The sequence below is a fragment of the Hymenobacter seoulensis genome, assembly GCF_054780535.1.
In genome coordinates, this window is sequence record NZ_BAAGWD010000002.1 from 399256 (window position 1) to 455491 (window position 56236).

Annotated in this window: 51 protein-coding genes and 1 tRNA gene; 27 read left to right on the forward strand and 25 right to left on the reverse strand. The window is 56.6% G+C overall.

What is annotated here, in order from left to right:
- Positions 1-38 precede the first annotated feature (38 nt).
- Positions 39-215, reverse strand: a complete 177-nt coding sequence (locus ACYVHC_RS09510; protein WP_460613459.1) for a hypothetical protein — start codon at positions 213-215, stop codon at positions 39-41.
- A gap of 344 nt (positions 216-559) precedes the next feature.
- A complete protein-coding gene (locus ACYVHC_RS09515) occupies positions 560-1129 on the reverse strand; it encodes a GNAT family N-acetyltransferase (protein WP_460613460.1) in 570 nt (189 codons plus the stop codon).
- Positions 1130-1152: 23 nt separating this feature from the next.
- On the opposite strand from ACYVHC_RS09515, the gene ACYVHC_RS09520 reads away from it, so the two are divergent.
- Complete coding sequence (locus tag ACYVHC_RS09520; protein ID WP_460613461.1) at positions 1153-1731, forward strand: Crp/Fnr family transcriptional regulator; 579 nt, start codon at positions 1153-1155, stop codon at positions 1729-1731.
- On the opposite strand, the gene ACYVHC_RS09525 is transcribed toward ACYVHC_RS09520, so the two are convergent.
- The 4 genes from ACYVHC_RS09525 to pheS all read right to left on the reverse strand — a co-directional run bounded on the left by ACYVHC_RS09525 (position 1728) and on the right by pheS (position 4175).
- Positions 1728-2054 carry a DMT family transporter gene (locus ACYVHC_RS09525; RefSeq protein ID WP_460613463.1) on the reverse strand — a complete coding sequence of 109 codons (327 nt, stop codon included), beginning with the start codon at positions 2052-2054 and terminating at the stop codon, positions 1728-1730. The two genes, ACYVHC_RS09520 and ACYVHC_RS09525, sit on opposite strands and share 4 nt — an antisense overlap.
- A gap of 277 nt (positions 2055-2331) precedes the next feature.
- A tRNA-Asn gene (locus tag ACYVHC_RS09530) sits at positions 2332-2408 on the reverse strand.
- A gap of 95 nt (positions 2409-2503) precedes the next feature.
- On the reverse strand, positions 2504-2947 hold the full coding sequence (locus ACYVHC_RS09535; protein WP_460613464.1) for a Rieske (2Fe-2S) protein: 444 nt from the start codon (positions 2945-2947) through the stop codon (positions 2504-2506).
- Between the two features lie 190 nt (positions 2948-3137).
- Positions 3138-4175 carry a phenylalanine--tRNA ligase subunit alpha gene (gene pheS, locus ACYVHC_RS09540; RefSeq protein ID WP_460614305.1) on the reverse strand — a complete coding sequence of 346 codons (1038 nt, stop codon included), beginning with the start codon at positions 4173-4175 and terminating at the stop codon, positions 3138-3140.
- A 279-nt stretch (positions 4176-4454) separates the two neighbouring features.
- Here pheS and ACYVHC_RS09545 point away from each other — a divergent pair, with 279 nt between their 5' ends.
- The 3 genes from ACYVHC_RS09545 (at position 4455) to ACYVHC_RS09555 (ending at position 6360) form a co-directional block, all read left to right on the forward strand.
- Positions 4455-5015, forward strand: coding sequence for a hypothetical protein (locus ACYVHC_RS09545; RefSeq protein WP_460613465.1), 561 nt, complete (start codon positions 4455-4457; stop codon positions 5013-5015).
- Positions 5016-5144: 129 nt separating this feature from the next.
- Positions 5145-5486, forward strand: a complete 342-nt coding sequence (locus ACYVHC_RS09550; protein ID WP_460613466.1) for a hypothetical protein — start codon at positions 5145-5147, stop codon at positions 5484-5486.
- A 193-nt stretch (positions 5487-5679) separates the two neighbouring features.
- A complete protein-coding gene (locus ACYVHC_RS09555) occupies positions 5680-6360 on the forward strand; it encodes a hypothetical protein (protein WP_460613467.1) in 681 nt (226 codons plus the stop codon).
- A gap of 81 nt (positions 6361-6441) precedes the next feature.
- Here ACYVHC_RS09555 and ACYVHC_RS09560 read toward each other — a convergent pair whose 3' ends face one another.
- Both ACYVHC_RS09560 and ACYVHC_RS09565 read right to left on the reverse strand, forming a co-directional pair.
- Positions 6442-7728, reverse strand: a complete 1287-nt coding sequence (locus tag ACYVHC_RS09560) for a M16 family metallopeptidase (protein WP_460613468.1) — start codon at positions 7726-7728, stop codon at positions 6442-6444.
- 138 nt (positions 7729-7866) lie between these two features.
- Positions 7867-10536 (reverse strand): SusC/RagA family TonB-linked outer membrane protein, encoded by a 2670-nt coding sequence (locus ACYVHC_RS09565; RefSeq protein WP_460613469.1) that lies wholly within the window; start codon positions 10534-10536, stop codon positions 7867-7869.
- Positions 10537-10673: 137 nt separating this feature from the next.
- Here ACYVHC_RS09565 and ACYVHC_RS09570 point away from each other — a divergent pair, with 137 nt between their 5' ends.
- The 4 genes from ACYVHC_RS09570 to ytxJ all read left to right on the forward strand — a co-directional run bounded on the left by ACYVHC_RS09570 (position 10674) and on the right by ytxJ (position 13849).
- Positions 10674-12653: an alpha-ketoacid dehydrogenase subunit alpha/beta gene (locus ACYVHC_RS09570; RefSeq protein ID WP_460613470.1), complete on the forward strand. Its 1980-nt coding sequence runs from the start codon at positions 10674-10676 to the stop codon at positions 12651-12653.
- A gap of 85 nt (positions 12654-12738) precedes the next feature.
- Positions 12739-13056, forward strand: a complete 318-nt coding sequence (locus ACYVHC_RS09575; RefSeq protein ID WP_460613471.1) for a hypothetical protein — start codon at positions 12739-12741, stop codon at positions 13054-13056.
- Between the two features lie 97 nt (positions 13057-13153).
- A complete protein-coding gene (locus ACYVHC_RS09580) occupies positions 13154-13489 on the forward strand; it encodes a hypothetical protein (protein ID WP_460613472.1) in 336 nt (111 codons plus the stop codon).
- 18 nt (positions 13490-13507) lie between these two features.
- Positions 13508-13849 carry a thioredoxin family protein gene (ytxJ, locus tag ACYVHC_RS09585; protein ID WP_460613473.1) on the forward strand — a complete coding sequence of 114 codons (342 nt, stop codon included), beginning with the start codon at positions 13508-13510 and terminating at the stop codon, positions 13847-13849.
- Between the two features lie 77 nt (positions 13850-13926).
- Here the strand turns inward: ytxJ and ACYVHC_RS09590 are convergent, their stop codons facing one another.
- Positions 13927-14331, reverse strand: a complete 405-nt coding sequence (locus ACYVHC_RS09590; RefSeq protein ID WP_460613474.1) for an OsmC family protein — start codon at positions 14329-14331, stop codon at positions 13927-13929.
- Between the two features lie 114 nt (positions 14332-14445).
- On the opposite strand from ACYVHC_RS09590, the gene ACYVHC_RS09595 reads away from it, so the two are divergent.
- Both ACYVHC_RS09595 and lipA read left to right on the forward strand, forming a co-directional pair.
- Positions 14446-15243: a hypothetical protein gene (locus ACYVHC_RS09595; RefSeq protein ID WP_460613476.1), complete on the forward strand. Its 798-nt coding sequence runs from the start codon at positions 14446-14448 to the stop codon at positions 15241-15243.
- Positions 15244-15391: 148 nt separating this feature from the next.
- Entirely contained in the window at positions 15392-16294 is a 903-nt protein-coding gene (lipA, locus tag ACYVHC_RS09600) for a lipoyl synthase (protein WP_460614306.1), read from the forward strand.
- Between the two features lie 134 nt (positions 16295-16428).
- On the opposite strand, the gene ACYVHC_RS09605 is transcribed toward lipA, so the two are convergent.
- Positions 16429-17040 carry a DUF4136 domain-containing protein gene (locus tag ACYVHC_RS09605; RefSeq protein ID WP_460613477.1) on the reverse strand — a complete coding sequence of 204 codons (612 nt, stop codon included), beginning with the start codon at positions 17038-17040 and terminating at the stop codon, positions 16429-16431.
- Between the two features lie 217 nt (positions 17041-17257).
- On the opposite strand from ACYVHC_RS09605, the gene ACYVHC_RS09610 reads away from it, so the two are divergent.
- Entirely contained in the window at positions 17258-17551 is a 294-nt protein-coding gene (locus ACYVHC_RS09610) for an SH3 domain-containing protein (RefSeq protein ID WP_460613479.1), read from the forward strand.
- Positions 17552-17664: 113 nt separating this feature from the next.
- Here ACYVHC_RS09610 and gcvP read toward each other — a convergent pair whose 3' ends face one another.
- Positions 17665-20580, reverse strand: coding sequence for an aminomethyl-transferring glycine dehydrogenase (gene gcvP, locus ACYVHC_RS09615; RefSeq protein ID WP_460613481.1), 2916 nt, complete (start codon positions 20578-20580; stop codon positions 17665-17667).
- Positions 20581-20783: 203 nt separating this feature from the next.
- On the opposite strand from gcvP, the gene ACYVHC_RS09620 reads away from it, so the two are divergent.
- Entirely contained in the window at positions 20784-22001 is a 1218-nt protein-coding gene (locus tag ACYVHC_RS09620) for an NAD(P)-dependent oxidoreductase (protein WP_460613482.1), read from the forward strand.
- Positions 22002-22142: 141 nt separating this feature from the next.
- Here the strand turns inward: ACYVHC_RS09620 and ACYVHC_RS09625 are convergent, their stop codons facing one another.
- The 3 genes from ACYVHC_RS09625 to ACYVHC_RS09635 form a co-directional block, all read right to left on the reverse strand.
- Positions 22143-22970, reverse strand: a complete 828-nt coding sequence (locus ACYVHC_RS09625) for a DUF1206 domain-containing protein (RefSeq protein WP_460613484.1) — start codon at positions 22968-22970, stop codon at positions 22143-22145.
- Positions 22971-23016: 46 nt separating this feature from the next.
- A complete protein-coding gene (locus ACYVHC_RS09630; protein ID WP_460613485.1) occupies positions 23017-23601 on the reverse strand; it encodes a hypothetical protein in 585 nt (194 codons plus the stop codon).
- A gap of 129 nt (positions 23602-23730) precedes the next feature.
- Positions 23731-23949, reverse strand: a complete 219-nt coding sequence (locus ACYVHC_RS09635) for a CsbD family protein (RefSeq protein WP_460613486.1) — start codon at positions 23947-23949, stop codon at positions 23731-23733.
- A 237-nt stretch (positions 23950-24186) separates the two neighbouring features.
- Between ACYVHC_RS09635 and ACYVHC_RS09640 the strand changes: the two genes are divergently transcribed.
- Complete coding sequence (locus ACYVHC_RS09640) at positions 24187-25722, forward strand: hypothetical protein (RefSeq protein ID WP_460613488.1); 1536 nt, start codon at positions 24187-24189, stop codon at positions 25720-25722.
- 97 nt (positions 25723-25819) lie between these two features.
- Here the strand turns inward: ACYVHC_RS09640 and ACYVHC_RS09645 are convergent, their stop codons facing one another.
- The gene (locus ACYVHC_RS09645) at positions 25820-26146 is read right to left on the reverse strand and encodes a hypothetical protein (protein WP_460613489.1); all 327 of its coding nucleotides are present in this window, start codon (positions 26144-26146) and stop codon (positions 25820-25822) included.
- A gap of 231 nt (positions 26147-26377) precedes the next feature.
- Between ACYVHC_RS09645 and ACYVHC_RS09650 the strand changes: the two genes are divergently transcribed.
- Complete coding sequence (locus tag ACYVHC_RS09650) at positions 26378-26764, forward strand: DUF6799 domain-containing protein (RefSeq protein ID WP_460613491.1); 387 nt, start codon at positions 26378-26380, stop codon at positions 26762-26764.
- A 59-nt stretch (positions 26765-26823) separates the two neighbouring features.
- On the opposite strand, the gene ACYVHC_RS09655 is transcribed toward ACYVHC_RS09650, so the two are convergent.
- Positions 26824-28836 (reverse strand): WG repeat-containing protein, encoded by a 2013-nt coding sequence (locus ACYVHC_RS09655; protein WP_460613492.1) that lies wholly within the window; start codon positions 28834-28836, stop codon positions 26824-26826.
- Between the two features lie 144 nt (positions 28837-28980).
- Here ACYVHC_RS09655 and ACYVHC_RS09660 point away from each other — a divergent pair, with 144 nt between their 5' ends.
- Both ACYVHC_RS09660 and ACYVHC_RS09665 read left to right on the forward strand, forming a co-directional pair.
- Positions 28981-29388 (forward strand): hypothetical protein, encoded by a 408-nt coding sequence (locus tag ACYVHC_RS09660; RefSeq protein ID WP_460613494.1) that lies wholly within the window; start codon positions 28981-28983, stop codon positions 29386-29388.
- Positions 29389-29600: 212 nt separating this feature from the next.
- Positions 29601-30617, forward strand: coding sequence for a hypothetical protein (locus ACYVHC_RS09665; protein ID WP_460613496.1), 1017 nt, complete (start codon positions 29601-29603; stop codon positions 30615-30617).
- Between the two features lie 30 nt (positions 30618-30647).
- On the opposite strand, the gene ACYVHC_RS09670 is transcribed toward ACYVHC_RS09665, so the two are convergent.
- Positions 30648-31169, reverse strand: a complete 522-nt coding sequence (locus ACYVHC_RS09670; RefSeq protein WP_460613498.1) for an RlpA-like double-psi beta-barrel domain-containing protein — start codon at positions 31167-31169, stop codon at positions 30648-30650.
- A gap of 450 nt (positions 31170-31619) precedes the next feature.
- On the opposite strand from ACYVHC_RS09670, the gene ACYVHC_RS09675 reads away from it, so the two are divergent.
- The 3 genes from ACYVHC_RS09675 (at position 31620) to odhB (ending at position 37692) form a co-directional block, all read left to right on the forward strand.
- The gene (locus ACYVHC_RS09675) at positions 31620-32810 is read left to right on the forward strand and encodes an SMP-30/gluconolactonase/LRE family protein (RefSeq protein WP_460613499.1); all 1191 of its coding nucleotides are present in this window, start codon (positions 31620-31622) and stop codon (positions 32808-32810) included.
- A 201-nt stretch (positions 32811-33011) separates the two neighbouring features.
- Positions 33012-35858 carry a 2-oxoglutarate dehydrogenase family protein gene (locus ACYVHC_RS09680; RefSeq protein ID WP_460613501.1) on the forward strand — a complete coding sequence of 949 codons (2847 nt, stop codon included), beginning with the start codon at positions 33012-33014 and terminating at the stop codon, positions 35856-35858.
- Between the two features lie 139 nt (positions 35859-35997).
- Positions 35998-37692 (forward strand): 2-oxoglutarate dehydrogenase complex dihydrolipoyllysine-residue succinyltransferase, encoded by a 1695-nt coding sequence (odhB, locus tag ACYVHC_RS09685; protein ID WP_460613502.1) that lies wholly within the window; start codon positions 35998-36000, stop codon positions 37690-37692.
- A gap of 195 nt (positions 37693-37887) precedes the next feature.
- Here odhB and ACYVHC_RS09690 read toward each other — a convergent pair whose 3' ends face one another.
- The 4 genes from ACYVHC_RS09690 to yedA form a co-directional block, all read right to left on the reverse strand.
- Complete coding sequence (locus ACYVHC_RS09690; protein ID WP_460613504.1) at positions 37888-38256, reverse strand: group III truncated hemoglobin; 369 nt, start codon at positions 38254-38256, stop codon at positions 37888-37890.
- 159 nt (positions 38257-38415) lie between these two features.
- Entirely contained in the window at positions 38416-38817 is a 402-nt protein-coding gene (locus tag ACYVHC_RS09695) for a group III truncated hemoglobin (RefSeq protein WP_460613506.1), read from the reverse strand.
- A gap of 211 nt (positions 38818-39028) precedes the next feature.
- Complete coding sequence (locus ACYVHC_RS09700; RefSeq protein WP_460613508.1) at positions 39029-41773, reverse strand: alpha-L-rhamnosidase-related protein; 2745 nt, start codon at positions 41771-41773, stop codon at positions 39029-39031.
- Positions 41774-41903: 130 nt separating this feature from the next.
- A complete protein-coding gene (gene yedA / locus ACYVHC_RS09705; RefSeq protein WP_460613510.1) occupies positions 41904-42848 on the reverse strand; it encodes a DMT family transporter in 945 nt (314 codons plus the stop codon).
- 264 nt (positions 42849-43112) lie between these two features.
- Between yedA and ACYVHC_RS09710 the strand changes: the two genes are divergently transcribed.
- The 4 genes from ACYVHC_RS09710 to ACYVHC_RS09725 all read left to right on the forward strand — a co-directional run bounded on the left by ACYVHC_RS09710 (position 43113) and on the right by ACYVHC_RS09725 (position 48873).
- Positions 43113-44786 carry a M1 family metallopeptidase gene (locus ACYVHC_RS09710; RefSeq protein WP_460614307.1) on the forward strand — a complete coding sequence of 558 codons (1674 nt, stop codon included), beginning with the start codon at positions 43113-43115 and terminating at the stop codon, positions 44784-44786.
- Positions 44787-44832: 46 nt separating this feature from the next.
- Positions 44833-46362 carry a dienelactone hydrolase family protein gene (locus ACYVHC_RS09715; protein WP_460613512.1) on the forward strand — a complete coding sequence of 510 codons (1530 nt, stop codon included), beginning with the start codon at positions 44833-44835 and terminating at the stop codon, positions 46360-46362.
- A gap of 357 nt (positions 46363-46719) precedes the next feature.
- Positions 46720-48126 (forward strand): dihydrolipoyl dehydrogenase family protein, encoded by a 1407-nt coding sequence (gene lpdA, locus ACYVHC_RS09720; RefSeq protein ID WP_460613513.1) that lies wholly within the window; start codon positions 46720-46722, stop codon positions 48124-48126.
- A 93-nt stretch (positions 48127-48219) separates the two neighbouring features.
- Positions 48220-48873, forward strand: coding sequence for a hypothetical protein (locus ACYVHC_RS09725; protein ID WP_460613515.1), 654 nt, complete (start codon positions 48220-48222; stop codon positions 48871-48873).
- Between the two features lie 496 nt (positions 48874-49369).
- Here ACYVHC_RS09725 and ACYVHC_RS09730 read toward each other — a convergent pair whose 3' ends face one another.
- Together ACYVHC_RS09730 and ACYVHC_RS09735 are read right to left on the reverse strand one after the other, a co-directional pair.
- Positions 49370-51046 carry a vWA domain-containing protein gene (locus ACYVHC_RS09730; RefSeq protein ID WP_460613517.1) on the reverse strand — a complete coding sequence of 559 codons (1677 nt, stop codon included), beginning with the start codon at positions 51044-51046 and terminating at the stop codon, positions 49370-49372.
- A gap of 485 nt (positions 51047-51531) precedes the next feature.
- Positions 51532-52638, reverse strand: coding sequence for a DUF4932 domain-containing protein (locus ACYVHC_RS09735; RefSeq protein ID WP_460613518.1), 1107 nt, complete (start codon positions 52636-52638; stop codon positions 51532-51534).
- A gap of 318 nt (positions 52639-52956) precedes the next feature.
- Here ACYVHC_RS09735 and ACYVHC_RS09740 point away from each other — a divergent pair, with 318 nt between their 5' ends.
- Entirely contained in the window at positions 52957-53544 is a 588-nt protein-coding gene (locus ACYVHC_RS09740; RefSeq protein ID WP_460613519.1) for a YdeI/OmpD-associated family protein, read from the forward strand.
- 80 nt (positions 53545-53624) lie between these two features.
- Here the strand turns inward: ACYVHC_RS09740 and ACYVHC_RS09745 are convergent, their stop codons facing one another.
- Both ACYVHC_RS09745 and ACYVHC_RS09750 read right to left on the reverse strand, forming a co-directional pair.
- Entirely contained in the window at positions 53625-54212 is a 588-nt protein-coding gene (locus ACYVHC_RS09745) for a DUF5694 domain-containing protein (protein ID WP_460614308.1), read from the reverse strand.
- 6 nt (positions 54213-54218) lie between these two features.
- A complete protein-coding gene (locus tag ACYVHC_RS09750; RefSeq protein ID WP_460613521.1) occupies positions 54219-54473 on the reverse strand; it encodes a hypothetical protein in 255 nt (84 codons plus the stop codon).
- Between the two features lie 271 nt (positions 54474-54744).
- Here ACYVHC_RS09750 and ACYVHC_RS09755 point away from each other — a divergent pair, with 271 nt between their 5' ends.
- From ACYVHC_RS09755 to ACYVHC_RS09765, 3 genes are all read left to right on the forward strand, one after another.
- Positions 54745-55149, forward strand: a complete 405-nt coding sequence (locus tag ACYVHC_RS09755; RefSeq protein WP_460613523.1) for a hypothetical protein — start codon at positions 54745-54747, stop codon at positions 55147-55149.
- 108 nt (positions 55150-55257) lie between these two features.
- The gene (locus tag ACYVHC_RS09760; protein WP_460613525.1) at positions 55258-55521 is read left to right on the forward strand and encodes a hypothetical protein; all 264 of its coding nucleotides are present in this window, start codon (positions 55258-55260) and stop codon (positions 55519-55521) included.
- A gap of 196 nt (positions 55522-55717) precedes the next feature.
- Entirely contained in the window at positions 55718-56134 is a 417-nt protein-coding gene (locus ACYVHC_RS09765; RefSeq protein ID WP_460613526.1) for a hypothetical protein, read from the forward strand.
- The last annotated feature ends 102 nt before the right edge of the window (positions 56135-56236 follow it).

Sequence of the window (56236 nt, forward strand, 5' to 3'; positions counted from 1 at the left end):
TTTCAAGAAAGGCTTTTAGGAGTATGCGTTCGGGGAGGCTAGCGCCGGCGGAAGCGGTTAACAATAAACCACAGGAGCAGCACTACCAGAAACACGCCGATAAGTGCCGTCCAGGCGCCGGCTTTAAAAATGGTGCCGATGGCGTCGCAGCTGCTAAGCGAGAAGGTTAGTAAAACAAGTAAAGCAGCAAGGAAGGAAAAGCGAGAAGTATTCATGGCGCAAGGGGAGAGGTGAACAGAGGGCCGCAACGTTGAGGCCCTCTGTTGGCATGTACTCCTTCGCTTCCCAAAAGGTTAATATTCAGCTACCGTAATAAAGCAGAAATGCTAAGTGTTAACTGCTGCGTGGCGTTCTGGAATAGCCTACCCGGTTAAGCTGCTACAGCATGCTAGTGCGGGCAACGTGCATGGCAAGCTAGGCCCGGAAACCATCGGCTGTCACAGCCTGCTCAGCGCTTACCCAGGTAGGGCAGTGATTGTGCTAAAGGCCACTGCCTCAGCAGCGGACAGCAAACTTAAATAAGGTCAGAACGAATCCAGCCGGGGCAGTTGCTTACGCGTTATCTTTCAACGGACCGCTTCATCAGGATATCGGTTTGTGCCTCCTCCCCGAGCTGGAATATATGCTTGTCAAACGTAACGAAGCCGTTCTTCTCATAAAACCGGATAGCTCGCGGATTTTCTTCCCATACCCCCAGCCACACGTATTCTACCTGCGCTTGCGCTGCCAGTTGCATGGCGTGCTCATACAGCACCTGTCCAACCTTTTTCCCGTGATAGGCCTGAAGCACATAAATGCGTTCAATTTCCAGCGCGTTGGCACCCTGCTGCTCTGTTTGCGCCGGCCCCGTATTGACTTTCAGGTAGCCGATGACCGTGCTGTCTGATTCGGCGAAGTAAAAGGCTGAGTGAGAATTCTGTAATTCGGCCATCAGATTTTCGTCGGAAAACCCATCTGCCAGATAGGCGCGCATACTTTCCTCGGAGTTGCTGGCGGCAAACGTTTCAGAAAACGTTTGCCGGCCGATGTGTTGCAGTACGGCTACGTCGGTCAGGTCAGCTTTTCGAAGCGTGATGTTGTCCATGTTCAAGTGAAATAGTAGGGTGGAGAAGTAATGTTGAAGAATCACCTACCGATGTTGCCCCATTGCCCATGACCTTAGCCGCCATTTTGCGTACCACGTATCCGCTGCCAGATGCCTCGTTAGACAGTGTTCTGGCCTTGGCTGAGTATGTAGAGTTACCAAAAGGGACTCATTTATTCCGGGATGACCAGCTTGCGCAGCACATTTATATCGTACAGCAGGGGCTAGCGCGCGCCTATGCCCAACGGGCAGACCGAGAGGTGACTTTTTGGTTTTCCAGCGAAGGAGCAGTCTTGGCATCGATACGCGGGTATACTGAGCAGGCGGTGAGCTACGAGACCATCGAGTTGTTGGAGGACAGCAGTTTGTTTCGCTTGAACATGCATAAGCTCCAGCAACTGTATCGGACGGACGTGCACCTGGCCAATTGGGGACGGGTGATGGTGGAGCGCGTTTGGCTACAGACCGAGCAGCAGCTTATCGACCGGCAATTTCGCACGGCTACCGAACGCTACGAGGACTTGTTAAACCAGCATCCGCAATTGCTGCAGCGCGTGGCGCTGGGCCATATCGCATCGTACCTGGGTATTACTCAGGTCACACTAAGCCGTGTGCGCGCCAAGCTCAAGCACATAAAGCAGGCCTAGTGCGAAACCACTTTCAAGCCGAGCACAGACCCAATCAGCGTGGTGAGGAAGAACAGGCGCGGCCCCGTCATAGGGTCGCCAAACGCAAGCACACCCAGCACGGCCGTACCCACGGCTCCAATGCCCGTCCAGACTGCGTATGCGGTACCTAAGGGTATCTGCGCTAAACTGAGAGTGAGTAGATAAAAACTTAAGGCCGCACAGCCTGCAAATGCAGCGTACCATCCAGCAGCCTCGGAACCAACAGCCAGTTTGGCCTTGCCCAAGCAGAACGCAAACGCTACCTCAGCCAATCCGGCCAATCCTATATAAACCCAATGCATGGCAAAAGTGAAACGTGTGGGGGCAAAGGTCCGCGACAGGCCACTCGTTTCTTTTTACCAATGTTAAAATCGCTACAAGCAGGTTTACTAGTGAGGCTTGCTTATACTTTCACTAGGTATTGCTGCTCCCGGTCATTACCCTAAGGTTTATTGCACAAACTCCAGCAAAGAAATCGGGTTTGCAAGGAGCCAAGTTCAATGGTGGTTCCGTGAGCTGTAGTAGCTATAAAGAGAAAACCCGGTAACAGACTGATTTAAAGTCTACTACCGGGCTTCGTGGCGCTCCCTCCTGGGCTCGAACCAGGGACCCTCTGATTAACAGTCAGATGCTCTAACCGGCTGAGCTAAGGAAGCGGTTATGGCGGCGTTTTTTGCCGTTGCTGGTGCAATATTAGAGCAAAGTTTTCGAACGTCCAAACATGCTTTTCGAAAAAATTTAAGAAAATCACTTAGTTCGTGATTGTCAGAATATTGCCAGAGAGGGCCGTCGCATATTGGCGGAGCGGGCGCGTGGCTGGCCCCGACTGTGGCTGCCCATGGAAGCTAAACTGCGACTGGCAGCACGGGTCATACAAGCGCAAAAACGGATCAATTTTTACCCGGGCACAAGTATCAAGCGGTTGGTAGGGGCAGTTGCGTTCAAACGCGAGGTAGGTGCTGGCCGTTTGACGCACCACAATTATGCCGCGTACGCCGCCGGAGATATAAATGGCACCGTTATCAAACCGTAGGTTACTGCTCTGCTGGTTCGTAAGGTTCACTACCTCGTTCACGGCAGCCAACGGAATTTGCGGCTGCACATCCCCCGAGGAGGAGTTGCAGCCTACAAGCACGCTAGCGGCCAGAAAGGCACTTGGTGCCAGCCAAGCGCTCCAAAGAGAGGAAAAACGCATCGTGTAAGTCAAGACAGAGTAAGCTAAACAACTAGAACGTAGTACCGCGCCCCTAGGGTATAAGTTGCCAGCATATGGGTTGGCATCGATGCACTCATACCCTAGCTGCCTAGGTCGTGAAAAGTTAAAAGCTCCCAAGTGCCATCGGCAAATGGGAGCTTTAAGCTGTAAGCAGGACTAGTAGCCGTGCTTATTGGGCACTTTCAAACTGGCGCAGGAAGCGTGCATCGTTTTCCGTAAACAGCCGCAGGTCTTTGATCTGGTACTTGAGCATGGTGATGCGCTCAATACCCATGCCCCACGCGTAGCCACTGTAGCGCTCTGGGTCGATGCCGGACTGCTCTAGCACAGCGGGGTCAACCATGCCGCAGCCACCAATTTCAACCCAGCCAGTGTGCTTACAAATGTTGCAGCCTTTGCCCTTGCAAATCAGGCAGGTGATATCAATTTCGGCGCTGGGCTCCGTGAATGGGAAGAAGGAGGGCCGGAACCGAACCTGCATATCCTGGCCAAATAGCTCTTGCACGAAGTAGTACACGGTTTGCTTCAGGTCAGCGAAGCTCACGTTTTCATCCACGAACAGCGCTTCTACCTGATGGAACATCATGTGGGCGCGGGCGGAAATGGCTTCGTTGCGGTACACGCGGCCGGGCATAATGCTCCGGATGGGTGGCTTCTGCGTTTGCATCACACGCACCTGCACGGGGCTGGTATGTGTGCGCAATACCCATTCCTGCTCGCCAGGGGTACGGCGCACGAAGAACGTGTCCTGCATGTCGCGGGCCGGATGGTTTTCCGGGAAGTTGAGGGCAGTGAAGTTGTGCCAGTCGTCTTCTATTTCGGGGCCTTCCTCCACATTAAAGCCGATACGAGCCAGAATGCGTACAATTTCCTCGCGCACCAGGCTTAAAGGGTGACGCGTACCTAGCGCATTCGGAACGGTAGGGAGGGTATAATCGAAGGTAGGGTCAGCGGGAGTGGTAGCGGTAGCGGCTTCCAGCTCTTGCTGGCGCTGCTCAAAGCGGGCCAAGGCTAGCTGCTTAAGCTGGTTCAACTCCTGCCCTACGGCCCGGCGGTCCTCCTGCGGCACGGTTTTCAGCTGATCGAATAAGTCGGCTAGCTGGCCTTTGCGGCCGGTATAGGCTACTCGGAATTGGTCGAGCTGTTCCGCCGTCGTCAGCTCGTGCGCTTCAATTTCGGCTCGCAGCCGCGCGATGTTGTCCTGCATCATAGCGCAAAGGTAAGTTGAATGCGGGTAGCTGAATACGTATTGCCTGGCTAGGATTTTTTATTACTGATTATCAATAGGTTGCGATTGAGATTATTGCTTCTGTAGCCTGTAAAATGCCGCATATGCAGGTGGGTGCAAAAACTGGTACGGTTGCTGCAAATAGTTGGGAGTAAGCGCGGCAACTGGAGCTGAACGTGGGGCGCCACCCGTTAGTCCGCCGGCTGCAAGCTCGGCCAATGCGCCGGCCTAGTATTCACTTTCTGATCTGCCTTTCCGATGAAAAGTTTTCTGCTCTCCGCTGCTGTGGCAGTGGCCTTCCTAAGTGCGTCTGGTGCCCAGGCACAAAGCAAAGCGGCGCCCCGCAAAAATGTAAATACCAGTGTAGCGCCTGCTACCCGCCCTGCCGAGCCCGAGTGGCCCGCGCTGGAAACCTGGAATGAGCCCGCAGCGGCTACCCCGGCTGCCACCAGCAACGGCTGGGAAACCGCCGCTACCGATGCTACTGCCACCGACCCCATGATGCAGTCTTCCGGGGTAATGATTGCGCCTGGCATGAGCTCTTCGCCCTATCGGGGGACCAGCACCGATTATAATGGCCGTCCGGTAGCCAAAGCCAAGTCTAAGCGCCCCCGCTCCGTGGTAGTTGCTCAGGAAGACCCCATGATGAAGTCCTCGGGTGTGATGATAGCTCCGGGCATGAACACGGCTCCGTACCGCGGTGTAAGTACTGATTATAACGGCCGCCCCTTGGCAAAGTCAAAGCCAGCTGACGCTAACGATGTTGCTGCAACTACAGCACAAACTTCGGCCGAAGAGCCTATGACCTCGGGTTGGTAATCAGGAAATATTTTGGCCTTTGGCTCCCCAGTGAGCCTAGCAGCCCGGACGCGGTATAGCCGTATCCGGGCTGTTGTCGTATGCAAGGAAATATGTGGTAAATGGTTGAACCTCAAACTGCTTGTTTTCATGAAAATCCGACTGCTACCCTTCGCCCTCGTGGGGATTACCTGTTTGATCATCGAAGCGCCATTGCAAGCCCAGACCAAGCCGGCGGCTCGTACCAAAGCAGCGTATAACCGCACGTCCACTTCCCGTAACAAGGCACGGGCCGGGGCCTACTCGCGCTACGACCGCTCCGGCCGTCGCGACGAAGAAAATCTGAAGCTGGCGCCGGGTTTGCGGCTAAACATGCCAAGCCCGCCCACTACTGATTACATGGGTCGGCCCCTGAAGAAAAAGCCCGCCAAGCCCGCCACCGGTTCCTCCACCATTTCCTCTGACGGCGGCAAAGCAACTAGTCGGCCCTAGCCCCTCTGAAGCTTCAAAGTGGCCGGCTACCGTTGAGTTTGTATGATAATTTGATGGAGTTGAATTTCTCAAATTCAACGGAATAATGGAACTTACTGCCTAGGGTCGCGTTAGGGCAAAAAGTGAGGCGGGGGTTTGGTGCCCGCACCGGGTGCCGTACCTTCGCGGTAAGAATTGCTTTATCTTTACACTTATGACTCGTCAACTCTTCCCATACCTGCTGATTGGTAGTGTGCTGCTGGCCGCGCCTGCCTTCGCCCAAAAGAAATCTTCTGGCGGTTGGGATACCTCTTCTGATGGTTGGGGCACGCCCGCTAAAAAGTCGGCCGCTCCGGCTAGCAAGCCGGCTGCAACTAAAGCTAAAACGGCTGCTCCAGCAACAACGACTCCCGCAACTGCTCCGGCTGCTACTGCTACCGCGGTTCCGGCTACTGCTGCTCCCGCTTCGGCAGGAGGTGAATGGGGCGGTGCCGGCGCCAGTGCGGCTGCTGCTACTGCGGCTGCTCCTGAAGCACAGCCCATTGGCTTTACCTTGGCTCCGGGCTTCACGGCTGCTCCTTCGCGCCGCGTAACGACTGACTATCGGGGCCGCCCCCTGAAGCCGTATGTACGGCGCTCAGTGCGCTCGGCTGATCCGGTTGCGCCAGCTCCAGCTCCAGCACCGCTTGTAACGGAGCCAGTAGTAGAGCCAGCACCAGTTGCGGCTGAGCCCGCTCCGGCCACAAAGCCAGCCAGTGCTTCGGCCGCAACTAAAAGCGGTGGCGCTACTACCACTACTACCAAGAAAACAACTACTACCACTCCTGTTAAGAAAGCAGCTGCTCCCAAGAAGAAAGCCGATGATGGCTGGGGCAGCGGCGGCAGCGGCTGGTAAGTGATTCTAAATAGCACACATAAAAAAGACCCGCGCGATATTTCGTGCGGGTCTTTTTTATGTGTGCGGTAGTTAGGTGCCCTAGCTCTCTGAAGCAGCCAAAGCAGGTTCCGTGAGGCTAGGCTCTGAGGTGGGTTGCGCCCGGTAATATAAGGTGCTGCAGTTGTCTGGGCGCAGTACTTCCTGGGCTGCTGCCAGTACCTTAGCCGGTGTTACGGCCTGCACCTTGGCACTTTCCTGGTTTACTAGGTCGGCATCGCCAAGAAGCTTGCTGAATGCCAAGTTCATAGCCCGGTTCAGGAGCTCAATTTCGCTGAATACAATGCTAGCTTCAGCCTGGTTCTTTACTTTCTCCAGCTCTTCCACGGGCACTTCGGTCGCTCTGATTTCGGCCAGCACAGCTTCAACGGCAGCGTCAGCTTCTTCTAGCGTTACGCCACCGTTCAGCTTTCCACTGATAACTAACAGGCCAGGCTCAAATGAGCCCATGACGGAAGCGGAAATAGAGTTAAACAACGGCCGCTCTTTCACCAATTGCTGATACAGGCGGCTTGATTTTCCACGCCCCACTACGTCGCTGAGCAGATCGGCATCGTAATAGCCCGCTTCGGAACGGCCAGGCATGTGGTACACCTTATACAGCGCCGACAGCGGCACATCGGCCACAATTTCCAGGAAGCGCGCTTCCGTCTGGCGCGGCTCGGCGGTTAAGTTACGCTCGTAGCGGGTACCGCCCGGAATAGGGCCAAACCACTTCTCAGCCAGGCGACGAGCCTCAGCTACGGTTACGTCGCCGGCCACAACCAAAATGGCGTTGCTGGGCGAGTAGTGCTTGGCAAAGAAGTCGCGCACCTGCTGCATGGTAGCGTCCTCGATATGGCTTACTTCTTTGCCAATGGTTGCCCACTGGTAGGGGTGGTGCTGGTAAGCAAGCGGACGCAGCCGCAGCCATACGTCGCCGTAAGGCTGGTTGAGGTAGTTCTGCTTGAATTCCTCTACCACTACCTTGCGCTGCACCTCCAACCCATTCTCCGAGAAAGCCAGGTTCAGCATCCTATCCGACTCCAGCCAAAAGCCGGTTTCGAGGTTGGCGGCAGGTAGCGTGAGGTAATAGTTGGTGATATCGGGGGAGGTGAAGGCATTGTTTTCGCCACCCACCATTTGCAGGGGCTCGTCGTAGCTCGGAATGTTCACGGAGCCCGAAAACATCAGGTGCTCAAACAAGTGTGCAAAACCCGTGTGCTCGGGGTCTTCATCGCGGGAGCCTACGTTGTAGAGCACGTTCAGCACCGCCATGGGGGTAGTGTGGTCTTCGTGCACAATGCAGCGCAAGCCGTTATCTAGGGTAAACTCTTCAAAATGAATCATGCAGAGAGAAAGGTCGGGTAGGAAAAAGCAGCCGAACAAGTCGGCAAAGTACTGAACCAGCCGGCCGAAACAGAAGTTTCGGGCGGCGGGGTAAGGTAAATATGGCGGAAGCTGTATGGCAATACGCAGAAGCTAGGTTTAAAGTGTAGCCTGCACGCCCAGCAGTATAGTGCGGGCGGTAGGGTAGGCCCCGGCGTCGAGGCCGGCCCGGAAGGGGTCGGCGCCCCCGGAACTGACGTTAGGATCGTAGCCCTGGTAGCCGGAAATCACCAGCAAGTTGTGCCCCGCTGCCCACAAGCTAACAGTACGCGCCTCCTTTTCCCATACGGTGTAGCGCACGGTAAAGGCGGTGAGGCGCACGTGGTTGCCAGATTGAATGGAAAAATCACTGTTTTCGATGGCTACCTCTCCGGCCCTAGGCAGGTCGGAAGTCAGGTTGTCAGGGGTCCAGTGGTTGAGCGTTTCGCGGGTGCTGTTAGTAAAGGCGTTCGGCATACCTAAAAAGCGTAAATACGGGGTATCTACTTTATAGCCAAACATACCATCAGCCTGAGCCTGCAAGCTGAAGCGTCCTAGGTCGAGGGTTTGGGTAAACGAAAGCAGCTGCCGGGGCAGGCCACTACCCGCCACTTGAAAATCGATGGAGCCGTTGCCGTCTACGTCCTGGTACCTGGGGCGGCCGTTGGTGCTAGCTCCCGCATAATGAAGCGTGTAAAAAGTAGATAGCGGCTCCCCGTCACGGGCCCACTGCTTGCCCCCGGCCAGAATGGCGCTTACCTCGCCGGCCACGTACCGGTTGCGGTTGAAGGCAATGCCTAGGGTAGAGGTGGCCTGCACGCGGCCTGTATGCCACTGAGTAGCGGCCGTCAGTTCCCAGCCTTGGTTGCGGAGCTGGGCGTAGGAGCGCTGCTGGGATGGCTGCTGCGGATTGAATATATTAGCTACTAGGCCGCTAACCTCAGTAGACCGATCATAGGTGGCAGAAGTAAGCAGCACCTGATCCTGCCACAGGCCCACCGTAAGGCCGGCTTCCCGCTGCCGGGTGTACTCGTCCAACGGAACAACCCGACTACCATACCCGTTAGCGGTGCTTAAGGCAAAGGCTAGGGTATTATCGGCCGCAAAGTTACCGGCATTGGTGGTAGCGCCCCACCCAATCCACGCATCAAGGGTGCTGACCAACGATAAGGTCGGCAGCCACGACTCCTTCCGGGCGTGCCACTTCAGCTGAGCACCCGGGATGTACTGCACCAGCGTGTGTAGCATAGCATAGCTTTTGGCGTAGTCGCGGCGCAGGCTGGCCTGCACCTCATACCGCTCCCGGAAGCTATACGAACCAGTGAGCTGGGAGGAGGTGAGGCTATTGGGCAAATGGGTAGTGTAGGAAGCTGACTCCTGAGGGCCACCGTAGGTGGTGCGCTGCTGATCTTGCTCTTGGTTCTGGTACTGGCCCAATAACGCTAGCTGCAGCTGGTGCTGGCCGGCCCACGTGCGCTTAAACCTCAGGGCAGGAAGTACGCTCCATTGCCGATATGCGGCTTGCTGCTTCAGCGTCAGTTCGCTCGCCGTGCCCGCCTGGGGTGCCTGATAAGCGCTTGTTCGTTGCTGGATGTACTCTTGGGCACCTTGCAGCTCTAGGGTAAGGTAAGGAAGCACGGCATAGCGCAGCTGCAGTTGCCCGAGCAAGTAGCGCTGGCGCGGCGTCTGGTAGCTGAGCAAGGCGTGGCGCAGTGGGTTCTCAGTTCGGTAGTCGGTTGTGGCCAGCTCCCCGTTTGGGGTGCGGGCGAGCTGCGTGGGCAGGGCTAGTAGTGCGTCGGCAATTAGGCCATCAGGGGGCAGGCGAGCCAATTGCTCACTTGCCGTTACGGTGCCCCGCAAAGTCAGCTTGGGCGTAAAAGTGTGCGTTGCGGCAGCGCGTAGGTTGAGCGTGCGCAGCCGGGAGTTCAGCACAATGCCCTGCTGCTGCCCATACGCGACACTGGTATAATACGTAGTGCGGGCGCTACCCCCGCGCAGGGCAACCTGCTGCTGCTGCTGAATAGAGGCCGTGCGCAACACTTCCCGCTGCCAATCGGTGCCGCGTCCGAAGGCGGCAATCTGGGCGGGCGTATAGCGCGGTGGCTGCCCGTAAGAAGCCATTTCCTCGTTGGCCAGGCCCGCGTATTCCTCAGCATTAAGTAAGCCGTACCGAAACCGGGCCTGCTGCACGCCGGCATATCCGGTGTACGACACACGGGGCTTACCGGCCTGCCCGGTGCGGGTTGTAATCCGAATCACCCCGTTCTGGCCCTGAGCGCCGTACTCGGCCGTTTCGTAGGCGCCTTTTACTACCTCTACCGTGGCAATATCCTGCCCCAGCAGGCTGAGACCAGGGTTCAGCTCATAGGAACTAACCAGAATATTCTGGCTGGCGTCCCGCAGCACGTTATGATGCTGCCACACCGGTACGCCATCCACCACGTACAGCGGCTGCACATTGCGCCCCATACTAGCCACACCCCGGATACGAACCGCCACCTGCGTCCCCGGCGCCCCCGAATACAGTGTGGCCTGTACACCTGCTACTTGGCGGAGTTGCTCTTGCAGAGAAGGGTAGGGAAGCAGCTCTGTACGCTGTACGGGTACCCCGACCGTACTACATAATAAGCGTCCGCTTAGCAGAGAAACAATATCAGAGTTAATGGGCTGTAAACTGTCTACAGATGGCATTTCAACCCCCACGCGGCGCGCGGCTAGCGTATCGGGCTGTTGAGCTAGGGCGGGGATAGAAAGCGGCAGGAATAAAGCGAGGGGTAGGAGTTGGGGCATAAAGGATAGCTAGGGAGGAAATCAGTCCCGAAGATAGAGGCAGGCGGGTGGGTTAATCCATAAAATGAGGCTAGTAATTTTCCTTTCCGCCAAACCCGTACTTTTGGCCCCACCCACTACCCATCTCGCTTTCCACTATGCACTTCGACCGCAAGGACTACTCCAACGAAACGCTTCTGCATCTGTATCACGGCCTGTTAAAGCCCCGCCTGATTGAGGAGAAAATGCTCATTCTGCTGCGCCAAGGCAAAGTAAGCAAGTGGTTTTCGGGTATTGGGCAAGAAGCCATTTCGGTGGGCAGCACCTTGGCCCTGGAGCCCGACGAGTACATTTTGCCCCTGCACCGCAACCTGGGCGTTTTCACGGGCCGCAATATTCCCCTGGACCGCCTCTTTGCGCAGTGGCAGGGCAAAACCACTGGGTTCACGAAGGGCCGCGACCGGTCGTTCCACTTTGGCACCAACGAGCACCACATTGTGGGCATGATTTCGCACCTCGGGCCCCAGTTGGCCGTTGCTGGTGGCATTGCCCTCGCGGATAAGCTCGACGACAAGCCGAAAGTAACCATCACGTACAGCGGCGACGGGGGCGCTTCTGAAGGTGACTTCCACGAGGCCCTTAATGTGGCTGCGGTGTGGGAGCTGCCCGTCATCTTCATCATCGAAAACAACGGCTACGGCCTCAGCACGCCCAGCAACGAGCAGTTCCGGTTCCGCTACTTTGTAGATAAGGGCCCGGCCTATGGCATGGAAGCCGTGCAGGTAGATGGCAACAACGTGCTGGAAGTGTATGACACCGTGCGCCGCCTAGCCGAAGATTTGCGCCAGAACCCACGCCCCGTACTGCTGGAGGCCCTCACGTTCCGGATGCGCGGCCACGAGGAGGCTAGCGGCACCAAGTACGTGCCCCAGGAGCTGTTTGAAGAGTGGGCCAAGAAGGACCCCGTTGAAAACTACGAGAAGTGGCTGCTGCAGGAAGGCATTCTGGATGAAGAGGCCCGCATGCGCTACCGCGAAACCATCAAGCGGGAAATCGAGGAAGGCCTGCGCATTGCCGACGCTACCCCCATGCCCACGGCCGATGCCCGGCAGGAACTGGCCGACATGTACCAGCCCTTCGAGGCGCCCAACCAGGCCCCGGCCTCTGATGCTACTACCACCGACCGGCGCTACGTGGATGCCATTTCCGATGGCCTGCGCCAAAGCATGGAGCGCTACCCTGAGCTAGTACTTATGGGCCAGGATATTGCCGATTACGGCGGGGTGTTCAAGATTACGGATGGCTTCGTAAAGCAATTCGGAAAGGGACGGGTGCGCAACACGCCCCTCTGCGAGTCGGCGATAGTAGGCGCTAGCCTGGGCCTGAGCATCAAAGGCAAAAAAGCCATGGTAGAAATGCAGTTCGCTGATTTCGTGACTTGCGGCTTCAACCAGATTGTGAACAACTTAGCCAAAAGCCATTACCGCTGGGGCCAAAATGCCGATGTGGTGGTGCGCATGCCCACCGGCGCGGGTACTGCCGCCGGGCCGTTCCACTCCCAAAGCAACGAAGCTTGGTTTACCCACACGCCCGGCCTGAAAGTAGTATTCCCGAGCAACCCCATTGATGCCAAAGGCCTGCTCTGCGCCGCCATCGAGGACCCCAACCCGGTGATGTTCTTTGAGCACAAGCTGCTATACCGCAGCATCTCAGCGCCGGTGCCCGATGCCTACTATACCACGCCCATTGGCAAAGCAGCCTTGGTGCGCCAAGGCAATGAGATGAGCATTATTACTTATGGCGCCGGCGTGCATTGGGCCACCGCCCTGGCCGATGAAATCGGTCTTTCCGCGGATATCCTCGACCTGCGCACCTTGCTGCCCTGGGATGAGGAAGCCGTACGCCAAACAGTGGAGAAAAATGGCCGCGTTATCATCCTGCACGAAGACACGCTGCTAGGTGGCTTGGGCGGTGAACTTGCCGCCTGGATTGCGGAGCATTGCTTCCAGCACCTCGATGCGCCCGTGCACCGCGTGGCTTCTCTGGATACGGCCGTGCCCTTTGCGCCTCCGCTGGAAAAGGTATTCCTACCCCAGCAGCGCCTGCGCGAAACCGTAGCAAAACTGCGCAATTACTAGCCTCGCCTGAGCAAGTGAGGTAGGAGCTGCCGAATTCCGTATTTTGCAGCTTCTGTCTCTTTGGCAAAAGCTGATTATTCTGAAAATGAAGGTTTTTACTGCAGCCAGCCGGCGCTTTTCTTTGCTTGTACTGGCGGCTCTACTCTTGCTTACGGCTCCGGCCTGCCACAGCTACCGTATTCCTAACCCGAAGGGCCCACCGCAGCCTAAGGTAAAGAAGGCCCGGAACCCCGATAACCAAGCCGCTGACGGCCGGGCCCTGGAGGTGGAAAAGGAAGCCGTAAAAACCGAGAAAAATAGCTACGACAAGCAAGGGCTTCTGAAAAAGCCCAAATACGAGCGCCGCAAGCTGAAGCGGAAGGTAGGACAACGCAAATTCCTGGGAATTGTCCTGCCTTTTTAGCGGTAATTTAAGCTGCGAACACCCGGTAACACGTACACTGTCTGGTTAGTACGCTACTTCTACAACTGTCATTCACTACGCATACTTCTCCCCTCCGATGCGCTACTTTATTCTTGGTACGTTCGTGCTGGCTGCCTTTGTAAGCACCGAAGCCCATGCTCAGCTAGAGTCTACTAGTCCGGCTCAGCAACGCGCCGCCAAGCGCCGGGCTCTGCGCGAATCAGCGCAGTACAAGGCCGAGTACAAAGAGTCGCATCTGAATGTGACGAAGCAGGAGCTTACGCCGCTGGCCGGTGGCCGGCAGGCCGCCGTGAAACCTACGGCTGAGCGAGCTAGTTATAAGTTTGACCGCACCGGTCTTCCGCGTGTGAGCGAACCATCGCGCATTAGTTTTCGTCTTCGGAAGAAGAAAGACGTTAGTCTCGAAAAGTAATTCACTTGACCTTCCCCTATGACTCCTTGGCAACCATTAACCCAATCAGAGCAGCTTACTGACATCGTACGCGAATCGTTCGAGCAGCCAGTGCTTATTTTCAAGCACAGCACTACCTGCTCCATCAGTGCCGCCGCGAAAAGCAAAATCGAGCGCCAGTGGGACGATGCCAGCCTGAGCGGCACCAAGGTCTACTACCTCGATTTGCTGCGCTTCCGGCCGATTTCTAATGAAATTGCTGAGAAGTTTGGCATCCGGCATGAGTCGCCTCAGCTGTTGCTTATCCAGAATGGCGAGTGCAACTACGACGCTTCGCACATGAGCATCCGGCTGAATGAAATTAAAGAAGTAATTGGCTAAAACAGGTTCAGGCGCTAAGCGGGGGTAGTAGCATTTACTACCCCCGCTTAGCGCCTGAACCTGTTTTAACGGTCTTTCTACTCGTACAGGAACTGAACCTGCTGTTTTATTTCGGGGTTCAGGCTTAAGGCTACCGGGCAGGTGCGGGCCGCGTTTTCCAGAATGCTCCGCTCCTTTTCTGTTAAGGTAGCCGGCAGCCGAAACGTAACGTCAATCTGGCCGATGCGCCGGGGCTCAGCCACCATATGCTTGGTAGTGTCCCAGCTTACGCCGGTCAGGTCAAGGCCTTGGCGCTCTGCCACAATGCCCATAATGGTCATCATGCAGGACCCAAGCGATGCACTTACCAGGTCAGTGGGGGAAAACGCTTCGCCCCGACCATGGTTATCTACGGGAGCATCAGTAAGGATAGTATTGCCGGACGCTACATGGGTAGCTTCGGTGCGCAGATGGCCGGCGTAGCGGGCGGTGGCTGTGCTCATTGAAAAGTTAAATTAGGCAGTTGTATGCGGGTAAATTTACGTACTTTCGATAGGGTTAGCCGTGATTCGCGACCTAGTCCTGACTTTTCTTTTCGCCCTTTCCATTCCCGTCCTGTGCGTACCTCACGTGTCATTGGCAACGGCCTGCTGCTGGCTTTTCTGGGCGCTGCTCCGGCGGCGTGGGCCCAGCAAACTCAGGCTACTTCATCCAGCAACGAGGAGCCCTCTTACCGGAAGGAGCTAACCTACGGGGTGAACTTTAATACCAGAGGTGGTCTGATTGGGGGCGCTTCGGTGCGCTCCACTAGGGTTCTGAATCAGGACTGGGCCCGGTTTTGGGGCATTGAGGTCGTAGAGATTAAACACCCGAAAGAACAGAAGTTCGGCACCCGCTTTGGTGGGTCTTTCGTGTATGGCAAAAGCAATTATTTGTTTGCCGTTCGCCCTTCGGTGGGCTTGCAGCGCGTAATTTTCCGCAAAGCGCCGGAGTCAGGGGTGCAGGTAAATGCCATACTGGGCGCGGGCCCTACCATTGGCCTGCTAATGCCCTACTATATCAGCTACGAGTATGGCAGCGGCCAACCCGGACCAGGTGGCTCTCCCAGTGATGTGCGCAATGAGCAGTACGACCCCGCGGTGCATCGGGCCCAGGACTTAATTCTAGACCGGGCTCCGCTTTTTTCGGGCGCTAGCGAGACCAAACCCATCCTGGGAGCACATTTGCGCGGAGCTCTGGGCTTTGAGTACGGCCGCTACCGCGACGCCGTAGCGGGAGTGGAAGTGGGCTTCGTGCTCGAGGCATATGCCAAAGACCCGGTTATCATCAGGGTGGACCAGATACCCGACAAAGATTTGAACGACCAGTTTATGCCCTCAGTGTACCTGACGCTATACCTGGGTAGTCGTAATTAAATAATACAAAAAACGGCCCCTGCAGCAACGCTGCAGGGGCCGTGCGCTTTTGGTGCGTGTGCTACGAAACCACTAGGGGGTCGGAATTGTCTTAGAAGCTGACTACCCGCAACCTATTCCCCCTTACCTTTGCAACATGGACGAACTGTTGCTGACCCTGCCCATCATTCAGCCTGTGGCGGCTGCCCCAGCGGCACCTGCCAAAGCGCGTAAGCCCGACTGGCTGCGCGTGAAGCTGCCCGTGGGCCCTGCCTACGCCAACGTCCGCCGCTTGGTGGATGAACATAAACTGCATACTATCTGCGAAAGCGGAAATTGCCCGAATATGGGTGAGTGCTGGGGTGCCGGCACCGCTACCTTCATGATCCTGGGGAACGTGTGCACCCGTTCCTGCTCGTTTTGTGCCGTGGCTACTGGCCGCCCCACCGAGTATGACCTAGATGAGCCCCGCCGGGTGGCTGAAGCCATTCAGCTGATGGGCGTCAAGCACGCCGTGCTTACCTCCGTAAACCGCGACGAGTTGAAAGACCGGGGCGCTAGCGTGTGGTACGAAACCGTGGTGCAAACCAAGCAGCTTAGCCCTACTACCACCATCGAAACCCTGATTCCGGACGTGAAAGCAAACTGGGACGCCTTGGCAACCATGATTGCTGGTGGCCAAGAAGTGGTTTCGCACAACATGGAAACGGTGGGTAGCCTCTACCGCCTCGTGCGCCCGCAAGCCAAATACGACCGAAGCCTGGAGCAAATCCGCCGCACCAAGGAAGCCGGCAAACGCACGAAGTCGGGCATTATGCTGGGCCTTGGCGAAAAGCAGGACGAAATGTACAAGGCCATGGACGACTTAGTCGAGAATGGCCTCGATATCCTGACGCTAGGCCAGTACTTGCAGCCAACCAAGCGCCACGTAGAGGTTGCGGAATTCATTCACCCCGATCTGTTTGCGCATTACAAGGAAGAAGGACTGAAGCGCGGCCTGAAGTACGTGGAAAGCGGCCCCTTGGTCCGCTCCAGCTACCACGCAGAACGCCACGTGAACGTGCCCATTTAGCAGGCTCTACATTCGATAGTAAAGTCACTAACAACAAGGCCTAGCCCTCATACCGGGGCTAGGCCTTGTTGTTAGTTAAAGCCAAAAAAGCCCGCTCCAGGGAGCAGGCTTTTAGGTTTGGCTACCAAAAGGACCTAGCGACGCGCCTGCTGATCCTGAGGCGGGAAGGTGCCCAAGATGCTTGTCACGATGCGCTGCACTTCCTGTTCGGAAATCGTCTGCTGATCTACCTGTGCCTGGCCTTGGCCGCGCCAGGCCAGCTCTTTGCGGTTAGCATCCACGAAATCGAGGATAACGGTACCGGCTTTGTAATCAGTAATGGGCTGCTGGCCAAAGCCTCCCCGGCCATACCAGCCGCCATAGTACCCATAAGGGTAGCCGTACGGGCCATAGTAGCCGGTGTTGCTGCGCTGCTTGTCTTCCACGCGGGCGCTGTAAGCCACGTACACGTCGGGATTTTTTTCTACCCGCGACAGGCCTTTCTGGGCGAGCTGCTGCTCTACGGCCGAGCGGATGCGCTTATCCAGAAACGACTCGTAGCCTTTGGCCGGGCCGCCTTCTGTATCAGTGGGCTGCTGCGGATACCAAGCCCAGGTTTTGTAAGCGCGGAAGTTTACGGAATGATCGAAGTCGGAGGTAACCCCCACGCGCGACGTGCTGGCACAGCCACTAGCACCCAGCAAAAGCGTAAGCCCGAGCACCGACAGCGTCAGGGGGCGGGCCAGAAATTTGGGAATGCGGTTCATATATGAGAAAGTAGCAGTAAAAATGAAAGCCGAGATGGAGTAGGCATGGCCCGTTTCCACTTCTGGTCTGCTCTCTAAACAGTTGCAGCAGGGTGGGCGTTCCCGGTAAAATGCTCTGCTAGCATAATATTTCCCTAAAGAATATATCTGGGAAAATTCCTTTTCGTCTTAAAATGTCTCTATCTTTTGCAGCGCTAATTCCTTCTCGCATTGCTACATGAAAAAACTTTTACTTTGCCTCAGCAGCCTTACGTTACTAGCTTCCTGCAGTGCGTCCAAAGATGAAGCCCGCAGTAACCGGACTAACACTACTCCGGTGGCCCATAACACCGTGGTGGAGTGTGTGCTTTACGATGGGATGACCAAACAATCACAACAGCTTACCACCGTTACCTCAGGCAATGAGGTGCAGGTATTAGATACGGTAGATGCGTATTTCGTGAAAGTGCGGGTAACTGCCGATGGCAAGACCCATAACGGCTACATGTATCGTAACTGCTTCGGTAAGTAAGCTGAAGCTTGCTTATCCTCGAGTGGTTTACTAGCTCTCATTCTTGCTTAAACACAAAAAAGCCCTGGCTGCTCGCAGCCAGGGCTTTTTTATGGTTGGTCCCTTCTGATACCCTAGTACGAAGGACCTTTGTCGGTTTCTACCAACTTCTCTTCGGCGTCCGCATATTGCTCGAGCGGGGTGCAGGAGCAAATCAGGTTACGGTCACCGTACGCAGAGTCGATTCGGGATACGGCGGGCCAGAACTTGTACGCGCGGGCCCACTCGGTTGGGTACACGGCTTCCTCGCGGGTGTAGGGGCGGGTCCACTCGTGCGTGAGCACGGTAGCAGCTGTGTGGGGCGCGTGCTTTAGCACGTTCTCCTTGGCATCGGCCCGGCCTTCTTCCACGGCCGCAATTTCCTTCCGGATGCTGATCATGGCCTCAATAAAGCGGTCCAACTCTTCCTTGCTCTCCGACTCCGTCGGCTCCACCATCAGCGTGCCCGCTACCGGGAACGATACCGTAGGTGCGTGGAAGCCGTAGTCCATCAGGCGCTTGGCAATGTCTTCTACCTCAATGCCAGCCTTTTTAAACTGCCGGCAGTCCAGAATCATTTCGTGGGCACAGCGGCCGTTAGCGCCCGTGTATAGCACCGGGTAGTGCTCCTCCAAACGGGCCTTGATGTAGTTGGCGTTTAGGATAGCTATGCGGGTCGCCTCTGTCAGTCCTTCGCCGCCCATCATGTTGATGTAGGCATAAGAAATGGGCAGAATGCTGGCGGAGCCCCACGGAGCCGAGGTAACAGCACCGGCGGTGCGGCCATCGGCATCTACCAGCACGTGGCCGGAGAGGTAAGGAGCCAGGTCAGCTACTACCCCAATAGGGCCTACGCCAGGTCCGCCGCCGCCATGCGGAATGCAGAACGTTTTGTGCAGGTTCAGGTGACATACATCGGCCCCAATGGTAGCCGGCGAGGTGAGGCCTACCTGCGCGTTCATGTTCGCGCCATCCATGTACACGCGGCCACCGTGCTCGTGAATCGTCTGACAGATGTCGATGATAGTTTCCTCGTACACGCCGTGCGTGCTGGGGTAGGTTACCATCAGGCAGCTCAGCTTATCGGCATACTGCGCGGCTTTGGCTTTGAGGTCGGCTACGTCAATGTTGCCTTCCTCGGTGCTTTTCACCACGACTACCTGCATACCGGCCATAACAGCAGAAGCGGGGTTGGTGCCGTGGGCCGAGGCCGGAATAAGGGCCACGTTGCGGTGCTGGTCGCCGCGGGCATCGTGGTAACCTTTGATAGCTAGCAGGCCCGCATACTCGCCCTGAGCACCAGAGTTGGGCTGCAGGCTTACGGCATCAAAGCCGGTTACTTCACACAACCATTTCTCCAGGTCCTGGAAGATTTGGGTGTAGCCAGCGGCCTGCTCGCGCGGAGCGAAGGGGTGCAGGCCTCCAATTTCAGGCCACGTTACCGGAATCATCTCGGCGGTAGCGTTCAGCTTCATGGTGCACGAGCCCAACGAAATCATGGAGTGAGCCAAGCTCAGGTCCTTGTTTTCGAGCTGCTTCATGTAGCGCAGCATCTCGTGCTCCGAGTGGTGCGAGTTGAAGATGGGGTGCGTGAGGTACTCGCTGGTCCGGATCAGGCTTGCGGGCCAGTTCACGGATACTTCAGCGGGCAGCGCTACTACCTTGGCTTCTTTGCCCAGCACTTTGCTGAACACCGCCACGATGTCCTGCACATCCTCGATTTCGGTGTTCTGGTTTAGCGAGATGCCTACCTGGTTTTCGCCGAAATAGCGGAAGTTGATACCCGCAGCCTCCGCTTCCTGCCGGATGGCATTTTGCAACTCAGCGCTTTCCAGCTGAATAGCCAGCGTATCGAAATAGAACTCGTTGGTTTGCTCTAGGCCCAGGCTCGTGAGGGTTCCGGCCAATGTTTGAGCTAGGGCGTGCACGTTGGATGCAAACTGGCGGATGCGCTGCGGTCCGTGGTACACGGCATACATGCCCGCCAACACCGACAGCAACACCTGCGCCGTGCAGATATTGGAAGTGGCTTTCTCGCGGCGGATGTGCTGCTCGCGGGTTTGCAGGGCCATGCGGTAAGCCTTGTTGCCAGCCGCGTCAATGCTCTGGCCGATGATACGGCCCGGAATCACGCGCTTGAAGGCGTCTTTGGTAGCCAGGAAGCCCGCGTGCGGTCCGCCGTAGCCCATCGGTACGCCAAAGCGCTGGGAGTTACCTACCACGGCATCGGCTCCCATTTCGCCGGGAGGCGTGAGCAGGGTTAGAGACAGCAAATCAGCCGCCACGGTCACGAACAGGTTGTTGTCGTGGGCTTTCGAAATGAAGTCGGTGTAGTCGTACACGGCGCCGTCGGCGGCAGGGTATTGCAGAATAGCGCCGAATAGGGTCTCATCTGCTAGATCTACCGTGCGGTGGTCGCCTACTACCAGCTCAATGCCGAGAGGCGTGGCGCGGGTGCGCAGTACGTCAATGGTTTGGGGTAGTACTTGCTCCGACACGAAGTAGCGAGTAGCGTTCTTCTTCTTGGAGAGCGAGTGGAACATGTGCAGCGTTTCGGCGGCGGCAGTTCCTTCATCAAGTAGGCTGGCGTTGGCAATCTCAAGGCCCGTGAGGTCAATTATCATGGTCTGATAATTAATCAACGCTTCGAGGCGGCCCTGGGCAATTTCGGCCTGGTAGGGCGTATAGGCAGTGTACCAGCCTGGGTTTTCCAGAATGTTGCGCTGGATTACGGCGGGCAGCTGGGTATCATGATAGCCCAGGCCGATGTAGTTTTTGAATAGCTTATTCTGGCCGGCAATCTTCTTGAATTTCGCCAAAAAAGCCCGCTCCGTGAGGGCTGCGGGCAGGTTCAGCGGCTTCTTCAGGCGAATAGCGGCCGGCACAGTTTCGTCGATGAGCTGGTCAATCGACTCCACACCAATGGTGCGCAGCATCTCGGCCACAGCAGCATCGTCGGGCCCATTGTGGCGGTCCACGAACACATCGGCGGGCTTGGTTTTCAGCAACATAAAAGAAGGGGTGAGGGTGGCAACGGATTAGGCCCTAGGCGGAGCCCTTACAAAGGTAGCGTGAAATGGCTTCACGCTTAAGCCCCAAAACCGGCAAAAGTTTTGGCTTGTTCCAACTTGCGCTACCGATATGGGTAGCAGGGCTTTCCAGCTTAAATATTTTGCCCAGATTTGGGGCAGATTCCCACCCACCACTACCGCATATGCCACCCATCACAATTGGCCTGATCCGCGAAGGAAAAACCCCACCCGACAAGCGCGTACCGCTCACACCCAAAAAGTGCACCGAAGCCGAAGCGCGTTTCCCGGGCTTAAAGATTGTGGTACAGGAAAGTTCGATCCGCTGCTTTTCTGACCAGGAATACCGCGGCCTGGGTATTGAGGTGCGGCCTGAGGTAGCCGATTGCGACATCCTGATGGGCGTGAAGGAAGTGCCCGTCGCGCAGCTCATACCCAATAAAACCTACTTGTTTTTCTCGCACACCGTGAAAAAGCAGCCGGCTAACCGGGAGCTGCTGCGCCAGGTGCTGGCCAAGAATATCACGCTCATCGACTACGAACTGCTCACGGACCGCGACGGCGGGGAGCGGATTGTAGCGTTCGGGCGCTGGGCCGGCATAGTAGGCGCCTACAATGGCCTGCTGACCTACGGGCGCAAACATGGCCTGTATGAACTCAAGCCGGCCTACCAGTGCCTGGATATGGAAGACATGCAGGAAGAGTTTTTCAAGGTGAAGCGGTTGCCGCCCATTAAGATGGTAGTAACCGGTTCCGGAAGGGTAGCCCAGGGCGCCGTGGAAGTGCTCGACCGTATGGGCATCCGGCGGGTGAGCGTGTACGATTATCTGTACCACGACTTCAACGAGCCGGTGTACACCCAGCTGCGCAGCTCCGACTACAACCGCCGTCGCGACGGGCGCGTGTGGGACACCACTGATTTTCACCGCAACCCACAGGAGTACGAATCAACGTTCCAGAACTTTCTGCCGGTTACGAACTTGCTGATTGCCTGTGCGTACTGGCATCCGGCCGCGCCTAAGCTGTTCACGGAAGAAGACACCTGCCGGGCGCACTTCCGCATTGATACCATTGCCGATGTGACCTGCGACGTGGATGGCTCCATCCCGACGACTAAGCGCAGTAGCAGCATCCAGGAGCCCGCTTTTGACTATAACTGCCAGACCGGACAGCTGGAACCGGCCTATTCGCGGCCCGGCAACATCACGGTGATGGCCGTGGATAACCTGCCCTGCGAGCTGCCCCGCAACGCCAGCCGCGACTTTGGCCGCCAGCTCATCGATAACGTATTACCCCACCTCATGCACGAAGGTGGCCCCGATGATATAATTGAGCGCGCTACCATAGCCCGCAACGGCCAACTCACGCCTCGCTACCAGTATCTGGCTGATTACGTTGCGTAACGGCTAGCTACTTTACTAGGTGCCGTTTTCTCCAAAACCGACAAGGCCGTTCCTGAAAACAGGAACGGCCTTGTCGGTGGGAAGAGGCTAGTGGTTTTACTAGGTGGTTTCTAGTCGTAAACCTTCTGGATACAAAGCAACTCAGATGCGCAGCACGGGATAGCGCGCCTGTACCAGCATATATACGCCGTAAGCCATCAGGCCCAGGGCTACAATGCCCAGCACAGCGGGACCCATGGTAGCTAGCAAATCGAAGGCGTCGTCAGTGGTGCCAACCTGACGGGCACTCGACTGGCGACCGGCTTGTACAAAGAAGTAGCCAATAATGGCCATCACAATGCCGCGGGCCGTGTAGCCTACCTGGCCGGTGCGGTACACAATGTTTTGCTGGTTGGCGGGCAGGTCGCTGGCGTTTACGTGCTTCTGGAATTTGCCCGAGTACGCCCGGTAAATCTGGTAGATGCCGCTGCCAATAATAATCAGGCCCACGAGGATGATAATCCACTCGCCGCCGGGCCAGCCCAGCACTTTAGCCGTGAGGGTTTGCTGACCGTTTGAGCTGCTGTTGGCCGAGCCGTTCATGGCCAGCTGCGCCGCGTACCAAGCCAGGCTGGCATACAGCAAGCCGCTGCCAATGTAGCCTAGGCGGCGCCCAATGCCTTTAGCGCCCGAGCCTTTGCTTTCGGTGTCCATGAAGGCCTGCGTGAAGCGCCAGATGATGTAGCCAAGCAAACCGAACGCAATCAGGCCTAGTAAAACCGAGCCGCCGGGCAGCTCCTGCAGCGTTTGCACGGCCTGCTTCTTGTCGGCTGTTTGGCCACCTTGCTGGCCCGTAGCCGCTAGTAGTGCCAAAATACCAACCAGCAAATACACAACGCCCTTTGCCGCAAAGCCAAAGCGGGCCAGCGCCCTGATACCCGACGAGGGGGAGGAAGGAACGGCCGATAAAACGGTGTTAGAAACAGACATGATGCACAGGGTTAAGTAAGGAACTACTCCCCATACGATGAATGCCTTATGCAGGGTTGAGTTGGCGGGAAGGAGAGCGCGCCAACAGGCCGGGCGGTTGGTATACGCAGGCACCCGCCCGCAGCAGCGCAGCATTCTGCGGCAAATTGAGCGTTACCAACGGCTTACCCAGTGCCGGCTCACTTTGCAGCAGCCGCTCTAAGTTGCCGCCTGGGCTCACATAAGGAATAAAAAACCGGTCGGCCAGGTCCGCAATAAGCAGGTTGCGGATTTCGGCAGTTTCTGGTGTGATGCTGTGCACCTCCGGCTCAAAAGGTGACAGAAACAACAGCCGCCCCAGCCGGATGTCGCGCTCATATTCCATCAGCAACGATGGCTGCATACCCCGTGCCAGGGCATACACAATGGGCTGCTGAAAATCACGGCGCAGAAACCGGAAAACAGACTGCTCTAGCCGCGAATGAAACCCAGAAAGCACACAATAGCCCAGCTGCCGCTGTTCCATAGCCCACAAGTACGTGATGCGCTCAATGCTGGGCGGGTACTCACGGGAACAGAAAAAAGCAGTTTTAGGCAGCCGTAGTAAGGCTGTATTCCCCACCGCACGCAATTCCTCAACCGGGGTTTTCATACATGTTGCTGATGACTAAAGTTATAAAAAATATTGAATGGTGTATATATTACTAGCCACTAGCTTGTTATAAACGCAACAAAGCCCGACACTAATTAGTGTCGGGCTTTGCTTAATTTGTACAGCTACTTAAAACGTGCGCTGAAACCAGTGCTTAATGTCATCAATTGTTTCGCCAGTTTTATGCTGCAAACGGCCAAACCATTCATCCTGCGTGCCTTCCTGATAGTCCAGGTCGTCGTCGGTGAGGTTGCCCCACTTCTGTTTAGCCTTTCCTTTTACTTCATTCCAGTTGCCGCGGGCCCGCAGTTCGGTAGCATCATCGATGCCGTTATTATTAGCGTCCATAAGGGTGTCAGATTAGAGTGGAAATGGTAGGCTGTGTACGGCTGTGCTTAAAGAGGAGTTGCGTGGCCCACTTGCCCACCGCTTACCATACCCGGTTTGCGCCTATAGTATACCTAGTAAATAAGGCCAAGATGCTGTAATATAAGGTGTTAATAAGTAAAATGTATTGTTGAAGAATAGAAAAAACTATGGCCCACATTCAGTATCATTGACACATATTTTCAGCTACTTATCAGAATGGATGATTTAAGAACTACGCTAGCTACTTTTTCACCCGATGACCGGAAAGAATTCCGGCAGTTTATTCAGCGCCAGCGCCGTAAGCAGAAAGGGCGGATGGACTTGAATCTCTGCGACTTGCTGCTACAGCCGAAGGAATACAACACCGAGGAATTATTACGGAAGCTTTATCCGGAAGAGGCCAATGCCGTGGCGTATTATGCCCTGCGCAAGCGCCTTATGCGCCACCTCACCGATTACTTGTTGCTGCGCCAACGCCAGCAAGACCCCACGGCCGCTTCCTCAGTACGGGGGCTGCTCACGCTGGCGCAGTATCTGTTTGATGCCGGTGTGCCGCGGCTGGCCTGGAGCACGTTGCGCAAAGCTGAAAAGCTGGCGTGCCAGAACGAACAGTATGAACTACTTAATACGGTATACAACCTCCAGATTGCACAAGCCAACAGCAAGTATGGTGATGACTTGGCCGACATCATCCGGCGCCGGAACCTGAATAAGAAGTATGCCGATGAGGAAGAGCGGGCCAACATTGCCGACAGCCTAATTCGGCAGCGCCTGCGCGAAGCCCGCGTAAAAGGTCGGGCCGGCGAATCGTTTGATGTGATTCTGCAGGATGTGCTGCGCGAGTATGACTTGCAGGAAGCCTTTGCCCGGCGCCCGGCTCTGCTTCACCGCCTCATGTCCATTGCCCGGGCCGCCATGCTCGTGCGCCGCGACTACCTCTCGTTCACGCCCTTTGTGATGCGCTGCTACCACCTCATGGAGAAGCGCCACGGCTTCCTGCCGGCCCACCGTGAGGCCCAAACGGGGCTGCTGTACATGATTGCGCATGCCCTGTACCGCACTCGGCGCTTCCGCGAGTCGGTGGAGTACTTGGAGCGGCTCCGGGCAGTGCTGGATGCCGGCCCACGGTTGCACGCCGCCACGCTGCTACCGCGCTATACGTTTCTGCTGGCCGCCAACTACGCCTTTTTGCGCCGTAACCCGGAAAGCATTCGGCTGCTGGAAGACATTCTGCGCACGCCCCTGTCTCCGCGCGACCAACTCACGGCCCGGCTGGGCCTAGGCTTCCACTACTTCGCCGAAGGGCAGTTCCAAAAAACCAACCAAACCCTCATGGCTATTGGCCGCTCCGACCACTGGTGCGAGCAAGAAATGGGGGTAGAGTGGGTGCTGAACCGGAATATGGGCGAGATGCTCACGCAGCTAGAGCTCGGCAACCCCGACTTAGCCTTCAACCGCCTGCGGGCCATTGAGCGGCTGATTAAGGAACGCTTCGGGGCTGATGGGGGTGGATACTCGGCGGTGCTGTACTACCTGCAACTCGTCCGCGACATCACCGAGAACCCAACCATTGTAGGCACTACCGCTTTTGCTGCTAGGGCTGCCCGCATCCCGGCCTTTGTGCCCTTAGAGAAGGAAGATTTGCAGGCACTGAGCTTCTACAGTTGGCTTCAGGCGCGCATTAAGGGCCGCCCCTACTACGAGGTGCTGCTGGAACTGGCCGGTGCTACGGAACCCATTTTAGTTGCTTAAACACTAGCCCCTGCTTGGCCCTAAAGTGCCCAAGAAGACCACAAAAAAGCCCGCGCTAGCAGTAGCGCGGGCTTTTTTATATGCAGGCAGTATGTCCTTAGTTATTCTGAGCAGCGTTGATTTCTGCTTTGGCGTCGCCGGTTGCTTCCTTGGTTTCGGCTTTCACCTCGTTGGCGGCTTCTTTGGTTTCGGCGGCCGTTTTATCAGCAGCATTTTCTACGGTCTGGCCCGCGTTGTCAACGGCATTTTCGGTGGTATTAGCGGCGTTGGTAGCCTCGGCAGCGGCAGCATCACCTGCATTTTCGGCAGCAGCCTCCGTATTATCGGCGGCAGCCTCTGCATTCTGCTTGCCTTCTTGAGTGCAGGAAGTAGCAGCAAATGAAATAGCAACGACAGCAAGCAGGGTTTTGAACAGCGTTTTCATGGAGCAGATATACGTATGAAGGATTGAGAGAAGCACAACAGCTGGCGTTGTACCTAGCTTAATATCAACTGCCTCGGAAAGTAACCCACTAGCCCGTAGCAAGAGCCGAAGCTTGCCTACCAGGCCTTGGCTAACTCTCAGCTGCTACCTTCGTAGTAGGGCCAAACCGTAGCGTTAGTGGCCGGTTTTTACTGCTTTCAGATGATGGTTCGGGTTTGCCTTTTTTTGGTTTTGCTGCTGAGTGCGGCGGTTAAGGTGCAAGCGCAGGCCAACGATGGGTTTCAGCGCCGTGACGGTAGCATGTTTACGGTGCGCAACGGGGAGGCGCGCCTCCTTACCCGCGACGTACGCCTGCCTAATGGGCGCCTCATCACCCGCGACGGATTTGTGGTAAGCCGTGACGGCCAGCGCACCGAGCTTAAGGATGGACAAGGCTGCTCGTTGCTCGGCGAACCCGTGGCTGTCAGCAAACAGGACGATGGCCGCTTGCTACTAGGTGCCCGTTCTTCTGTAACTCCCGCAAGTGCTGCTCAGAATGCGTGGGGGCAGCGGTGGAAGGGACGCGGCAAAGGCAAGGGGCACGGAAAAAACAAGTGGAAGCGCAAGCACGACGATTAAGCGGCAATTGCTCCGCCTAGTGTGTTCACGCGGCTAGGCTGCTTTGTAAGCCCAACCCCTTACTCAGTAATTTCCTGCCCATCACGGCCGATGTAAAAGCGGCGGCCTTGCTGCACTACCTGAGCACGGCCTTGCGCATCAAAGTCGGTGGCGCTGGTATAGCGGCTGAAAGGAGCAATTCCTTCGGTGGTATCGGCTAGGTACTCGGGGCGGATAAAGGTGAAATACCCATCGGTTTTCACCCGGGCCAGTTCCTGATCGAAGGAGTAGGCTTCCTGAAATACAACGGGTGCAGCGGCGGACTCCTCGGGGCCCGTGATGTAGTGCCAGCCCCGGTAGTCGAGTACTGCCGCGTAGCCCTCGGCAAAGTCGCGGGCAGCATAATAGAAGGCCCCAAATTCTTCGCCTTTTTCATCCAGAAAGGTATACAGCCGACCTACGCGGGCCCTGGCATAGGGGCCACTGAACGGAAATAGGGCATCGTAGGCAGGCGCGATAACTTCTTCGCCTTCATCATCCAGAAACCCGAAAACTCCATCCCGCTCCGCCACGGCGCGGTGCTCCCGAAACTCCCCGATGCTGGTGTAACGGGCCTCGGCTAGGGTATCGCCATCAGAGGCGAGCAGGCCGTACTGGCCGTTTTGCTGAAAAGCAAGGGGCACGTCATGGCTACCGCATCTGCTAACCCCAACCACGGCTAAAACGGCTACTACCCCGGCCCCAGCTAAGTAAGTAGCATTGCGCGGCTGGCTCCGGATTCGGCTCGCGAATGACCCTAGGCGGGCACCCGCATGCCGCAAGGCTGGGCGCAACCGTTCTAGGCCCGCCAGCAACTGTTGGCGGGCCTCTGCCGGCCGGCCAAACTGCACCTGTTTTGCAGATGCCGGTGCGGATGTTTTTTCAGTGGCTGGTGTGCTGGCTGGCGAAGTACCGCTGGTAGCCGACGGGGTAGTAACGGCCGGCGGAATGGCGGTGCTGCCCAGCGCAGGTATGGGTGGGGCGGAGGAAAGGCGCTGAATCAGGTTTTCCAGCTGCTGAATTTTGCTGCCTAGCTCCTGGTTCCGGTTGGCCAGCTCCGCGCGGTACGCCTGAATGGAGTTTTCCAGCGCCATCTTCTCCTGTTTTTCGGCCGCGAGCTGGGCTTGCAGATGGGGCGCATCGGGCGCTACCGGAGCCGCGGCGAGTTGCTGCTGCAGGTTGGCTATGCGCTGCTCTCGCTCCGTTTCGCGCGCCTGCATGGCCCGGAGTTGCTGGCTGATATCGGCCTGCAAGCTGGTGCGCAAGTGCTCTAACTCCTGCTTTTCCTGACTGCGGGCTTCCAGATCTACTTCGTAACCGCTGGTGCGCCTGTCAACCTCATCTATATCTTCGGCACCCAACCACCGCCATAGCTTGCCAGCCTTTTGCCGCAAGGCTGCCCCGGCATCCGGGTTCGTTCGGGTAGTTTCCTCTGAGGCAGAGGGTAGGGGCGGCAAGTCGGCTAACGGCAGGTTTAGGCTGTGAGCCAAGTGGTGGTAGTCGGCCGCCGTAAGGTCGATTTCAGGGGTAGCAAGCTGAGTGAGCCGGCGCGTGAAGCGGGTTGGGTCAGGGAGTAAATGAAAGGTAGCGGCAGCTGGCACCGCGGCCATCTGGGCCTCCACGGAGGAGCTGAACCGTACCGGCGCGCTAAACAGCGTCAGGCCAGTAATAAACTGCAGGTTAGCAGCTTCGGGTGGCAGATGAGGCGCCAGCCAGGCGGCCAGAGCCGTGCGCTGCTGTTCAAAGCGGGCGTAGGGGTTAAGGGCGTTGTCGGGCAGCTCCAGTGGGGCGCCATCCAGCAGCCAGGTGCCGGTGCGCAACTCCGGAATGTGCAGCTCGCCGCCGCCGGGCAGCAGTTGTAGCAGCGTGATGCTGCGCGGCCGCAGTACCACCGCATCTACTGGTTGAATTGCCGGGCCGGTTGAGGGCGAAATATTGCCTAGCAGCAGCGTGTCCGGCGCCCCGGTTTCGGCCCGTAGCGCAGCCGTTACGGCTTCAAATTGCTGCTGACGGGTACGTGAGGAAAAAGGAGCAGCTAAGTAGGTATGCAACATAAACACGCGGCAGGGCCGCAACTTTTCGGCCAGAAGTAAGCGCCGGGGTTGTATGAGGGTTATCGGCCGGAGGTAGGCCAACTTTTCCGCGCCGGGGCAAGTATAGCCTGATACCTCTCCTGCTCATTTCTTGTTTTTACACTCATGGATTCCACTGCTTCCACCCCCCAGACCCCGGCTATCCCCACTGTGCAGCTCGACGTAACCGACCAGCAGAACACAGCATTGCTCGAAGATACCCTGAACTTGCTGAACGGCGGTGCTCCCGAGAAAATCGGCGACCAAGGCCTGACGGAAATTGACCGTTGGGTTGAAGTGCTGCGGGCCTCGGAGCGGCCTGGCCTAGCCAAAATTATTCAGGAGCTGACCACGCTACGCGAGCAGCTTTCCGCCTCCGATACCCAGCCCCACGACATGGCCGAAACGCTAGCTACACTTGGCGCCGAAACCTCCAAAGTGGCCGACGAAACCTCCGATGGCTACAGCGCCCCGTTGGCACAATTAGGCAAACTGCTCATTAAGCTGGGCTCCACTCTCTCTCGCAAAGACTAAGCTGGCTGCTAGGTCCGGCTTACGCACAAAGCCCCGGCTGCAAGCAGTCGGGGCTTTCTAATGGGGTAGCAACTCGTCGGATGCCAGGGGTGTAATTCAGCTTGCTGTTGGGTAGTGGAGTGCCGCTGTAGCACAGGTTCGGACGCTTTCTGCACCTAGTGGCCGCAGATGTAGCCGTTGCCCGTACTTTTGCGCTTTCATTTCTGTCAGCTATGTCCGAGTTTCAGCCCCTAGACAACCTAGCGTTGTATGATCCTTTTGAAGGCATGCGCTTTAGTATGCGCCACTGCTTTCTGTGCGGTACGCCCACTACCCCGCTCCAGGATACCATACCGGTATTTGCCGAGTGGCTGATGACGCGCTACCAGCTGCACGAACGGCAGATTAAACTGCTGGACCTGAGCATTGTAGCCTATCAAGACCTCCGGATTGCCTGCTGCCCAACCTGCCGAACGCAACACGTAGAGCCGCTGGAGGCACGCTTGGAAGCAGCAGCTGCGCAAGGCATAGCAGTCTTTCGGGAGCTGGATGAGCAGACCCTGTTTTTGTGGCTGGGTAAGATGTTTTACGGCATCCTGATGACGGAGCTGCTAAACGAGCTGGACCCACTAGCTAAGCCCCAGTATCCGCTGGCCGAAAATGCTCAGTTTCTGCGGCGTTTTCAAGCCTTTTTCCAGCCGTTGCAAGCGTTGCGCGTACCCATGGAGTACGATGAGTTTACGCCCGGTTCCGTATTCATTCTGGAAACCGACCCGCAGGAAGACCCGCTGCCTTTCTGGTACGATGACGACCTGAGTACACTCGCATTCAGCATTAAGCTCGATGAAACCGTGCTGGTAGCCTGCCTGGTAGATAATGGTATCATTCAGCAGGCTATGCGCCGCGTGTATCACGATGCCACCCGGCCATTACACCCGGTGCAAGTGGCTGAGTTTAAGGCCCGCGTGTACTATGCGGCGTATCTGCTGAACGTAATTCCCGACTATTACCCCCGGGCAGTGCAGCCAGGAGATACGGAGGTGGTGATGGATACGCTCATCGACGACGTAACCAACTCCATCTTTAATCCGTGGGAAAACAGCGCGTATGCCCAGTCGTTGCTGGAAATGTGGAAACAATGGCAGATTCCATTGGAAGAAATCATGTGTAATCCTGAGGAGCCGCTGTCGTTTTTGTATGATGCTGACGGGCAGCCACAGGTACTAGCTTATTATCCGCCGCAAGGATAGCGGTCAGATAGAGAGGAGGTTACGCTAAGTTTAACTGGCTTGCCAAGTAGGCTCCGGCCCGAGCTTGCTAAGCCGGATATTAGGCCAACGGCCTTCTAAGCCTTTTTTGCATTCACGCTCGTTCACCAGCACGTCCACGCAGTGGCGGTGGCGGCGGTTCATGGTGTCGTGAATAATATAGACGCCGTCGAGGTCGTCGGAAATACCGTGTACGCGCACTTTTTCGCCGTACTTGAATGGTCCGCCCCACTTGTCAAGTAGGTCGCGGGAAACGGCAAGCCAGCGGGTTTTGCTGGAATGGCGCTTTGGAATGATGGAGCCGTCGGCGGTTTCCATCGGGTTGTCATCCGTCTGACCCACTTCGGGCCAGTAAGTAGTTGCCGTCACGCGGTACGACAAAGTCAGGGGCGCCTTTTTTAGGGGCATCACCGGTATGGCTACGCCAACCGGACGGGGGCTTAGGCTCGCCACGGTAGAGGGCAGGGCCAGAGCAGAAGCAGAAAGGGTACGGGGAGGGAAGAGGAACGTCAGTAGGAATAGCGCAATGGACATGGCTTAGGGGTTCGTGAACTCTCGCAATCTGGTCCGGAGAGGATGGACAGCCGGCCCGACTCGGCTATGGGAAGAGCGCCATCTGCATTAGCACAGAAAAAACGCCCCAGTAAGTATAGTAAGCGGCGTTTAGGCCGAAAACAGACAGGTTTAAGGGTAAAAGTGGAGCTAAATATAGATAATTATTATAATTAGTTGTACTTACAAAATGATGTGTTTTTGAAGGGGTCAAAGGTACACACTTTTTTTTAAATGGATTTTTGACCTATGCTAATGAAATTAGTATTTAGGCATAGCTAAAACCTGATATAGTCCGGCCCCTTACGCGGGCTGCTGGCAGAAGGTTGTACTAGGTATAGGAACCTCCCGGGAGAGAGTTCGTATGGAACTAACAAGCTCAGCCTTCTTACTTGAGCGGCCTCACAGTTTCTCTTTCCTACTTCTCTATTCATGCTATATTCTGCTGTTTCAGGCTACCAAGCCACCGGACGTGGGCTGGGGTTGCTAGCCATTTCGTTGCTAGCCGCGTGCTCTTCACCTGCTCCTTCCACTGATGGGGCCACTTCCACTGCCACCGACTCTACAGCTACTACCCCAGTGGCACCTGCCAACTCACCTTTACAGGTGGTAGCTCAGTTCCGGGAGCCGCAAATGGTGGGAGTAGCCGTGCTGCCTGATGGTCGCGTGTTTGCGGATTTTCCGCGCTGGGACAATAACCCAGTAGCGCCAGTAGCAGAAGTTGGGGCCGACGGTTCGGTTAAGCCTTACCCTGATGCCAACTGGTGCGCCTGGAACGAAACGGTTAAGAACGAGCCCCAGAAACACTGGATCTGCCCCCAAAGTGTACATGCCGACAAAACCGGCATGCTGTGGGTGCTTGACCCCGCCTCTCCGGGTATTAAAGGCACAGTACCCGGTGGGCCCAAGCTGGTCAAGATTGACCCCAAGACCAACCAGGTTGTGCAGAACATCAGCATCCCCGAAAACGTTGCCTCCCGCAAATCTTACCTCAACGATGTGCGCATCGATACCCAGAATAACTATGCCTACATCACAGAATCGGGGGTAGGAAGCTTAGTGGTGGTCGATTTAAAATCTGGCAAGTCGCGGAAGCTGTTGGCTACGCACCCATCCATGATGGGCGATACGACCCTCAACATCAAGGCCGATGGCAAGGAACTGATTGATGCCAGCGGAAAGCGGGCCCGCTTTAATGCGGATGGCATTGCCCTGAGCCAGGACATGCAGTACCTCTACTGGAAACCCCTAACGAGCTACACGCTATTCCGAATTAAAACGGAAGCCCTGCGTAACCCGGCTTTATCAGATGCCCAGCTGGCTCAACAGATTGAAGACCTAGGCAAAGTGCCTGCCTCCGATGGAATGGAAATCGATGCAAAAAACAATTTGTACCTGACGGCATTCGAAGACCACTCCATCAAGCGCCGCACTCCCGATGGCAAGATAGAAACCGTGGTGCAGGACCCCCGCCTTGAATGGCCCGATACGTTTGCGTTTTCCGGCGATGGTAAAACTCTTTATGTTACCACCTCAGCCATTCACAAAACCCCTACTTGGAACAAAGGGGTAGGCAAGCAAGACCAGCCCTACTACATTTTCAAGATGGCTACCCCTCAGTAGAAGGTAACTATTCAGGAAGGCCGCTTCTGGTAGCAGAGGCGGCTTTTCTTTTTATTTGATAGATTGAAAGTTGTTAGATCTAACGCTACACCTCAAGAAATTATATGGTTGATTTATAAGTTTATTTGAACATGCGAATATCAGTTTCTGCTTTCTAATTCTGCTATTTACCTTTACCCCCGAACCATCAGCTCCCACCGCATGGATGCTTACTCCTACATCGCCAATGCCCACGGCGAATATATTGATCAACTGTACCAGTCCTACAAAGCCGATGCGCAATCGGTTGACGTAAGCTGGCAGAAATTCTTTGAGGGCTTCGACTTTGCTCAGCAGTACTCCGAAAACGGTGGTGCGCAGGCTGATGGCGAAGGCGTGCTTACTACCTCGGCTAGCACCAACAACGCCGGAAGCATTCGGGCTGTTGACGCAGTTTCGGCCGATAAGGAAACGCAGGTACGTAACCTGATTCATGCCTACCGCAGCCGTGGTCACTTAGTAGCCCGCACTAACCCGGTGCGGGAGCGCAAAGACCGCAAGGCCCGTCTTAGCTTGTCTGATTTCGGCCTGAGTGAGGCTGACCTCGATACTACTTTTAAAAACGGCGAAGTAATTGGGCTGGGCACCAACGCCAAGCTCCGCGACATTGTGGCCGCGCTGGATAAAATATACACCCGCAGCATTGGCTTCGAGTATATGTACATCCGCGACCCACAGGTACTCGACTGGTTCCGCGAGAAAGTTGAAAAGGACTCGCTGAGCTTTAACCCTGGCGTGGAATACAAGAAACGCATCCTGAGCAAGCTCAACGAAGCCGTTGTATTCGAGAATTTCCTGCACACCAAATTCCTCGGCCAAAAGCGCTTCTCGCTGGAAGGGGGTGAAACCACTATTCCTGCCCTCGACGCCATCATTCGGAAAGGTGCCGAGTTGGGCGTAGAGGAAGTGATGATTGGTATGGCCCACCGCGGCCGCCTGAACGTGCTAGCCAACATCATGGGCAAAACCTACGAGCAGATCTTCTCGGAATTCGAGGGCACTGCCGTACCGGACCTGACCATGGGCGACGGCGACGTGAAGTACCACATGGGCTACAGCAGCCAGGTAGATGCCGGCAGCCGCAGTGTAAACCTGAAACTGGCCCCCAACCCTAGCCACCTGGAAGCGGTGAACCCGGTAGTAGAGGGCTTTGTGCGCGCCAAGCTCGACCATGGCTACAACAATGACTACAATAAGGTGTTGCCCATCCTGATTCATGGCGATGCTGCCGTAGCGGGTCAGGGCATTGGCTACGAGGTAACGCAGATGTCGCAGCTGGAAGGCTACAAGACGGGCGGAACCATTCATTTCGTAATCAACAACCAGGTAGGCTTCACGACGGACTTTGAAGACGCCCGCTCGTCTATCTACAGCACTGACCTAGCGAAGATTATCGACGCGCCGGTGCTGCACGTAAACGGTGACGACCCCGAAGCCGTTGTATTTGCCGTGCAACTCGCCACTGAGTACCGTCAGCAGTTCCAGGCCGATATCTTTATTGATATGGTGTGCTACCGCCGCCACGGTCACAACGAGTCGGATGAGCCGAAGTTCACGCAGCCTACGCTCTACAACCTCATCAGCAAACACCAGAACCCCCGCGAAGTATACAACGCCATGCTGGTGCAGCGCGGCGATGTAGACGCGCAACTGGCGGCTCAGATGGACAAGGAATTCCGCGACACCTTGCAGGCCCGGCTGGACCTAGTAAAGCAGAAGCCGCTTCCTTATAACTACCAAGCCCTCGAAAACGAGTGGCGCAGCCTGCGCCGCAGCAAGCCCGAGGACTTTGAGCAGTCGCCGGAAACAGGTATCAGCGAGGAGCTGGTGCAGAAAGTTGGCAAAGCCCTCACGACGCTACCCGAAGGCTTCCGCCCCCTGAAGCAGATTGAAAAGCTGATGGAGGAACGCAAGAAGATGTTCTTCGAGTCGCGGACTCTGAACTGGGCGGCGGGCGAGCTGCTCGCCTATGGCTCGTTGCTGGCTGAAAACCACATTGTGCGCCTAAGCGGCCAGGATGTGCAGCGCGGCACGTTCTCACACCGCCACGCCGTGTTGCACGACGCCGAAACGTCGGCACCGTACAACTCGCTGAATTACATTGGCGAAGGCCAGGAACAGTTGCGCATCTATAACTCGCTGCTAAGTGAGTACGGCGTCCTAGGCTTCGAATTCGGCTATGCCATGGCCAACCCCACGGCGCTGGTTATCTGGGAAGGACAGTTCGGCGACTTTGCCAACGGCGCCCAGACCATGATTGACCAGTTCATTGTGTCGTCGGAGAGCAAGTGGCAGCGCATGAACGGCCTCGTGATGCTGTTGCCTCACGGTTACGAAGGCCAGGGCCCCGAGCATTCCAATGCCCGCCCCGAGCGGTTCCTGCAGCTAGCCGCTGAGAACAACATCATCGTGGCCAACATGACCACGCCGGCCAACTTCTTTCACGCCCTGCGCCGCCAGTTGACCTGGGAATTCCGTAAGCCGTTGGTGGTGATGTCGCCCAAATCGATGCTGCGCCACCCGCTGTGCGTATCGCCGGTGGAGGAATTCACCTCCGGTACCTTCCGCGAAGTACTCGGCGACGTATACGCCGAAGACAAAAAGGTGAAGCGCGTGCTCTTGTGCTCGGGCAAAGTGTACTTCGATTTGCTGGAAGAGCAGCAGAAGTCGGGCCGCAGGGACGTGGCGATCGTGCGTCTGGAGCAGCTGCACCCCTTCCCCAAGAAGCAACTGGATGTGGAACTGGCCAAGTATCCAAAGGCAAAAGTGTACTGGGTACAAGAGGAGCCCGAGAACATGGGCTACTGGAACTACCTGCTGCGCTTTATGCGCCGCGAGCTAGAAGATGTGATTTCGCGCAAGCCTTCGGCGTCGCCGGCTACTGGCTACAACAAGGTGCACGTGAAAGAGCAGAAAGACTTGGTAGCCCGCGCCTTCGATAAGCCCATGGAGGCTGTGGCCGACAACAACATTGAAGCCACTGCCGAAATTGCTAAGAAGCAGGACTAAGCACAGCGCCCGACTGCTTCCGTACCGTAAGGATACTAGGCACTCGGGTGCTGCAAAGTCTCTCCCAATAAGTCGTTCAGGAGTGTAAGCTGCTTAGCTTGCGCTACAACCCCACCGAAACCCTTCAATTCTCCCACCTATGGGTCTGGAAATTAAAATCCCCGCCGTTGGCGAGTCTATCACCGAAGTTACCATTGCCAAATGGCTGAAAGCCGACGGCGACACCGTAAAGCGCGACGAAATCATTGCCGAGCTGGAGTCGGATAAGGCCACGTTTGAGCTGCCCGCCGAAGCCGATGGCGTGCTGAAAATCCGGGTAGCCGAGGGCGAAACTATTGGCATCGGGACTACCATTGCTGACATCAGCGGTGATGGCGTAGCTAGTGCACCAGCGGCTTCGGCCCCTGCGGCAGCTCCGGCTGCTAGCACTTCGGCAGCCACCAGCGCTGATCCAGTAACCCAGGGCGAGCAAAACCCACAAGCCAGCAACCAGAGCGGCTACGGTGGGTCGCAGGCCGGCTCGGTTGATACGCCAACGGCTACCGCTCCGGCAGCTGCTCCAGCTGGCAATGGTGGCGGTGGTGCCACGGTGGAGATGAAGATTCCGGCAGTAGGGGAGTCCATTACGGAAGTAACCGTAGCCAAGTGGCTGAAAGAAGACGGCGCCCAAGTACAGCGCGACGAAATTATTGCCGAGCTAGAGTCGGATAAGGCCACGTTTGAACTGCCTGCTGAAGGTAGCGGCACGCTGCGCCATGCTGCCAAGGAAGGCGAAACCATTGGTATTGGGGCAACCATTGCCCGCATTGAGGGAGGTAGCGGCGCTGCGGCTCCTGCTTCAGCTCCGGCCACTGCTCCGGCTGCTAGCCAGGCTGCTTCAGCGGCGGCAGCTCCCGTATCTTCCAGCGCTACAAGCTACGCTACCGGCACGCCTTCGCCCGCGGCTGGTAAGATTCTCGGTGAGAAAGGCATTAACCCCGCCGATGTACAAGGCTCGGGCCGGGATGGTCGCATCACCAAGGAAGATGCCCAGAACGCTCAAGCTCGTCCGGCTGCTCCAGCTCCGGCCGCTACCCCTGCTGCTCCTGCTAAAGCCCCCGCGGCAGTTCAGGCGGCTCCGGCAGCTAGTGGCAACCGCAACGTACGCCGTGAGCGGATGAGCAACCTGCGCAAAACCGTAGCCCGTCGTTTGGTATCGGTGAAGAACGAGACGGCCATGCTCACTACCTTCAACGAGGTGAACATGCAGCCCATCATGGACCTGCGCAACAAGTTCAAAGACAAGTTCAAGGAGAAGCACAGCGTGGGTCTTGGCTTCATGTCGTTCTTCACGAAGGCCGTGTGCGTGGCCCTGAAAGAATGGCCCGCCGTGAATGCCCAGATTGATGGCACCGACATCCTGTACAACGACTTCTGCGACATCAGCATTGCGGTATCAGCCCCAAAAGGCCTGGTAGTGCCCGTAATCCGGAACGCCGAAGAGCTGTCGTTTGATGGAATCGAGAAGGAAATCGTGCGCCTCGCTACTCTGGCCCGCGACAATAAGCTCACTATTGAGCAAATGACCGGCGGTACGTTCACCATTACCAACGGTGGTGTGTTCGGCTCTATGATGAGCACCCCGATTATCAACGCACCGCAGTCGGCTATCTTGGGGATGCACAATATCGTGCAGCGCCCGATTGCCGAGAACGGGCAGGTAGTGATTCGCCCCATGATGTACCTGGCCCTCAGCTACGACCACCGCATCATCGACGGCCGCGAGTCGGTGTCGTTCCTGGTGCGCGTGAAAGAGCTCCTCGAAGACCCAACGCGTCTGCTTCTAGGTGTGTAACCAACTGTGAGTCTAGAATATAAAAAGCCGCGTCTCTGCTCTGAGACGTGGCTTTTTCTTTAAAACTGGGTACATCAGCTTGTACAGCTTCAAGCACAAAAAAGCCCCATGGAATAAACCATGGGGCTTTTTTCGGGTGGGTGGATGGGGTGAGGAAGGGGCGGGTATTAGGGGTGGGAATTTAAAAACGAGAGGTTAGGCACCCCGCGACACAGAGGCCATACTAGCCACTTTGGTCTTGGCTTCTTCGGCCTTGGTGCCAGCAAATTTTTCGTCAACGGTGCGTTTTAGCAACGAAACCCAGCGCTGAAACAGGGGGCCTTGCGCGGGCATGGCCGAATGCAACGGTACCATCTCGCCCTCTTTGTAGCGGGTGGTACCTAGCAGGGCCGTGCTCCAGTAGTCGTAAAGCGAGGTGAGGTGGCGGGGCCAGTGTACGCGCGCTACGGCGCTACACAGCGGAGCCAGCAGCTCATCTTCGTTTGCTTTGCTGAACGCGGTATCCACCAGCGTCTTGATGTCACCTTCGGTGCGCAGATCAGGAAGAGTCGGAGTTATAGCCATACTGAAGAGGGGTAGGACGAGTGGATACGTAGCGAATTTACGCAGGTTGCAGAATATTCGCCAGTTATAAAGAAATATTTTCCAGCATTCTTTTGAGGTCTTCCTAATCGTGGCCCAATAGTATCTAAAATAATTTATAAATCTCTCTTTATAAAAAACTTACAGAATGTGCAGCGGGTCGCGGGCTTGCCTGATTCGGTACTCAAAAACGGTGGCAATATTGCCCGCCTTATGAATGGCTTCATCGGCAACGGGGCCACTGAAATGCGCATCTACATTCTCCACGAACAGGGTCAGCCAGCGCCGGAAATGCTGGCTATCTACGGGCAAAGCCAGATGTTTGGGAAACGGACGGCCCCGGTAGCGGCCTGTGCCAAGCAGCAGTCCACTCCAGAAATCGTACATGGTAGCCAGGTGGCGCGGCCAGTGGCCCTGCACCACTGCCTCGAAAATGGGGCCTAGCAACTCGTCTTGCTGCACCCGGCTGTAAAAGGAATCTACCAAAAGGCGGATGTCGGCCTCCGTGGAAATATCGGGCAGAGAAATAGCAGAATCAGCCATAGCCAAAGAAGAAATACGGTGAAGGAGAAGCGGCAGCAAAAATACTGGGTAAGGAGGTTCAGGCCTTTTGGCTACCTAGTACATAGCAGGCGTATTACCAACCAGTAGTAGGTTTGGCCGCTTATGCACCCTAGTAGATAACAGAGTTACGCTCAGAAACATGCCCCAAACAAAACGCTCCGACTTACGTGAGCCGGAGCGTTTTGCTTTTCTACTTTATACGCGTCAGGCGGAGTTGGTCGAGCATGGCCTGGTTCACCTCCCCGTTCATATTTTCATTAGTTGGGTCAAATGTGAGGGATAGGGTAGCGGTGCCCTTTTGCAGCGTGACCAGCACGGGGTTGGAGTAGCCCCAATCCGACCACTCCTCTACGCCGCGCTGGGGCAGTACCGCGGTGCCTATGGGCGTGTTGTTGTAGCGCAACGTCCGGAAGGCGCACTTGTTACTGGTATTGATAGGGCCATTGCCGTTGGCGTAGCGGAAATCAACCGCATACAAGCCGGTAGCGGGCACCGGCACGCGCACCGTGAGGGTGCGGTTCTGCGTCGTGCTGATTTCCACAAAGCCCTTGCCCAGGTAGCCTTTGTACGGCTTGGTTGATTTGGCTGTGGCCGTTTCCAGCTCTACTACCGTGCGCAGCTTATCAGCCCCTACGGCCAGCGGCTCACTAGCAAAACTCTCGAAGCCGGCGGCATCTACGGCTACCACTTGGTACTCGGTATACATGCCAGGGCGAGCGGTAACGGCAACGCTGGTTTCGGTGGTGCGGGCCGCAAACTGGCCGTTGCGTAGCACCTGGTAGGCTGTGGCTCCTTCCACGGGCGCCCAGGTGAGCTGGCCGTTGGCATAACGCACGGCGGGCGTGGGCAGGGCCACGTGATGGTCTACTTTGTTTTGGGTAGAGGCGGCGGGGGCTTCGTTGGCCAGCTCGATTTGGATGGTATGCGAGCCGCTGAGGGTTGCGGGTATGGTCGCATCGGGCAGGGGCTGGCCGTCCATCGTGATGCTGCGAATGGTGCGCCCGAAGCCCGTCATTTCCACATGCAGCACGGCATTGCGGTACTTGAAACCGGTGAGCTTGCGTGTGCCCTGCAAAGCCTGCGGCACGAAGGGACGGAACGTGAGTTGGTCGGCCTGGAAGTCCATGCCAAACAAGCCTTTGTACACTAGCCCCAACGAGCCGGAAAGGCTCCAAAGCATCACGCTGCTGTTTACCTGGGTACCCGCAAAGTCGCCGTTGCTAGCCACAAAGTTCTCCTTGTTGGTCAGAAACAGCGCGGCGGGCCGAGCCACGGCCATCAGGCTTTCTAGGAAGGCGGTTTCGTTGCCCACTTTGGCGGCGGCTAAGCCCCAGTAGCTCTGCACGAAGGGCCACACAGCGTTATTGTGGTACGGCGGGATGCCCGAAATCTGGGGATAAATGCACGGAACACCGAAGGGCATCACGGGGGTGCTGGTTACTACCCGGCTGGCCCGCGGCGCATCGGCTACCTCAAACAGCACAGCCAACGCCTCGCCCAAGGCTTCGGCTTTCGGCGACAGGCTCAGGGCATTGCGCCCGTACAGGAACTGGCCATAATAGCCTTTCTCTTCCTGCCAGAGATGCTCATTGATGCCTGCTTTGATGCGGGCGGCGGCAGTCCGATGCTGAGCGGCTACGGCAGATTCTCCTAGCTTATCGGCCATCAGGGCCAGCACGTGGTTGGCCTGAAAGTGCGCCGCATTGGTGCCCAGGTTCTCGCTCTGGAAGATATCCACAGGCTGCATCCACTTCGGATAAGTTTGCTCGCGCCAGTCCAGAAACGACGACTCGCCGCGTACTAGGCCTGGTGTGGCGTCATAGGCGTTTTGCTGGTCGTCGTCAACGGTCTTTTTGATGATGGGGTACACCTTACGCAGCCACGCCTCATCGCCGGTAGCTTTGTAAATTTCCCAGGCGGCCGTGGCCCAGATAACACGGTCGGTAGAGACGGGGTAGGCGCCGCCCGTGCCCGTGTCCTGAATGATGCGGCCATCGGGTGTAACCTTGCGCAACAAACTGGTTTTGGCTACCTCGGGCTGCAGCAGCGCCTGCGACAGAATAATGCTGTAGCTAATGTCGCGCGTCCAGACGCCGGCCCACTCCTGGCCCGTGCGGAAGGTGCCATCGGGCTCCACGGCGCGCTTAGCCTCTTCCAGCGCCAGATTGTACAGGGCGTCCAGCAGCGGGTAGTCTGACGTCATCTGCGGGAAACCCGACACATCGAGGCTCTGCTTCCAGCTGCCAGCAGTGGTTTTAGCATCGGAGTGCGAGTTCAGCACCAGCGTTGCCTCATAGATGCCGTTGCCGTCCGGGTCCTTCAGCTCGAGCTGGGGCTTATTGATCAGATTATCAAAGTCCCAGCTCAGCGGCGCGGTGTTGCCGGCCACAAACACATGTTTAAAGTCATCCTTGTACAGCTTCTGCCCATTATAGAGCTGGTAGAAGCCCTGCTGCTGGAAAGCCGCCAACACCGGCCGCATATCCAACCGAATTTTTAGCGGCGTATTAGGCGCCAGGTAGGTGTTGGCCGGAACCGGCGTTTTGTCTACATACTGCTGACCGAAGACAATAACCGGCGTTTCCAGGGCTCCGCCATTGGCTTGGGGTACGGCCATAAATACGTGGTCTTGGCCAGGCTGCATTTCGTTGTCTTTGCCGTTGAGGCTGAACTTAAAGCTTACCTGCGGGCTCTGAGACTCGTTGGCTGGGCTGTGGTAGTTGGAGGTCAGCTCGGTGCGCGAGAGGGCACGGGCCACGTTCCGGCCCTGCACCAACGAGTCGCGGAATACGGTGTAGGCCGCCGACTGCCACACGGGCGTAGCCGCGAGGTTTGGCGCGGCTGCAGGGGTAGTAGAGGTAGAGGCTTTTTGCATCTGGCAGGAACCAAGCAGGCCGAGCGTGAGCAGACTGGCCGAAAGAAAGGAGTTGCGCATAAGGGAAAGGTGCCGAACCCGACGAGGGCTCTCCGGAAAGATAACGATGCTACAGGGTTCTGGCGGCCCTAGTATAGTTCGGGCGGTTTGGGCCGGCGCGGGGGCTAGTAAACCGACCGGTGCTGTGTGGCTACGCGCCGTCAGGAGTTTCGGTGGTAGACTTTTTGCGGCCGCCCAGCACCACCAGCGCCACGGCCGTTACAATCAGGGCCGCGCCGCCCAGCATGCCCGCGTTCAAACTCTCGCCGGCAAAAGCCCAGCCCAGCAGCACTGCCACCACTGGGTTCACGAAGGCATACGTACCCGCCAGCGCCGGCTCCACGGCTCGCAGCAGCCAGATGTACGCCGTGAAGGCCACAATGCTCCCGAACGTAACCAGGTACACATAGGCTATCCACGATTTCGTGGTGACTTGGGCCAGCTCGAATCCCTCAGACTCACCTTTCAACAGGCCCACCACCAACATCACAAGGCCGCCGCACAGCATCTGCATGCCACCAGAAAGGAACGGCGACGGGGCCGGCTGATGGCGCTTAGAGTACAACGAGCCTACCGCCCATACCATAGCCGCCGTCAGAACCATTCCTACGCCTAGCCCCTCGTGTCCGGGCAACGCCACGTGGCTGGCGCCCGGCGTGCGGGCCAGCAGGTACACGCCCACTAGCCCCGAAACCAGGCCCAAGGTTACCCACAGCGTGGGGCGCTGCGCCACCCCGCTCCACCAGCCCAGTATGGCCAGAAACATAGGCACCGTGGCCACCAGCAGCGCTGCCAGTCCCGTCGGGATGTACTGCTCGCCCAGGGTTACGCCGCCGTTGCCGAACCCCAGCAAACAGGTGCCAATAACGAGTGCCGTGCCCCAGCCCCGCCAGGTGGGGGCCGGCTCGCCGCGCAGCCGCATCACGCCATACAGCAGCGCGCCGGCTAAGGCATAGCGGGTGCCGGCCATCAGCAGGGGCGGAATAGAATCAATAGCGAAGCGGATGCCCAGGTACGTGGAGCCCCAGATAATATATACCGCCGCAAAGGCGAGCAATAAGGAAACGCGGGTAGGGGAGGAAGCCGGAGTTGACATGAATGGAAGCGCAAATGAGGCCACAAACCTACGCCGCTTGGGCAAGTAATCTGGCCTTTCTTCCCGGAATGTGAGTAGGTGCCGCTCAAACAGTGCTCTGTACCTGAGCCGTAAACGCTGCTGCTGAGCAGGGTTGAGCCAGATTACTAGCCTAGTGCGCTCTGCATAGCGGTGGGGCCCGCTCACGCAGTAGCAAAAGCCCTAGCCCTGCGCGCATCGACAAGCAGCGCTTTGGTGGTAATTCCGTTCTTTGCTTTGTACTCTATTCTCCTCTCCGTGCGTCCATCTGTTTCATTTCTTCTGGCCGGCCTGCTAAGCTGCTCGCTTGGGGCCTCGGCCCAGTTGCTGCAACCCAAGCCCGCCTTCACCCGCGCCGACTCACTGCGCGGCGCCCTCACCCCGTTGCGCACCTGCTACGACGTCAACTACTATCACCTCGATGTAAAGCTGGACATAGCCAAAAAAGCCATCAGCGGCTCCAACGAGTTTCGGTTTACGGCCACGCAGGATTTCACGAAGCTGCAGTTTGATTTGTTTGCCAACCTGAAGGTAGACAAGGTAGAGTACCTAGGGAAACCGGTGCCTTTCACGCGGGAGGCCAACGCCGTGTTTGTAACGTTTCCGGAGGCCATCCGGAAAGGCAGCCGGTCGGCGTTTACGGTGTTTTACTCGGGTCAGCCCACCGAGGCCAAGAACGCACCTTGGGACGGCGGCCTGGTGTTCACGCAAGATGGCAAGGGCAAACCCTGGGTAGCCACGGCTTGCCAGGGCGTGGGGGCTAGCATCTGGTGGCCCACCAAAGACCATCAGTCCGATGAGCCCGACTCTATGCTCATCAGCGTGACGGTGCCTAAAGGCCTGAAGGATGTCTCGAACGGGCGCTTGCGCAACACCACCAAGCTCAAAGGCGGCGCCACCCGCTTCGATTGGTTTGTGAGCAACCCCATCAACAACTACGACGTGGCCCTGAATGTGGGCGACTACACGCATTTCTCCGATGAATACGCCGGTGAAAAAGGCAAGTTGAACCTCGACTATTGGGTGCTGCCCGAAAACCTAGCCAAAGCCAAAACGCAGTTTGCGGCCAACGTGAAGCCTATGCTGAAAAGCATGGAATCGTGGTTTGGACCGTACCCGTTCTATGAAGATGGCTACAAGCTGGTGGAAACGCCGCATCTGGGCATGGAGCACCAAAGTGCCGTGGCCTACGGCAACAAGTACCTAAACGGCTACCTCGGCAAAGACCGCTCGGCCACGGGCTGGGGCCTAAAGTGGGACTTCATCATTATTCACGAAAGCGGCCACGAGTGGTTCGGCAACAACATTACCAGCAAGGATATTGCCGATATGTGGATCCACGAAAGCTTCACGTGCTACTCCGAGGCCTTGTTCGTGGAAAGCCAGTTCGGCAAACAGGCGGGGCAGCAGTACATCCATGGCCAGCGCCGCAACATCCAGAACGATGGCCCCATCATCGGCCCCTACGAGGTAAACCGCGAGGGCTCCTCCGACATGTATGACAAGGGCAGCAATATGCTCAACCTCATCCGCACAGCCTACGTGCCCGACGATGCCAAGTGGCGCGAGCTGCTGCGCGGCCTCTCGCGCACCTTCTACCACCAAACCGTGACCACTGAGCAAATACTAGGGTACTTCAACCAGCAAACCGGCCAGAACCTCGCGCCCATCTTCGACCAATACCTGCGCCATGCTGGCCTGCCTACCCTGGAGGTACGCTTCACGGAAACCGGTGCCCAGGCCCGCTGGATTGCCGAGGTGCACGAGTTTAACCTGCCCATTCGGGTGCGCACCAAAGGCGGCGAGTACCGCACCCTGCCGCTTACTACCTCCCTCCAGCCCCTCAACCTGCCTGGCCTTACCAAAGAGAACCTGGAAATCGATACGGAGAACTACTACATCGGGGTGTTGGTGGAATAGGGGCACCCTCCGTACGTTTACACCCTGTCTCACCCTCTCCCCTCCCATGATTCGCTTACTAGTCCTGCTTATGCTGGGTCTTTCGGCCCAAGTTGTCCACGCCGGCTCCGGCTTCGCCGACCTCAAAGCCGGCCCGCACACCGTTGGCTTCCGTGTGGTGCAGCAATACGATTACGCGCGGGCCTATAAGGGCCGTACCGATGCCGTAACCGGAAAACCAACCACCGGCGAGCTGGCGCGCCCCATGCAAACGCTGGTGTGGTATCCGGCCCAGAAAGGAGGCGCACCCATCCGATACGCCGATTACCTGCGCACGGAGGCCACTGACGATAACTTCAGCCGAACCGATGCGGAAGCTGCAGCCTTCCTGGCTGACAAGCTGCAGTGGGCCGCCGCCCAGGTAGGCCCGAAGCAAGCACAACAGCTCTTCGATCAGCGCATGTGGGCCGTGCAGAATGCCCCGGCGGCGTCTGGCAAGTTTCCGGTGGTGATTTATGCTGCTGGCGGCGGTGGCACGGCCCACGAAGCCGCCGATCTGTGCGAATACCTCGCCAGCCACGGCTACGTAGTGCTGGCCAGCCGCAGCCTGGGCACGCGCACCAAGGACATGAACTACGACGCAGAAGGGCTTGATACGCAGGCGCGTGATATCCAGTTCCTGCTGTCATACGCCCACACCCTGCCCCAGGCCGACATGGCCCATGTGGCCGCGGCCGGCTGGAGCTGGGGGGGCCTGGCTAATGCGCTGGCGGCCACGCAAGACTCGCGCATTGCCGCAATAGTCAGCTTTGATGGCACCAAAGCCCAAGAGGACGCTAAGCCCGTGTCCCGCGTGCGCCTGACCGTACCGTGGCTCTACGTGCAGCGCCGCTCCGAATCGGTGCGCGAACTCAGCGCCAAAGGGATGGGAACCACGGAAATTCTGCTGAACGAAGCAAAGTACGCGGACCTCTACCACGTGGTCATGAACCCGATGGAGCACATAGACTTTTCCACCATCGGTCTGCGTGTAGCTGGGCCGGAGCACTTCACCGAGTATTCCCGCGCTGAGGTAGAAGCTGCCTACCACTGGACCTGCCGCTACACTCTGGAGTTCCTCAACGCCAACCTGAAAGGCGCCGCAACCGGCCGTCAGTTTCTGAGCCGCACGCCTACGCAGAACGGTGTGCCAGCCCATATGGCCCGCCTCTACCATCTGCCCGCCCGCCCCGGCCCCATGCCCACGCAGGCTGGCTTCGCGGCTGCCCTGGCCCAGGAAGGCTTCGGTAAAGCCCCGGAAGTTTACCGCCGGATGCAGCAACAGGAGCCCACGTTTGCGTTGTCGGAAGGCACGCTGAACACCTGGGGCTACCAGCTTCTGCGCGAGGCGCGCAACCCATCTGCTGCCCGGGCCATCTTCGCCCTGGGCACGGAGCTTTATCCCAACGACGCCAACCTCTTCGATAGCCTCGCTGAAGCCGACGAAAACGATCATGATACACCCGCGGCCATCCGGCACTACCGCCGCTCCCTGGAGCTTAACCCCGGCAATACCAACGCCCAGAAGCGGCTAAAGGCCCTAGGTGCTGCTAACTAACGCCCTGCCGCCAACGCGTTGAAGCTACAGAACGTCACGCTGATAAATAGAACGTCATGCTTCGACTGCGCTCAGCATGACGTTCTATTTACTAGCCCAACCTCAGCCAATCGAGAGGCTTGTCTAAGACGACCTTCGGTTCGGCAAGCGCAGCAGAACGGTCTGCTGTAAACACTAGGTCGGTTAATTACTGCAACCGTCGCCAAGCGAAATGCTTCAGCCCCGAGCGTGAGGCGCCCCAAGCGCAACAGGGCGTTCTTTTACGTTGCTGCTTGTTCGCCTCACAATTTCACGCTTCACAACTTCGCCGTCCGTACCTTCGTGCCCGTTGATTTCCACCGAATTCACTCGCTGAATATGAACCAATACGACGTTACCGTCATCGGCTCCGGGCCGGGCGGTTATGTGGCGGCTATCCGCTGCGCCCAGCTAGGCCTCAAAACTGCCCTGATTGAGAAGTACGACACCCTGGGCGGCACCTGCCTCAACGTGGGCTGTATCCCCAGCAAAGCTCTCCTCGACTCGACGGAGCACTTCCATAATGCCGGCCACACCTTCAAGGAGCATGGCATTGAGCTGAGCGACTTGCAGATCAACATGAACCAGCTCATCGACCGTAAAAACGGGGTGGTGAAGGCCAATACCGACGGCATCCAGTTCCTGATGAAGAAGAACAAAATCGACGTCATCAAGGGCGTGGGTTCGTTCGTAGATAAGAATCACATCAAAGTTCAGCCCACCGCGGGCGGCGAAGAGCAGCAGATCGAGACGAAAAACGTCATCATTGCTACTGGCTCTAAGCCCACGGTACTGCCCTTCATCAAGCAGGACAAGCAGCGCATCATCACGAGCACTGAGGCCCTGAACATCCGGGAGGTGCCGAAGCACATGATCGTGATTGGTGGCGGCGTAATCGGGCTGGAAATGGCTTCGGTGTACGCTCGCCTCGGCGCGAAAGTATCGGTGGTGGAGTTCATGGACTCCCTCATCCCGACCATGGACCGCGCCCTTGGCAAAGAGCTGAAGCGCATCCTGGGCAAAATCGGCATCGAGTTCTTCATGAGCCATAAGGTAACCGGCGCTACCCGCGAGGGCGATGCCGTGACCGTAACCGCTACCAACCCGAAAGGCGAGGAAGTGAAGTTTGAAGGCGACTACTGCCTAGTAGCCGTGGGCCGCTCCCCTTACACCGCGGGCCTGAACCTGGAAGCTGCCGGCGTAGAAATGGAAGAGCGCGGCCGCATTAAGGTAGATGAGCACCTGCAAACCAACGTGCCCGGCATCTACGCCATCGGCGACGTGATTCGGGGCGCTATGCTGGCCCACAAGGCCGAGGAAGAAGGTGTGTATGTAGCCGAAACCATTGTAGGCCAGAAGGCGCACATCAACTACCTGCTCATTCCGGGGGTAGTGTACACCTGGCCGGAAGTGGCCGGCGTGGGCTACACCGAAGAGCAGCTAAAGGAGCAGGGCAAGGCGTACAAAACCGGCAACTTCCCCTTCCGCGCCTCGGGCCGCGCCCGCGCCTCCATGGACCTCGACGGCTTCGTGAAAGTGCTGGCCGACAAGGAAACAGATGAAATCCTGGGTGTGCACATGATCGGCCCCCGCATCGCCGACCTCATTGCCGAAGCCGTAACGGCCATGGAGTTCCGCGCCTCCGCTGAGGACGTAGCCCGCATGAGCCACGCCCACCCCACCTACGCCGAAGCCATGAAGGAAGCCTGCCTAGCCGCTACAGAGAACCGCGCCATTCATATGTAATATCGCACTTGCGGTGGATTACTGTAAAAGGGCTGAAGCTAAAATAGCTTCAGCCTTTTACAGTAATCCTTAAATAGTAAAATAATAGAGGTTATGGATGTGTTTAATATAATTATTAATGACCTTTTAGGTTTTTTTAATTGGCAATCAATCTTTACTTCGGCTATAGTAACGTCAGTAATTGCTGCCCTGTATAAAAGCAATGTTGATAGAAAATTAGTGGAACTTAAAGAAAAACTTAGTGCTCAAAATAAAAAAATAGAAATAGAGTTTAGTTCTATAAAAAATAAAGAAAAGTATGATTATGAAAAAATAGTTGATTCTGTAAAGTTAATTTGGACTCACTTAACAGTTATAGAGGATTATTTCATTCTTGATTTTGGAAAAGAATTTTTTGCTAATATGTCTAACAATGATAGTTCATATTCTAAGGTCAGGCAGGAGGTTCATAAAATTAGAACAGAAATGCTATTTCTTCCTGACTCTATACACAATCCAATCGAAAATTTATTAATGAAAATATTTAATGATTATATTCAAAATTTTCATAATAGCGTTGCTCTATATATTCAGGACCATCCTGAATTGCAAGGTAAAGAAATAAGTGATGTGAATAATGCTCAAGCCATGCAAGATATTAATGGGTATTTAAGCAAAATGCAAACAGATTTTTGGTTAGATAGAGATAAATTACGAAAAATAATAAGAGATAAATTATTTAAAGAAATTGATAATAATCATAATTGAGTAAATTTGTATACTAGTGTTTTTATTTGTATAAATAACATGGCATAATGAAATTATGACACATTATAATTTTATTGATTCTGCGATGAAGGGATTAATTAATATAAATAACTTTAGGCTATTTGATAATTTCGTGATTTTGTGTGACTATATCCATGTATGCAGTAGGTATAGTTGTAATTTTTAAATGCTATGTTATTTTAAAAATATATTTTTAACGTTTATTTCATTTATAAAATCCGCTGAATAGCATATTTGATATAATTATAACTCTTGGTCATTGATTCGATAAGAATTTATTCCCTTGCTAATTTAGCAGGTGTAAGGTCGTGAAATATAAATTGTGTCTATTTATTAAGGGTGATCTTTGTATTTAACGGAGTTATATGTGTTCCCTCAACAGGCAGTGAAGCTTGTAACCCCTCTGGATCTTCAACTGACAAGCACACACCGCTAGTTAGTAATTCATTTCTTCTAGATATAAAAAGGATCTATTTCACGTCTTCTGGACCAACTTAAATCCATCCTTCGTCACTTGGTACTGTTGGCCTTGGATGGTGATGGTTTCGCCTTCTAGCAGCTTGCTCAGGTTCTCAATGTCGCCCTCGATGGTGTGCAGGGTGAAGCCGTGCTTGCGGGCCAGGGCGAGGTAGCGCGGGTTGATGTAGTCGCGGACCCCACACAGGATAATGCGGACGTGGGCCGTGGTATTTTTGAGGAGCTTGGCGTCGCGGGGGAAGGTGTAGTTGTCTGCAATCAAGATGAGGTCCGTGGGGGCGGAGTCGGGGCCGGTGAGCTGCTGGGCGTAGAGCAGGGCTTCGGCGTCGTTTTCGGGCGCGTCGCCGCCCCCGCCGGCCTTCATGGTTTCGATGAGCTTGTTCTTGATGGCCTCGTAGCTGCTGGTGGTTACGTGGAAGAGGCCGCCGGTTTTGCCCACGCGCTTGTCTTTGTCGGGCTGGTCGTTGCCATCGTTGAAGAACACGAAGGTTTTCTCGTCTTCGAGGGCGCTAAGTTGCAGCCAGGCCAGCAGGTCGTAGGTGTAGGGGAACATGCTGCCGGTGGCGTCGGTCACTACCACTTCCTTGCTCCACTCGGGGTGGCGCTGCATCACGCGGGTTACTACGTTGGCATCGGGCGGCAGGGGCATCTCTACGGCGCTGGTATCTGAAGCAGCCAGCAGCTCGCCGGCTTTCGTGATGCGCGCCTCGCAATAGTCGTTTTTGTGCTGCTTGTTCTTGTGTTTCAGGAACACACGGTAGAGCCGGGCTGCCGAATCGGGGAGGGCGAAGTTGGTGAAGCCCATGTCGGCTTCGCCCAGCAGCTGCAAGGGTCCGATGGGGAGGCGAATTACTCCCTTGGCGCTAAACGGAAACATCTTGCCCGCCACTGGGAAACCAGAGTGGAACGCCACGCTTTTCCGGATGGCTTCTTCCAGCTCCGTGGTGCACAGGGGCCTAGCGGTAGGCAGCACCTTCACGGTCTGGATGTTGCCATCGGCGGCTACCGTTAGCTCAAACTTTACTAGTTGGGCGTCGTGCTGAGGGCAGTGATAGAGGCGGCGCAGGCTTCGGGCCATCTGGCGGTTGCTGAAGCGGCTGGCGGGCAGGTTGCAGGCCACCTTTTTGCCGGGGGCCTTCCTGGCGGCTTTGGGGCGCTTCTTTTCAAGGATGCGCAGCTTGCGCGTGAGGCTGTCGAGGTCGGCGCGGCTGGTGGCGGCGGTGGCGTGCCGGGCCACATACACCACAAACCCATGGAAAAACGGCTGGCACTCGGTGGGGCTGTTGCAGCCAGTTTGCTCCACCAGCGTCCAGGTTACGGACTCATCTTGCAGCAACCCCGGTAGGCCACTCGCTAGGTTGCGGATGCGGCTAAGGTTGAGCTGGCGCTGATTGAACGCGGGATTCAGTCGGAAGGCCGTGTACACCAGGTCAACCCGCACAATGTGGCGCTCCTGCAGGTGCAGGGCCTTCAAGTCGGCGCCCGAGAAGGTGGAGGGTAGTTGCAGGGCCTCTAGGTCCGGCAACGGTTGGTACCGCGCGGTGCGGTAGGCGTTAAGCTGGTCGTAGAAGGTGGTAAGCTCTGCTTCGGGCAGCGGAGTTTGGGCGTGAGCGGTACGGGTGGTCAGCAGCAGAATAAGTCCACAGAGAAAAGCCCGGAAGGATACAGGGGACATTGAATAAGATAGCAAAGGCACAAGGGAGTGCAAAGTAGTGGTTTGCCGGGAGGAGGCCTAGCGTGGGTAGCGTTGAACAAGCACTAGTTCGTCTTCTGCTACTGAGCAGGGGGCTAGGCGTGGCGGATAGGGATAGAACGAGTTGTAAAGCCGGATACTGAAGGATGTGCAGTGCGTGTCAATCACCCTAACCCTTGCTCAGCTGAGGAGAGGAACTAGCTTGTAAGAGTTGCTTTGCAGATAGTCTGTAGCATAATCTGCCCTGTGCCAGGCGGGCTAGGCATGTTTCGCCAGGGGCCCCAGGCGTATTCTAACTGGCAGGGCTATACCGAGGGCACGTTTGATAGCATTAGCCGCCTCACAGTTGCTATAAATGCCTTTCTCCACTACCCCATGCTACTCCTCTGGGGCAAGCAAACCGGCAGCAGCTGAAAGAGGACAGCTACCGGCGCTTTCAGGCGTTGGAGGTAGCTGCTAGGCCTCACTTACGGGGTAAGCCGGGGCAGTGCACTAATTAGCTCGGGCAAAAAGGACGCTAGGGTAGGGTAGCGGGTGCGGTTGGCTTCGTAGAGCTGTAACTGCTGCTCGAAAAACGGCAAATACATCCAGTCTCGGTATTCAGTACGGAGGTGGGTACTGACTTCGGGCCGGCCCAAGGCTAGTGCCAGGCGTACTTCGCCTGCCCGTACTAGGTGCTCGTTAAAGGAAGTTTCCCAGTCGCTGTACTGCCCCATGCCAGGAATGGGCCGGAACAACGCCTTATGAGCCTCAATGGCACGGGCCAGGTCAGGCTGGGCCGTGAGGGGGTTGATGAAGGTGTGGCCAAACTCGTGCACCGACAGGTTGCGCACCGCTTCGGCATTATCGAAGCCAGCGGCACGGGTGCGCCCCCGCTGGAGCACCTGCTCCTGAAAGGGAGCAGCAATTTGGTAGGATACCGGCCCGGCGGCGGTGGGCACCTGCCAGGCCATGCCCCATTGGGCTTTAAAAAACGGGTTGATGATGATGTGGTAGCCGGCATTGCGCGCGCCGTAGTACCGCTCCATGGTGGGGATAAAGTTGGCAGCGGGCAGGTTGCGGCGTACTTCCGCCAAGGCCAGGTTATAGGTGCTCCGGTGGGTGCGCTGGAACCGGGCAAACTGGGCCTCGCGGTAAAACTTGCCAAGCACCTGCATGTACTCATCGGCCAGTCGGGCGGCCGAGTCGGGGTGCGGATGAATGGCTTCGAGCAAAGGAGGCGAAACGGCCGTGTGGCGTACCGGCTTCGGAAAGCCCGAATAGAAGAGCGGCAGCAGATAGACGCCGGTGCCTAGCTTATCGGTGAGCTGGCGGGTGCGCACTACGGCCATATGCTGGCGGAACGGCGCGAAGTACATATAGCTAACCCGCATTAGGCGCGTGGTGCGGAACAGCTGTGGGTTGGCCGCCGAATCTGGCAGGAACTCCGGCGAAATCTGCACCATCAGCGCGTTAACCAGCTCCACGCCCAGGTTGGTTTCTACCTGAATGGGCTGGGTTTGCCCATATAGCCGCATCGGCAAACTTACCCCAAACACCACCCACAGTAAACCGATACGCACTAGCAAGGCCATAAAAATCAAGATAATGAAACTCCGGCAAGCTCAACCGGAGTCTCTAAAGTAGTGTTCAGGCCGTGTTATTTCAACTCGCGTACAGCGGTGCATGTATGGGGGCTGGTAGTAGTCTTCCCCTACGAGACCAGCTAACAGCTGTGCTACATCATTCCAGCACGCCCGTCTGCTACCCCCTGCGTAAGCCCAAACCCCTGCGTCAGGGTGCATGCCGATGCACGTAGCCCTGGTTACCAAGTACCTGCCGGAAGTGCGCCGTAGGATATCTTTTTGTAACTAGCCCTACCTTGCACTAGCCTCTACCTCAGCTCAAATCCTATGTCGCGCACTGCTGCCTATGCGCAAACCCAGCCCGCCAGCCGCGCCGAGTGGCGGCAGTGGCTGACTACGCACCACACCAGCAGCCCTGGGGTGTGGCTGGTGTATTTCAAAAAAGCCAGCGGCCAACCCAGCGTAACCTATGCCGAGGCAGTGGAAGAAGCGCTCTGCTTTGGTTGGATTGACTCGCACCCGCGGAAGCTCGACGCCGACCGGACGCAGCTGCTCTTCACGCCCCGCAAACCCAAAAGCGGCTGGAGCAAAGTGAACAAAGAGCGGCTGGAGCGCTTGGCGCAAGCCGCCCAGCTGATGCCTGCCGGGCTGGCTGCCATTGCAAAGGCCAAGCAAAATGGCGCCTGGGAAAGCCTCGATGCTGCCGAAGCCGGCACCGTACCCACCGACTTGGCGGCGGCCCTTGCTGCTGATACCACGGCTGCCCGGTACTTTGCGGCATTCTCGCCTTCGGCGCGCAAAATGATTCTGACCTGGGTGCTAGGGGCCAAACAGCCCGAAACCCGGGCCCGACGCATAAGCGAAACCGTGCGGCTTGCGGCCCTGAATAAGCGCGCCAACTTCGACCGGGAGTAGCAAGCCAAGCCTGGCAGTACTAGCATGGAGCCGCTGTGCTGTTGCCTTGGCTCAACGTTTGGCCAGGGCATAGGTGCTGGTTACTTCTTGAGCACGTCTTTCAACTCTTTCAGGCGAAAGGCACTGTCAGAGGAGAGAAATTCGCGCATCATGGCGGCGTGGCCTGAGCCAACCAGCACCATGACTTTATCGTCGGTGGGGGCCACGGTTTTCTGCACGATGGAGTACATATAGAGGTTGCGGCGGTACCACTCCGAAACCAGGAAAGCCCCGTTGAAATTGGTAGTGGTGCCGGCTCTGTTAATCTTATCGAGGTAGAAGCCCTTGTTGAAATCGAGGTTGGCTTTGGTGTTTTCGTCGAGCAGAAGCTGGGTCAGGGAATAGGTAGCCAGCTTCTTGTTCATGTTATCCTCGTAGGTTTTTATGTGAGCCTGCACTTGTTGCATCAGGGCGTTTTGGTGGGCGCTTTGCATGGCCAGCATCACGCTGTCGTAGGGGAACTGGGTTTTCTTGTAATCGAGGGCGTACACGCTGGCCAGACCAGCTTTCTTGGCCGCTCGGAACGCCAGCTGAATGATTTCGTTGCGGGCATAGAAGCCATTGGCGTGCTTCGGAAAGTTGGCTTTCACGTAGCCAGTATAGTCGGGGCCCAGGTAGGCTTTGTACAGCTCGTTCTAGCCCTTTTGGGCGTCGGCGGGCCACTCCACAAACACCTTGTCGGGCTGAAAGGCGGCTATGCGGCCGCTGATGGTTTCCAGCTCCGTTTGCACCTTCGGCGAAAGTACATCCAGCGTATTAATTTTGGATATATCGAGGCCCGGATTATCAAAGTGAAAAGTCCCGATAAGCAGCAAATCGGCCGGTTTGGTTTGGGCGAAGCCGGTTGCGGCAAACACCATAGCGAGCAGCAGAGGTATAACGGATTTCATAAGCCGAATAACAGGAGATAGAAGGTCTGGCAGAAAGGTACACCGGCGGGTGCGGATTTCTGCGGGGCCGGCTACGTTGGCGCGAACCGGAGCGTAGTCATGCAGTTGAGCCAGCGAAACGGGCTTTGCTGAAGCGCTACAGTAGCCTGACTATTATGTTCTTACGGAAACCTTCGGGTTCTACTCTGCGAATACCCTAGTAGGCAAGCAAGCTGAAGTTCAGGTACCACAGGTGGGCGTCGGGCTTCCGCCGCCCTTACTCTATACTTCTATGGGCAAGCACAAAAAGAAAAAGCACGCAAAACAGGTGGCAGCTGCCGTACCGGACGATGTGCTGGATGCGGCGGTGCTCTCGATCAAGAAGTTTCGGAAGGTGACCAATGAAATTGCCAAGCTAAGCACGGGGCAGAAGCTGGTAGGTGGCTTGGTGCTGGCAGCGGCCGGCCTTATCTACCTAGATCAGCGCAAAGGGAAGCCAGACGCTACCCCCCACCACGCACCCAAAGCCGATTGGGCCAGGCTTCCGGAAGCCAACACTACCTTCGCTACGGAGGAGGTTGCTGCCGCTGCCCCCCGGCCTACTACCTCCCCGAAAAGCCGCAAGAGTACCAAAACCGGCAAGGGGCACAGCAGTGCCACGAAAAAAACAGCTGACGACATCGATGACTTTGGCTAACCAATACCACGCAGTTGCGATTACTAGGCCACTCTAAGCCGCAAACCTCCCTTGGGGGGCGGGCTCTTTCTGGCTCAAACGGATTTCTCTTCTAACATAGAATGCATCATGAAAAAGAATAAAAACAAAAACAAGAAAGCCGCCAAGACAAGCTTGTTTGGAGGGGCCGCCAAGTCGCTTAAAAAGCTGGGCAAAGGCACCGGCCTCAACCGCCTGACCACCACGCAAAAGGTGCTGGGCGGCGCCGCCTTACTGGCGGCTGGCCTCAGCTACTTGGGTAAGCGCCGCATCAGCACGCCCGCTACACCACCGGCCACTGATGCCACTGCTGCCGAACAAAACCTCAGCTCATTGGATGGTGGCTCCATTTAGCACAAAGCGCCTTCCGGTATTTAGTATTACTTTCTAACCAGATCAAAAACGCAACAGCGCCTAGCAGCGCACTTGAATAGCAGCGGAGGCGGAAGCATCCATGGTTTCGGCCTTCGCTGATTTGCCGACCTAGTGGAGTGAAGAAAAAGGTTCTGAGCTGCTTTCTGAGGCTTGGAGCCTTTTTTATCGGTAAGCAATGAAGCATCATCTGACAAGAGGTATTGCCACAAGCTGTGCCCTGGTATGGCCGGTGCTGGCGCTGGCCGGCCAGCGCGAAGACAAGTACGCGTTTCTAGCAGCGGGTGGCGCCGGTGGCATCCTGATTGGGCTGGGGCTGTATACCCTGGGCATGATTTTGTCGGCGGCCTACATCAGAAGCCGCCGCCACATCATAGCTCTGTTTGTCCTGTACACGCTGGTGTTCATCTACTTGGAAGGCTGGTCGTTTCGGCTCTTGATTCTCTCCCTAGGATTCCTGCAAACTCCAACCGCCGCGCCGGGCACGCTGGTACTCACCATGCCGGTAAAGTTGACGCTGGCAGTAGTGGCCGTTGGGGCTATTATGGTGTTTCAGGTGGCGCTCCGGATGTGGCAAAAACGACACGGGCAGTAACCGGTTGGGCCGCGGGCACAGGCTAGAGTCAGCTACCCGGTTTCGGGCCTCCGGTAACAGAAAGCGCCCGGCGCTGTTGAGTAGAGCCCGCCCGGTTTTGCC

What these genes read in the sequence shown, in the direction of transcription:
- ACYVHC_RS09580 (WP_460613472.1), top strand. Translation starts at nt 13,154, where the DNA reads ATGCGCTACTTTATTCTTGGTACGTTCGTGCTGGCTGCCTTTGTAAGC.
- ytxJ (WP_460613473.1), top strand. Translation starts at nt 13,508, where the DNA reads ATGACTCCTTGGCAACCATTAACCCAATCAGAGCAGCTTACTGACATC.
- ACYVHC_RS09750 (WP_460613521.1), bottom strand. Translation starts at nt 54,473, where the DNA reads ATGAAATCCGTTATACCTCTGCTGCTCGCTATGGTGTTTGCCGCAACC.
- ACYVHC_RS09635 (WP_460613486.1), bottom strand. Translation starts at nt 23,949, where the DNA reads ATGGACGCTAATAATAACGGCATCGATGATGCTACCGAACTGCGGGCC.
- ACYVHC_RS09520 (WP_460613461.1), top strand. Translation starts at nt 1,153, where the DNA reads ATGACCTTAGCCGCCATTTTGCGTACCACGTATCCGCTGCCAGATGCC.
- ACYVHC_RS09545 (WP_460613465.1), top strand. Translation starts at nt 4,455, where the DNA reads ATGAAAAGTTTTCTGCTCTCCGCTGCTGTGGCAGTGGCCTTCCTAAGT.
- ACYVHC_RS09560 (WP_460613468.1), bottom strand. Translation starts at nt 7,728, where the DNA reads ATGATTCATTTTGAAGAGTTTACCCTAGATAACGGCTTGCGCTGCATT.
- ACYVHC_RS09575 (WP_460613471.1), top strand. Translation starts at nt 12,739, where the DNA reads ATGAAGGTTTTTACTGCAGCCAGCCGGCGCTTTTCTTTGCTTGTACTG.
- odhB (WP_460613502.1), top strand. Translation starts at nt 35,998, where the DNA reads ATGGGTCTGGAAATTAAAATCCCCGCCGTTGGCGAGTCTATCACCGAA.
- lpdA (WP_460613513.1), top strand. Translation starts at nt 46,720, where the DNA reads ATGAACCAATACGACGTTACCGTCATCGGCTCCGGGCCGGGCGGTTAT.
- ACYVHC_RS09550 (WP_460613466.1), top strand. Translation starts at nt 5,145, where the DNA reads ATGAAAATCCGACTGCTACCCTTCGCCCTCGTGGGGATTACCTGTTTG.
- ACYVHC_RS09535 (WP_460613464.1), bottom strand. Translation starts at nt 2,947, where the DNA reads ATGCGTTTTTCCTCTCTTTGGAGCGCTTGGCTGGCACCAAGTGCCTTT.
- ACYVHC_RS09695 (WP_460613506.1), bottom strand. Translation starts at nt 38,817, where the DNA reads ATGGCTGATTCTGCTATTTCTCTGCCCGATATTTCCACGGAGGCCGAC.
- ACYVHC_RS09675 (WP_460613499.1), top strand. Translation starts at nt 31,620, where the DNA reads ATGCTATATTCTGCTGTTTCAGGCTACCAAGCCACCGGACGTGGGCTG.
- yedA (WP_460613510.1), bottom strand. Translation starts at nt 42,848, where the DNA reads ATGTCAACTCCGGCTTCCTCCCCTACCCGCGTTTCCTTATTGCTCGCC.
- ACYVHC_RS09655 (WP_460613492.1), bottom strand. Translation starts at nt 28,836, where the DNA reads ATGTTGCATACCTACTTAGCTGCTCCTTTTTCCTCACGTACCCGTCAG.
- ACYVHC_RS09555 (WP_460613467.1), top strand. Translation starts at nt 5,680, where the DNA reads ATGACTCGTCAACTCTTCCCATACCTGCTGATTGGTAGTGTGCTGCTG.
- ACYVHC_RS09590 (WP_460613474.1), bottom strand. Translation starts at nt 14,331, where the DNA reads ATGAGCACAGCCACCGCCCGCTACGCCGGCCATCTGCGCACCGAAGCT.
- ACYVHC_RS09610 (WP_460613479.1), top strand. Translation starts at nt 17,258, where the DNA reads ATGAAAAAACTTTTACTTTGCCTCAGCAGCCTTACGTTACTAGCTTCC.
- ACYVHC_RS09760 (WP_460613525.1), top strand. Translation starts at nt 55,258, where the DNA reads ATGAAAAAGAATAAAAACAAAAACAAGAAAGCCGCCAAGACAAGCTTG.
- ACYVHC_RS09680 (WP_460613501.1), top strand. Translation starts at nt 33,012, where the DNA reads ATGGATGCTTACTCCTACATCGCCAATGCCCACGGCGAATATATTGAT.
- gcvP (WP_460613481.1), bottom strand. Translation starts at nt 20,580, where the DNA reads ATGTTGCTGAAAACCAAGCCCGCCGATGTGTTCGTGGACCGCCACAAT.
- ACYVHC_RS09645 (WP_460613489.1), bottom strand. Translation starts at nt 26,146, where the DNA reads ATGAAAACGCTGTTCAAAACCCTGCTTGCTGTCGTTGCTATTTCATTT.
- ACYVHC_RS09640 (WP_460613488.1), top strand. Translation starts at nt 24,187, where the DNA reads ATGGATGATTTAAGAACTACGCTAGCTACTTTTTCACCCGATGACCGG.
- ACYVHC_RS09665 (WP_460613496.1), top strand. Translation starts at nt 29,601, where the DNA reads ATGTCCGAGTTTCAGCCCCTAGACAACCTAGCGTTGTATGATCCTTTT.
- ACYVHC_RS09620 (WP_460613482.1), top strand. Translation starts at nt 20,784, where the DNA reads ATGCCACCCATCACAATTGGCCTGATCCGCGAAGGAAAAACCCCACCC.
- ACYVHC_RS09570 (WP_460613470.1), top strand. Translation starts at nt 10,674, where the DNA reads ATGCACTTCGACCGCAAGGACTACTCCAACGAAACGCTTCTGCATCTG.
- ACYVHC_RS09670 (WP_460613498.1), bottom strand. Translation starts at nt 31,169, where the DNA reads ATGTCCATTGCGCTATTCCTACTGACGTTCCTCTTCCCTCCCCGTACC.
- ACYVHC_RS09740 (WP_460613519.1), top strand. Translation starts at nt 52,957, where the DNA reads ATGTCGCGCACTGCTGCCTATGCGCAAACCCAGCCCGCCAGCCGCGCC.
- ACYVHC_RS09735 (WP_460613518.1), bottom strand. Translation starts at nt 52,638, where the DNA reads ATGGCCTTGCTAGTGCGTATCGGTTTACTGTGGGTGGTGTTTGGGGTA.
- ACYVHC_RS09625 (WP_460613484.1), bottom strand. Translation starts at nt 22,970, where the DNA reads ATGTCTGTTTCTAACACCGTTTTATCGGCCGTTCCTTCCTCCCCCTCG.
- ACYVHC_RS09660 (WP_460613494.1), top strand. Translation starts at nt 28,981, where the DNA reads ATGGATTCCACTGCTTCCACCCCCCAGACCCCGGCTATCCCCACTGTG.
- ACYVHC_RS09755 (WP_460613523.1), top strand. Translation starts at nt 54,745, where the DNA reads ATGGGCAAGCACAAAAAGAAAAAGCACGCAAAACAGGTGGCAGCTGCC.
- ACYVHC_RS09700 (WP_460613508.1), bottom strand. Translation starts at nt 41,773, where the DNA reads ATGCGCAACTCCTTTCTTTCGGCCAGTCTGCTCACGCTCGGCCTGCTT.
- ACYVHC_RS09715 (WP_460613512.1), top strand. Translation starts at nt 44,833, where the DNA reads ATGATTCGCTTACTAGTCCTGCTTATGCTGGGTCTTTCGGCCCAAGTT.
- ACYVHC_RS09565 (WP_460613469.1), bottom strand. Translation starts at nt 10,536, where the DNA reads ATGCCCCAACTCCTACCCCTCGCTTTATTCCTGCCGCTTTCTATCCCC.
- pheS (WP_460614305.1), bottom strand. Translation starts at nt 4,175, where the DNA reads ATGCAGGACAACATCGCGCGGCTGCGAGCCGAAATTGAAGCGCACGAG.
- ACYVHC_RS09525 (WP_460613463.1), bottom strand. Translation starts at nt 2,054, where the DNA reads ATGCATTGGGTTTATATAGGATTGGCCGGATTGGCTGAGGTAGCGTTT.
- ACYVHC_RS09730 (WP_460613517.1), bottom strand. Translation starts at nt 51,046, where the DNA reads ATGTCCCCTGTATCCTTCCGGGCTTTTCTCTGTGGACTTATTCTGCTG.
- ACYVHC_RS09510 (WP_460613459.1), bottom strand. Translation starts at nt 215, where the DNA reads ATGAATACTTCTCGCTTTTCCTTCCTTGCTGCTTTACTTGTTTTACTA.
- ACYVHC_RS09630 (WP_460613485.1), bottom strand. Translation starts at nt 23,601, where the DNA reads ATGAAAACCCCGGTTGAGGAATTGCGTGCGGTGGGGAATACAGCCTTA.
- ACYVHC_RS09690 (WP_460613504.1), bottom strand. Translation starts at nt 38,256, where the DNA reads ATGGCTATAACTCCGACTCTTCCTGATCTGCGCACCGAAGGTGACATC.
- ACYVHC_RS09765 (WP_460613526.1), top strand. Translation starts at nt 55,718, where the DNA reads ATGAAGCATCATCTGACAAGAGGTATTGCCACAAGCTGTGCCCTGGTA.
- ACYVHC_RS09725 (WP_460613515.1), top strand. Translation starts at nt 48,220, where the DNA reads ATGGATGTGTTTAATATAATTATTAATGACCTTTTAGGTTTTTTTAAT.
- ACYVHC_RS09605 (WP_460613477.1), bottom strand. Translation starts at nt 17,040, where the DNA reads ATGAACCGCATTCCCAAATTTCTGGCCCGCCCCCTGACGCTGTCGGTG.